The following is a 57,671-nucleotide window of genomic DNA, read 5'->3' as shown; positions in this document are numbered from 1 at the left end:
GGGCATAATGATACATTTGGCGATGGACGTGAATTGACAGTCGAACTGTATATTCTAGATTTTGATCAAGATATCTATGGTGAACATGTCTACATTCGTTGGCACGAGTTTATCCGAGATCAAGTGAAGTTTGATGGAGCAGAAGCTCTAATTGAGCAATTAAAAGCAGACGAACAAGTAACTGCTGATTTTTTTGAACATGTTGAATAAGCAAATGTAGTATTCGAGAATAAGGAAGAAGCCCAATCAGGATAACTGAAGGGCTTTCTTTTTTTGGAAAGAATTTTTTAGTGCGTATGATTTGCTTTCACCTACACTGCGTAGTGTACACTGTCTTTATAGCTAATAACGAATGTTTTAAAATATCTGTTATTAATGTGATAAAAGAAAGGGTGTCTTCTATGTATAAAGAATTAGAACAGAAAGTAGCTGTAGTGACTGGTGGGTCCAAAGGGATCGGTACAGCCATTTCTCAGCGTTTTGGAGAAGAGAAGATGAAAGTAGTCGTAAATTACCATTCGGATGCTGAGGGAGCCGAAGAAGCAGTTAAAGCGATTGAAGAAGCTGGGGGCCAAGCAATAGCTGTCAAAGCGGATGTGGGGACAGAAGAAGGCGTGCAGACTTTGATTGATCAAGCGATAAAAGCCTATGGTCAGTTGGATGTTTGGGTCAACAATGCTGGCACTGAGAACCAAAAACCTACACACGAATTAAGCTTGGAAGAATGGGAAACTGTGATGCAAGTCAACCTTACTGGCGTGTTCTTAGGAACAAAAGCCGCGATCAATTATTTCAAAAAACACAAAGTAAAAGGAAGTATTATCAATCTTTCCTCTGTCCATGAACAAATCCCATGGCCGACTTTCTCACATTATGCCGCTTCAAAAGGTGGGGTAAAACTATTCACTCAAAGTGTTGCGATGGAGTATGCGCCTGAAGGAATACGTATCAATAGTATCGGACCAGGAGCGATCAAAACACCGATCAATGCCGAAAAGTTTGATGATCCAGAACAAAAAGCGACAACAGAAAGCATGATTCCGATGGAACGGATCGGAAAACCAAGTGAAGTTGCCGCTGCAGCTGCTTGGTTGGCTTCAGATGAATCAAGCTACGTTACAGGTATCACGTTGTTTGTAGACGGTGGTATGACGCTTTATCCTTCATTTCAAGGTGGGAAAGGATAGGTATTGATTGATGGGAATCTTAATTGCATTAATACCAGCGATTGGCTGGGGGATTCAACCACTGGTTTTGAAAAAAATCGGTGGGCGTCCCACTAATGAAATATTAGGTACGGGTATTGGCGCATTACTCGTTGGTCTAGTTGTTCAATTGTTCATGTCACCCGGTGGTATTTCGATTACTACATTTTTGATCAGTCTTTTATCGGGGGCGTTTTGGGTCATTGGCCAAATCGGACAATACACCACGTTCAATTTGATCGGCGTATCAAAAACAATGCCTATTTCCACTGCGATGCAGCTTGTTGGAACGTCACTGATCGGTGTTTTTGCTTTTGGCGAATGGGCAGGAACAACAGGAAAAGTGATTGGCGGAGTAGCGATCGTCTTGCTAGTGATTGGTTCTGCACTAACAGCAGTAACTGATGGGGGAAGTAAACAAGGTGGGATAACTAAAGGAATTTCGATTCTTGCTTCTACGAGTATTGGTTATTGGGTGTACAGTGCATTACCTAAATTAGTCAATGCAGACGGTGTAGCTATCTTCTTTCCACAAATGTTAGGTGTTTTCTTAGCAGCGGCTATTTACGTCGTCTTGAAGCAACCAAAAGCGTACGGAGATGGAAAAAGTTGGAAAGCAACGATCGTCGGAGTCATTTTTAGTTTAGCAGCATTTGCTTATATATTTTCAGCTAATGCCAATGGAGTAGCTACTGCCTATATCATCACGCAACTGAACGTAGTGATCTCAACTTTAGGTGGTATGGTTATTTTGCACGAAAAGAAGAGCAAAAAAGAATTAAGATACACGTTGATCGGGTTAGCCTTGATTGTCGGGGGTAGTATGATCACTGTGCTGATTTAAAAAAATAAAGCAATGTAAGACATCAACTAACAAAAATGTCTTACACTGCTTTATTTTGGTGCGGTCAATGAGATATCCGTTCGTTTTAAAACAGCTTCATTGAACCAAGTACCAAAACTTTGAACATAGTTAAAATTCCCGCTAATAATAAATTCCGCGTAGGTGTCATCTAAGACATTATAAAAAAAGTAACGATCTTCTTTATTTGAATAAACATCTTGATGATACTTGATCATACAATCTCTAAATTGGTGCAATGACTCCAACGTTTCGTACTGAAGGTAGAATTTTAGGACTACTGCACTATTTATTGGTTGGTCAGTTCCTACGAAACTTGGTTTATTTTTAAGGGAGAACTGTAGAAACTCTGACAGATTTTCTTCTGAAAATTTCCATTTTCCTCCAACCTTTATCCCCTGTAGTTTTCCCTCGCGTAGATAATTTCGTACAGAACGAGTGGTTACTCCTAGAATCTCTGCAAGTTCATTGACTGAATAATAATTCTTCATCAGTTTTCCTTCCTCCGTTTTCTTGAATGATAGAAACAAATAACTAGTACCATTTACGAGTTAGATAAATGATTCTTGCTATTATGATTTGCCTATCAATTATATAAATATAGCGTGAAATAATAAATAAATAGAGAAAAAATAAGGATATCTTTCAAATTATTATACTCAATATAAAGCATTAAAACCATAATTTTTGAAGATTATTGTTATGTTTTTAAACTTTTGCAAAAAAATCGATAAGGTAAATATCAAGTCTGTAAACAATCCGCCTAAACCTTTTCTAAAACATTTCCTAAAATTTGTGAGTGTTTCAATAATAGGGTAGCTAGTTACTCCTTAATTCAGTGTCTAAAATCCTGCAATCCATGAAAATAGTATGAATAAGCTGTTTAATAAAAAAACTTATTCCTAACTTTTCCTAATAAAAATATTGACTTTTACATTAATCGCGTTATACTAATGTTAGGAAAAAAAGTGAAATTTTTTCCTAAATGCTAGAGAGGAGGACAGTGATAGTTAGCTCAAAGGATCTGAGAAGAGTTTCTAAGCATATTAGATGACCGTATACTAAAGTGAAGTCATGTAATTGTTCTAGTAGCTTAACAAATGGACCAAAGCTTACACCGTTCTTTTTTATGGTAGAAACGAAGTTAGTACACTAAAAAACTCCCCTTTTTTGTATAGACTAACTTTAGTTTCCTAAAAATCCCCTTATTGTGAGGCAAATGATTTCGTTAATGATTTGCCTCACAATAATCAATTGTAAGTTAACGATGAATAAGATCAGATAAGACGGATAGCGCTTATTTATATAGGAAATATTATGTGTATACATAACGTTTTGAGATGATAACTACTACTTATTCGCATTTGATTACTTTACGATGTAAAGTAAAAGCAAGAATCAATCACCCGCCAAGAATAAAGGGGCTCTTATCTTTGGAATAAGGAATGAGAACAAGTAATAGGGTTAATGCTTTTGAAAAGTTAGTCCATGTGAAGTAATATTCAGAACACCATCAATTTCGAAGAATGACTGTTAAAAGAAGACGATCAATAGTAGAACTATTGGTTATGGAGTTAAAGGAAGGGAAGAAAAGAAATGAAGTTAAACAAAACAATCGCTTATGAAAAATTAGGAAACACAATCTATTTGTCATCAGATGAGGGCATCTTTCTATTGGAGAATGAAGTAGCGACATATATCTTCGATCTTCTGACAAAGGAACAAACCCTCAAAGAAATCAAAATAAATGTAAAAGAAAAGTTTAGTCAAGCGAATGAACTGACAAAAGAAGGAACAGATTTATTTATTGAAAATTTTTTAACTGATCTGTCGAAGCGATCGATCGTTTGTTAAATGAAAAGCACATTATCTCACTCTATGTTGGATCATTCAACATCAAACAGCTCTAATTGTTTGCTACCAATAAAATATACCTGTTACAGCTGGAGGTACAATAAGTTTAAAGCTGTTTTATTTTGAGTTATCGAACGATATAAATAGACTACAAGTCAAACTTGTGGTCTATTTTTTGATTGAAAATAGATTTAAAGCCAGATTCAATGATCACCAAGAGAAGATATGTCTTTGTCTTCCTCGATTTCTAGCTGTTGCCGTGATACAAAAATATCAGAATTTGTTCTGTCGCAATTGATTCTATTTTAGTATTCCTATACTTTTCTCTACCAATAAAAAAACCTCTATGCTATATTGGAATAAATATGGTATATTTTACTTAAATAGAAAATAGTGGAAGGAAACTATGTCTATCCTATGAAAATCGCAAAATTAAGTGACTTTTCTAAAAAAATTTACGATTAAATGATACCGATTACATCGGGCTGCTTTTTATTTGATCGGCATGAGAAATTACTACTGTCTGAGGAAGATAGCTGTTGGAACTGACTTAGTATGGAAATTCAATGAAAGAATACAGTGAGGGGAAAACGAATATGACGAAAAAAGTTGGCATTTTATCAATAGAAGGCTATGTAAAAGGGGGAGAGCGGTTGGTGGAACAGCTTGTGCTTTCCATACCTGAACAAGAAATCGAATTATTCGCAATCAATTTTTCTGAAGAACAATATATCCAAACAAAGCTGGATCAAAATGTAAATAATTGGCATTTATTTGATTGCTCCTATTTATGTTCAGAAACTAACCATGTAAACTATCCATTTATTCAATTGATAAAAGAGGAAAATTACGACTCCTTCGTATTATTAGGTGGGACTTCGAGTGTTGTATTTGCAAATGAGCTACGTAGCCATGGGCTTTCAGTAATCACTGTACCAGTATCCAACTATCTTGATTACCCAAGTGGTGACTATACAGTAGGTTCAGATACATTTATCAACGGCGTAACAAAAGTGATTGATCGGATCGTCGATACTGGACATTCTCATCAAAAAGTAACGTTCATCCAAATTGACGATACCATCACAGGTAAAGTCACAAGAGAACTATCTTTGACAAATGAAATCGATGTTTGTATTGCTAATCAACTTGATTTAACGAATAATAAAAAATATCTTTTGAAACATATGAATAGCCATCCTATGCATTTTTTATTGAACCGTTCAGTGAGTTCAATCGAATCTTTTGTTGAAACGTTTTGTCCGACTTTATCCGACTATAGAAGTATTGTTTTAGATAATTTAGCAATTGGACAGTCGATGATCACCGCATTTGATCGAATTGCGGTAATCAAATTAGCGAATGTCATAACTGATTTACTTAACGACAGGCAATGTTTAGACGCTGAATTATATTTTTCACATGGGAAGGTGTTGTTTGAACAGAGTCCCTATCATCAAAATGTGGAAAAGCAAGCGGTGGAGTAACGATTTGTAAGCATATTGTTACAGGATAGATAGTTACGTTCCAAAAAATAATTTTTGGCAATCAGGACTTGGTAAAAGGTAGTCCTTCAAATTATTTCTCGCAAGCAAATCAATAAAAAATTCTAACTCAAAGCAACCCATGAGTTAGAATTTTTTTGTTATTGTCATTTAGTAAAAAAGATAAGATGAAAATTTTTATAAATTAATCTTTTATATTACTTTACATCGTGTTATTATATTTGTGTCGAATAGTTATTTTATTTACTTGAATATAAACGGAAATAGCAAACGGTTTTACTGTAAAATCATTTTATTTAATGGATTATGGGCGGATATGTGCTATTTTGATCAAGTTTTACAAATAATAAAACAACTGTTTTATATAAAAAAATCATTGTTATCGTAGGGGGAGAAATGAAAAAAATTAGTTTCGAAAAAAATATGAATGGATCGGATTAGGTTTGCAATTAGTATTAGTAGCAATCGGTTTGATTTATTACTTTTTTATCTATCGTTAGGGGAATGAAAATGAAATTAATAGTAAAAAAAAGGTTGAATGGCGTCTATCTTGATAAAAACAAACATACAGCACAACAAGCCATCGAGAAACTAACGCCACCAAAGAAAATTATTTTACCAATGTCTATGCATCTTGGAAAACCTGCTAAAGTTGTTGTTGAAGTAGGAGATAAAGTGGCAATTGGGACACTCATCGGAGAAAAAGATGGACGAATATCTGCCAATGTACATAGTTCAGTGGCAGGAGTCGTAAAAAAAATCGAGGAGCGCATGGTCAATCATCAGTTGACTAAAGTGGTCATTATAGAAAATGACTTTTCTGATCGTATAGAATTATTACATACAAAAAATAAAGATTTACATAGCATCGTTGCGAATGCAGGAATCATAGGGATGGGAGGTGCTGGTTTTCCAACTGACATAAAGCTACTACCTCAAGAAGAACAAAAGATCCATACCTTGATCATTAACGCAGCAGAATGTGAACCATCCATTACTAGTGATAGAAGATTATTGATTGAAGATACCGAACAAATGATCAAGAGTATACAAATGATTCTGGATACTTATCAAATCCCAAAAGCAAGGATTGCGATCGAAAAATCATCTGTACAAGTGATTGAACATTTACATAAACATCTGATTGATCCAAGAATCCAGTTACATATTCTAGGGGACCTATATCCTCAAGGTGCGGAAAAATTAGTGATCAAGCATGTATTATCTCAAGAAATACCTAAAGGCAAGCTCCCTTTTGATGTCGGAGTGATCACCTTGAATGTAGCGACGATACATAGTATTTTTAGTGCTACGTTGAAGCAGGTCGCATCCTTCGAACGGGTAGTAACAGTTTCAGGTACACCGATCAAAGAAGGAAAAAATCTACGAGTACGAATTGGCACACCAGTAGAGGAATTGATTGATGCGTGTGGTGGATTTGTGTCGTCACCTCTTAAGGTATTGAATGGTGGTCCGATGATGGGGAAACTGATCCAATCATTAGATGAACCAGTCACAAAAACGACTAATTTGATTTTGGCATTGTCTGCAGCAGAGGCAATGATCCCAAAGGAACAAAAATGTATCAAATGTAGCGAGTGTGTGAATGCGTGCCCAATCGGTCTACATCCGATCTTGATCAGTCAAGCGTACCGTCATCAGGATCTTCAGACAGCCGAACAGTTAGGCGCGTTGAATTGTTTAGAATGTGGTGCTTGTTCATTTATCTGTCCTTCAAAAATCGATTTATTAAAAGATATCAGAGCAGTAAAAAATCAGATCATGGAGGCAAAAGGATGAGTACGAAATATCTAGGAAACGGAACGATCAATGGTCCGCATATCCGTAATGATTGGACAAGCCAATGGAAAATGAAACAAGTGTTGATTGCCCTTATATTTCCAACGATTGGTGCTAGTTACTTTTTTGGTTGGCGTTCGTTAGTGATGATCATTACCAGTATCCTCACATGTGTCTTACTTGAAGGGGTTATCCAAAAAGCAAGTAAACAACCGATCACGGTCAATGATTTGACTGCTGTGATCACAGGTTGGCTGTTAGCTTTGACATTACCTACTAGTGCACCATTATGGACAGTGCTTGTCGGGGACTTTATTGCTATCGTCCTTGTAAAGCATCTAGGAGGCGGGTTAGGAAGGAACTGGATCAATCCCGCAGTAGCAGCACGAGTCCTTCTAAAGCTGTTTTTATCTCCTTGGATCACTAATTGGATCGCACCAGGACCAGATGTGATCACAACTGTGACGCCACTTGTGGCACTTGGTCATTTTTCTCGAGAAATCAGCGCGACCACACCTGAATGGTGGAAACTTTTCTTAGGGATTGATCTAGGCGGTCCAATGGGGGAAACAAGTAAACTGCTTTTATTGATTGCTGGAGGCTATTTGATCGTGCGAAAAATCATCCATCCATTCGTTCCTTTATTAACCCTAAGCTCTTTCTATCTAGCGATTTTGATTTATAGTGGGTTTAATTTCAGCTTTGCTACAGCTCATTTGCTTAGTGGAGCATTGATCATGGCAGCTGTTTTCATGGTAACAGACTATACGACTTCACCTGCAACCGATAAAGGGAAGTATTATTTCGCTATCGGCTGTGGTTTACTATGTGCCGTTTTAAGAATTGTCTTAGATTTACCAGGGGGGATCGGCGTAGCGATTGTTGTCATGAATCTAACAGTACCATTTATCGATCAGTGGACGATGCATCGAGTGTATGGTGAAAAAGAGTTTAAGATAACCCCGATAATTGATAAAGAAAATAGAAAAGGTTTATCAAGTTTCAAGTGATAATTTATAACGAATAGGACTGTTACCCGACTAGAGAAATTTAGTCGGGTCTTTTTAGGTAAAACTGTTGCTCAACTATTTTTTTTGCGAAAGAACTCAATAATTTCACCTGTGAATGAAATTATTGAGTGCCAAACTATTTATTTATCTGCTAATCTACAAATGGATATCGTTCGTTATTTTATAGTGTCTTAAAACAAAAGGTACCTAACACCAAAAATAAAAGAATACTTCCTGTTTAGAACGATAGCCAATCACAGCTAAAAAGAATGGAGAGACAAATGAACAAACGACAACTAAAAATGATGTTATGTTTTCTGGTTCTATTTTTAATAAGCATACCAGCAAATATAAACGCAGAAGCAACGAATGAGTTAGAGGACCAAAAAACTTTTCCGGCGCAGCACACCGAATGGTTAGATGCAACAGATGAGACGATTTTTGGGGAGCACGCGTTGCGACGTGAGAGTTTAGAAGATCAGTCAGATCAATTACAAACGATTATTGATCACACCAATTCTTTAACAAAACAGTTATATATTCCAGCTGATACGTATATCATCAATAAAAATGTGGTGTTAAGAAGCGGTCTCAAGATCAAAGGAGAAGAAGAGAATCCAACGATATTGAAAAATGAAACAGGACAAAACGTTTATTTGTCAGATGAAAATTACCAGACAAGCCACAATATTGAGATTCATTCATTGTTTTTCGATGGAGTAGGAATTTTTACACGTTTAGCAAATAACATTACCATCAATGATAATGTGTTTTATCATCCTGTCTCTTTGTATCCGATCAACCTACAGACATCCAATGGGGCAACTATGCAAAATAATATATTTATGAGAGACCATGAACATGCCACGCCAGATACAGAAAATCGGGCAATCTATATTGGTGGTTTTTCGACGGTTGGAAGATATGAGTATATGGAAAACGTACAGATTACAGATAATCTATTTGGATTACGGATCAATGAGTTAGAGGCAATCAAGAGCTTTAGCAATCCTGAGATTATCAAAACCATCAATCGTCTACAATCTGCGTTGGAGTCTGAGCAAATGTCTCTTGAACATAACGAACAAAACTATCTTTCTTGTGGTGTCAATTCATATAGTAATTCGAAGAATGTTTTGATAAAAGATAATTTCTTCCAGCAGATGTACGAGAACGAGGATCGATATGGTGTGGTAGGTGATCATGCCATCTATCTAAGAGGATCACAGAATGTACAGGTTATAGGCAATCACGTTCGTGGATTGCACAATGGACCTTATGGTGGATTTAAATTCAAATCAGGACGTAACATCACAATCATGAATAATTATCTACGTAATACCGGTATTATTATGTATGAAACACCAGAATTTGGATTAGGAGATAGTTTTGATCAAGGTCAAGTAGCGGAGTTATCGAATTGGCTAGTAGCAAATAACGTGTTTGATTTTAAAGAGTGGCAGGATAAATACGCGATTGGGATAGAGTATAATCGGCATACTGGAAAGGACAACGTATATAATGGAGTATTTATTGATAATCAATTTATCAATTATCACAATATTCCAGCCAACCGCCGGAGAGAGCTATTGATCATGAATCAAGCTTCTGAAGGTTTTAAAGGAGAGTCAACGTATGTTTCTGGCAATACACGTGATGACACATCTGATCGACAATTAAATGTTGAGTATTGGACCTCTGCAGAGTATGACAAAATGCCAAAGAATTGGAGAAGTTTGATCGATTCTACATTGTATGATCAATATAAAGAAACGCAAATACCAATACAAGATGCATTTCCTGTTGGCCGGAGGGTTGAGATTGTTTTAGGAGAACCTTATGATCCATTTGATTTTGTTGAGCAGACCCATATAGAAGAAAATGATCGTCCTGAAATCACTATTTTGAATCCTGAAGTTCTATCAAAAGTTGGTCAACATAAGCTAGAGCTAATGCTTTCATATCCAAATGGACGAACAGTGCGTGTGGTTGCAAATGTGACAGTCCTGTTTCAATAATTAAAAAGTTCAAGCGGTCCCTCAAACCAGTTGAAACTTCTTGACATATCATTTTCTAGCCAAAGTCGAAAGAGTTAGAAATATTTCCGCCCGATAAAGATTTACAAGTAGTCATTTTATCAGAAATACCAAGTTTTTATCGCTTAATTTTCGATTGAAAAGGCGGTGTTAATGAGCTTTGCTAAATAGGTGATTTCGACAAAAGAACAGATGCATGAAATTACTTATATCTCTTCTATTTTTTCGCACCAAAAAACAAGGTTGGTTGAACATTCCTTCTTTTTATAGACATAGTATAAAGACGGAGGATGTTCAACTGAGTTTTATTTTGCCTAAGTAGTTTATCAATCAGTTAAATAAAAATACAATTATGAAGGGAAAAGGAAAAGATACAAGAAATGTAAATTAAAAGTATTGTTGATTTAGTAGAGATTGTCATAGCAAAAGAATTTTATGCTGGGATGAAATATGTAGCAGATGAAGCGAATAAATGACAGAGAGGATTAGTTGGTTAGGATAAAAATGGATTGGATACGGAAGTCGTACAGGCAATATGTGTATGGCTTTTTTGTTTTGCTGATTTTATCATACTTGATTGAGATAAATTTAACGTTTATGCGTTCAAAATAAGTTTTTATGATTAGTTTAAATAATAACGATGTTATTAGGTTATATTAAACGTGTGGTTTAAAGGTAATTCATGATTTTTTGCATATTATGAAAAAAAGTTCTAAAGATTAATAATTTTTTTGTAATTAAAATTTTATTGGTACAAGTATGAACCAGGGTCAAGAGAATTATTACAGAAGGTATAGCTAGAATGGTCAGAAAAACAATAGTTATCTTTTTTTAACATTACATACATAGAAGGTCTTAGGTGTAAAATAGTGATATATTTAATGGTTCGGATAAGCTTATATTTTTTTAGTATGATGTGTTTTAGTATGGGTATTAGCTTTTTATGGGGAATAAAAAAATTAGTACGACAAAACCTTGGGAAAAGTTTATCAAGGTCAGACGCTCTTAAAAGCAAAATCTATTTAATGAAATGTAAGTTTTGTGTCTATATAGGATTTTTTGTGATTTCAATAAACATGATGCTGTTACGCTTTCATTAGTACAATCATTAATTTATGCAAATCGAAACTAATGAAGGTAGCATTAAAGAGCATATACATAGACAGTTCCTCATTTTAGCGAATGGTTATAATAAATAAGGCATAAAAAATATTAAGACAGAGAAAGTTTTATTGACGATTGCGCAAAATACACAAATAAAGGTTTTGACAGCTGTCAAAAGAGAGGAGAGAATCAGTGGGACTATCAATGATACGCTAATTAATAATTAATCAAAATGGATTCGATCCAAAGTAAACTGAATATATAAGTTATCCAGAAGTTTACAGTATCAATCAGTATAGTTTTGGCAAAGTTAAACATGGCTAAGAATCTGTGAGGTGATTATTATTAAGCTAGGAGGGTGTAGAGATATGAGAAGTAAAACCATAAAAAATCGAAGAGAAGTAATTTTACTGACAGGTGCTGATAATTTACATAGAGAGCAAACGAGTGCAACAGAAAATTTATAAACCCTGAATAAAAGGAGGTAGAATAAAGTAAATGAACAGCAAATTAATTATTCTGCGTGGAAATTCTGCAAGTGGAAAATCGACGATTGCATCGAAGATACGCCAATCATTTCCTCGAGGAGAAGTAATGTTGATATCGCAAGATGAAGTTAGATTACACATACTCAACGTAAAAGACCGCTTAGAAAATCCCACAGCTGACTTGATCCAATCCATCGCATTATTTGGTCAAGGGAAATTTAAAGTTATTGTTATAGAAGGAATACTAGGCACTCATATTTATAAAGAGATGTTTGTTGATCTAGTTTCGAATTTTCAACAGAACGCGCATATTTATTACTTTGATATTTCTTTTGGTGAAACAGTCAATCGACATAAAACAAGAGAGAAAAGTGCCCAATGGGGTGAAAAAGTCATGAAGAAATGGTGGTTGGAAAAAGATTATTTGAGATTAGAGAATGAAAAAACAATAACTGATGACATGTCAGAAGAACAGATTCTCAAAATGATCCTAAAAGACCTCGAACAATTGTAGTAGGTAGTTATGTAGAATAACTGGTATTAATCCTTGCTTTATAATTCTGGAAGGCAAATAACTTGAGCGAGACGGAATAAAAAGAAAAATATTTGAATTTAGTTGATAGGATAGAATCCAGAGTTTTTACGTATATATCTATAAGAAAGCCATTAAATCAAAAATATAATTTTTATAGAAAACTGATGGAAGTAGTTGAAAACAAAATACAGGTTTGAACTTGTAGACTAAAGAAAAGAGTGGACAAATGAAAAAAATATATTCTATAAGTCAACTTCTATTAGGTGTTAATACGTTTATGTTGATTGTGATGCCCTTTATTTTAAGTGTATTGAGTCATTTGTTTCCTAATTTTATTGATGGCAATATTGTATTATTATGTATAGGGTTATCGTTATGGGGGATGTATATTACTGCTCCGTTTGGTATAACAATGTTATTAGTATATACTCTACATCTTAGATACCAAGAAAAAAAGGACGATCGGTCTAAAACTTCTTAATAAGTTGAGGAGTTAAATAAGTATAGATGACAAAACTAGAAAAATAAAGGAGTGTTTTTTTATATTATTTAACTTATCAGTAAAAAGACATTTTGATACCCTTAAAAAAATTGATTAACAATGCTTGCAAAGGTATATATGATGATTAGAAACTTAGAGGAATTAGAGGAGAAATTACCTAACTAAAAAAAGAACAAGTATAGCAGGTAGTAAGCAGCGGAAATAATAGGAACAATAAGTGAAACATAGCTCGGGTCATAGAAAATATAATTATTGTTCAAGATGTCATAACGTCAGTACTTGGTAAAGCTTTAGCATACAATATACACTAGAACTAATAGGAGCATTAGCTGCTGGAAAAACTGTAGAAAATTTAGATATACTGTTAGAAAAATATAATTTTTTTGCATAAACTTTTGACTATAGATATTGAAAAGAATTTAGGTGAATCAGAGTGATATATTTAGTGGCCCGTATAAGCTTATGTTTCTTAAGTATTATATTTTTTAGTATAGGTATTGGTTTTTTATTGAGAATAAAAAAATTAGTACGACAAAACCTTGGGAAAAGTTTATCAAGGTCAGATTATACGAAGACAGAAGCTTATTTAACAAAGTGCAAGTTTCATATATACATAGGATTTTTTATTCTATCACTTAACTTAATATTATTACGTTTTAACTAATAATAAATTTTCTTATTACTCTGGTTAAAATTTGTACGAAGCTAAATTTTACTACATAATAATAACAAAAAATTGGAAATGTGGTGTACTATGTTTAAGAAAATTAGGAACATAAGTTTAGTGTTGTTTTTAATAAGTATGTTTATATTAGTATTTATACCGTTTGTATTTTTAGTTATTTTCAAAATTTTTCCTCATTTAGATGCAAGTGAAAATGGTATAGGCGCTATGCCATTACTAGCTATATTCTTAGGTGCATTTTTGTTGAGTGTAACTGGTCCTTTTATGTTTATTATGCTGATGATCGACATTGCTCGTAATCTAAAAGATAAAAATAGTCTATAAAATTAGTTATTAAAATAGATGGTTTGTATTAGATAAAGAGGTGCAATCTATACATATTAAGAAATAACTGCGAAATTGATTCATGAGTATCTATACAAGTGAATAAAAACATCAAATATTAGGAACTGAAAGTCTGTGATTCAAGTTAACAAAATCTTTAAATGAAGTAATTCAAGGTAAAAGTAAAACTACTGATCAAAAGGAAGCTATATTTATGGCTGGCACACCTGGTGCTGGAAAAACCGAGGTAGCGATTAGCCTATTAGAATTATCAGAAGATATTTGTAGAATTGATGCAGACATTTTTCGAGCAAAGTTTCCAGGCTATACCGGCAGTAATTCTTCTGATTTTCAAAGTGGATCATCTTGGTTAGTTGATTATTCTTTAGACATGATTTTGAAAAATGGCTATTCTTTTCTTTTAGATGGAACATTTGCAATTGGCCGAGCAAAACAGAATATTGAAAGATGTCTTTCTCGAGATTATGATGTGACAATTTATTTTATCTTCCAAGATCCTCTCATTGTTTGGGACTATACAAAAATTCGAGAAAAAGTAGAGGGACGATTTGTTCCTAAAGACCGCTTTATTAATGCGTATTTTAGGTCTCGGGATAATGTGCGTGAAGTAATAAAACAGTATGACGAATCTATTTCTGTACATGTGATTTTAAAAGACTATAATAATGGAATTGCTACAATAGTTCCAGATATTTCAGATATAGATCTTATTTTGCCAGAATTATTTACAGCAGAAGAATTGGAGGAAAAGTTATATGACTGATAAAGAAAAAGCAGAAGCAATTATGAAAAAATATAACCGTAGCTATGGTAATCTCAATAAAAAAGCAACTAGAAAAGAATTTATGACAGTTCTTCAGTATGTAGCAAATGAATCCAATCGGAAACAACGTAAATTAATTGGGTTAGATAAATAATTTTTGTAAACTATACTCTTTATGAAGAGAGATCCAATAGTGAGACCTAGTACCGACTGGAGAAATCTTGTCGGTATGTTTATGTTGCCATTCGTTTACGATATTGAACAGGACTGCAGCCGAGTTTCGTTTTGATGCGCAGATGATTCTAATACTCGATCCACTAACCAATGGATTGTGCTAAGATATAATTTTTTGATGATTGGCTTTCCATGAAAATTTTCCTTTCGGTTTCGGTGAAAAACTTTAAATGCCTTATTTGAGGGATGATTGATGCCAATGAAAAACCTGGAGCGTTGGAGGACAAGCCGTATTTCAGGGTAATGTCAAGATAAGATTTATCACTATTCAACTAATAGTATGTGACATCTTGTTTGAATTGAGAAGAGTAACTTTGTTTCGTTTTTTTCTTGTGAAAAGCATTAAATTCGAGCGTCTAAACTGTCTTTATCCGTTTTAACTGGATAGGAGTCTGGAATACTATACCAATCCGTCAATGTTTTATAAACACCTTCACTTCCTTGGTAAGCTTCAACTATCTGTTTTTTAAATGCGTAATCGTATCTAGTCACTAAAATACCCCCTAAGTTAGATTTTTGGGTCTAACTTTGGGGGCGCGCTTCATTGTTATGATAGTTTTATATTCAGTAACAACAGAAAAGATAAATCATATCCTTTGTTAAATTAGCTATGTCATCATGGTTAACCTGATGTGTGTCGAACGTTTCTATATGAAAATTACAATGGGAATTTGTAACTAAGTTTCGACAACAACTAAAGAAAAATTAAAGGAGAGGCAAACAAATCTACAGGATGTAAGTTTTCTGCTTCTATCCATATTTCTTTATTGAGTATATCTGTCATCACTATGAATAGACCATTTTTTTCATCAATCATTCAAATAAAGTCACATTGGATAGTCATATTTTTTGTACAATTAACGTATATAAAAATAAAATTTTTTTAGTTTTTTTTTATTGCTATTGACGATATGCTTTTCCTTTATTTCGGTATCCAGGCTTAACACTCTCTATGATTAAAAATATGATTATTACATAATTTTTTTTATTAAAACAGATGAAGGAGTGAAAAAAATGATAATAGAAGTTTATAGGAAAAAAAATGGTGAATTTTATTATCAATGTCAAAAGAAATATAATCACAAAGCAGAACAAAGATGGTTGAACGCTTTAGCCAATAGTATGGGACAGACGCTCAGCCCCAAGGGATTTCACAGTCCGCTAGGATTCCTTTATCTATTAAGTGTATTAGGGAATTTTCGATTATCCGATAAAGTATCACCCAATCTTCAACAAACAGGTAAAGGAGCTTCTTCCGCTTTTGAAGTAGACACCTTCATAGAAGTGCGTAATCAAGAAGAATTTCTCACAGTTCAATCTTTTGTTTCAACTTCTACTTCTAACCGGTTGCATTTTCAGGCAGAAACAGGTAACAATACGATAGTCGGACCAATCATTGAAGGGAATTCTAATAATCCTCCGATGATGTACTTAGCTGAAAAAGCTCATCAATGGAGTGTCAATATTCATCAGGTAGTTCACGGGATTTCGAAACTTGAAAATTGTACAACCAATAGTGAGTTTAACTATCGACTACATTGGGGAATGTGGCAAGTTCCCAATCATACACAATCTCACTTTAAAACAATCTGTCAGAGAGCCATCATCGATTCACAAGAAAGGCTAGGTCAACAAACATACCGCCCAATAGACATTAAAAAGTTTCACTTTAAAAAAACTAGCACAGAAAACGACTTGCCATTTTCTATTGGAAAGGATATGACTGAAACATTAAAAACTGTTTTTCAATTCCACATGGAAGATTTATATTCTTTGACAAATAAATATTTTTCAGTAAATGCAACTGAAGGAGCAGTATCAAATGTAGAAGAATTTCCGATAGAGAAGATTGATTTATTTCCCATTTATTTTAGTGGATTTTTAAATAGTATATTTACAGAAAAACAAGAAAATGCAAATGGATACCTTTTAATTGACTATTTTTTCCCCTTTTTCAAGCAAACTTTTCCTCCCTACTATGAAACAAAAAATTCGGAAACTACCCAAGTTAGAAAGAATATTAGACATCCAATACAACATTTCTTCCCCAACTTATTTCAACTCACTAAACATCTAGATAACAGCTCAATAGTAAAAGAACAATTTAATATGGTATGGACATTAATGGAGAAAGCAACGGAAAGCGTTGACCGATTCCTTGAAATATTGGATCCATTAAAAGTAAGAGTTGCAGAAGCGGCAACGATTCCTGTCAAATTATCCGATGGTAGAAAAAAAATATTCCCATTGGATAGAAGTGTGAACATTCCACTGAAATCATATGAAGACTTTTCGGATCATACACTAAAAAAAATCGAGTCTACGATTTCGTCTTATATGAAAAATGAACTTACTTCAGAAAAAATAGTTGAATCACTGAGGCCAGTATGGTTTGATTTAGCGGTTTTTAGCAAGCGTGATAAGACGGAGACGGTTAATAAAGTGATTATTGAGCGTGTGTGCCAGCATGATAAGGAGTTGTGTTTGTCGAATGAATCATCGCTCAGAGAGTTGTTTCTTGCAATCCAATACTGGGGAAATAGAGGGAACACGAATCAAGATATTTTGGATAAAAGAAAACAAATTGCTCGAATCATTTTGAAAGCTTATGATCTTTCCGAAGAACATCTGACGGATAGTAGAGCCATTGAAGTATTTCTCCAATGGCGAAATAATAATATTTTTTTAAACGTTACATTTTCAATAAATAAAAATTTTGCTTTGATGAAGAACCAAACAATCATAATGGATACCCAGATGAATCAAGATAAAGCTACAATGAATGCGACTGAATTAACATTATTATCTAAAGTGACTGAAGCGATTTCGGCAAATCGTTTTCCCGCAATCGATCAGGATCAACCATTGCCGATTTTTTATTATAACGAACTTCTTTTTTTAAGAAGAAACGCTACAAAAACGGTAAATAAACATCTAAAAGATTGGTACATCAAACAAGGATTATTGAGTGATTCTGTCACTGACACGGAACTGATAAAGAGACTTCAAGATAGGGTAGGAATAAGTGAAAAAAATGAAGTATCAGTTATATCAGAAAAGTTAGCAACCTTAGCTTTTTTTTTACTCAAAGCGTATGGCGTAGAAAATGTAAGGTTGGGAGATATTCTTTCTGCGACTCAATTACAGGCAATTTTTATGCAATGGAAAACAAATACGATTTTAGAGGGTAATACATACAAAAATCAAACGAATCAAACGCACATTTATCAACTAGCTCAACCGGAAACATCCGTGATGAGTCATTTCCTAGAGAAAAGAAAACATAGTGATCAAATTTATGCCGACTTTATTAATGATCGACCGCTTTCTATACCTAATACACAACCAATCATTCTTGTCTGTTACCACTTTGCTCTTTTTGAAAATCGCACCAAAACTTCTAAAGTGAACGAAGCGGTCAGGACGTTTCTCCATGAGCAAAATGCCCATTTTATTAATTCATCTACGAGTGAATTAGTCAGAAAATTGCGCGAGTGGACTTTATCAGCTGATACATATGATTTGATTATCAAAAGAGAAAAAGAGGCAGCCAATCTCCTCCTTAAAAATTATGGTATTAAAGAAACTTTTATTACCATTGATGAGGCAAGAAAGATTTTTCTCCAATGGGAAAACAATAACGCACAGAAAGGATATTTCTATAAGGAATTCAGAGAAAGTGAACGTCGTTTTGTTGGAGGGATCACTGAAGAGATAGAGGGAGAGAAAGAGACAAAGGTAAAAATTGAAGCATTTCTGAATGAAAATCATATTGATCCAGCCAAACAGGTAATCAACGAATTACAGAACCATTTTGAAAATGGAATCGATTCTACTCAAAAAGAACAAATCAATCAAAGAATTGCCACTTTTTTAACTACAAAAGGGATTCCTTGCGATATCTCTAATCTTCGTTTGTTAGTTGAAAAAGTGTCAGAATGGACATTACTTGAAGATACTACTCAAGAAACAATTGATATGGTGAAAGTGAAAGAAATCGCTCGATTGATTATTGGTGAAGAACAAGATGGAGTAATCTCAGACATGGAGGCAAAAATCACTTTCATTGTTTGGCTTTCTCAAACGATTGAAGATGTCACTTCTTTAAATGAAAATAGAACATCTAGTATATTTGAACAATCAACTAGTTCGAATTCATCTGTACCCCCTGCAGATATACCTAAAGATAAACAAGATATCTTAGGAAATATCATTAGTTTAAAAACAACTAGTGACGGGGATCAGTGGCGTGAGGGACGAGTAATGGAACAGGTGAAACGTTTTTTTTACAATAAAGGCCTATTAGCAAATGAATCAACGAAAGAAGATCTATTCGTTGTAATGGGAAAATGGTTGATACGAAGTGGTGACAAACGAGTGATCATACATGAAAACTTACAAGCAATCGCGATGATCATTCTTAAAGAGTTAAATCTATATGGTGGAGAATTAGAGGAAAAAATCTCCGATAATCTTGCAGAAGCTACGGTTTCCAAATGGGCTGTTGAAAATTTATTAGAAAGTTCAATCGAAGCATACATAGCTAAAAGTATACTTGCATCTTCAGATCCATCATCCTATACGATTGGACAGCTCAGAAAGCTGTTTGAGCTAGAGGAGTTGAAAAAATCGGGTTTGATCGATCCTCTACCTCGAGCACATACACTTGCTGATTCACGAAAGCAAGAGGAGGATCAAGCGAATTTAAAGAGTTTATGGATCCATCTAGTCGATCGCGTATTACCAAATTATCTTTTAGAGGCAAGTAATCTATCTGATGATTTACCGATTTCTGATTATGATACATTAATGCAGTTAACAGGTTCGATGTTATTAAAAGATGCAGGATATCTGAAACAGTTCAACCAAACGGAAATTCGAGCGTTTGGCGAGTTTTTTTGTGAGACAGTCAGTAAACAAGGCGTCGATTCACTTAATCAGTTGCAATATCTAATCACGCCAGCACTATTAGCCATTGCTCAACTCGATCCGAAGGGATTAAGTGAAGCATTAGAAAAAGGAAACCATAAAGAGTTTGCCTTAAGCACTTTCATAGGTTATCGACAGAAAGGTTATTTCAAAATTTTAGAGCTACATAAAATGATACATGTTTCTTATCAAATGTATGAAAAAGCATTCAGGGAGTGGCGTCGTAAGCAAGCGTTGGCAAAAGAAGTAGCCGAAGAATGTAGACAAAAGGGAGTAATAGATGTCAGAGGGTTTGATCAGATATATCTTAAGGGGAAAAATCCATGTCCTAAACTTTTGGACTTGCCAAATATTAATGAGAAATACACACACCTAACTAAAGCTGTTTCGAATGCCTATCACTCGTTCAATAAGAAGTTGATTGAACTGGCACTAAAAATAGTAATTCCTGAGGAGCTTAGCTTTATATTTTCGGCTGATACCAAAATTTACGAAGCTTCGGCGCAGTTGAAAAATGAAGCTCCTTATGTCGGAGGAGGTGCAGGTGCGCCGGGTATGCCACCAGTTTCCTTTACAAAACGCGTGGATTGGCTCGATACAATCCTTAAGTTAGAAAATACCAATCTGTTCGTTGCCATTTGCAACAATGAAGAACGTTTATACGCATTAAAAGCATTGGATGAAGACAGTGGGTATATGTTATATCGTGTCGATACTGATCCATTATTATATCTTAAATATGGTTTGTTTGATCAGAAGTACATTTGGAATCAAGGTTTTCAAAAAGACCGTGATGGGGTCTTGATAAATAAAAAACACTATACATTTACTGTTAAAGTCCATCGCGATAAAGAATTATCTCGTGGAACTGACGTAGAGACATTCGTCGAGAATATCAGCAGTAAGCACCGTGATGCATTCTACCGACAACTGTATGAGTCAGGAAATGACAAGTCAACAACTGAAAAAATATGGGATATGGTGAAGCATATTATTCCGTTTTACGATTGTGTGGTAAGTAGTATAAATGGACAAGTGGGTGAGGCCGTGTCTTCTTGTCTAATTGATGTTGTTCTGCTGATTCCTTTGTTTGGAACGGTTACTGCTTTGAATACGAAGTTTGTTGTGGGCGTAGCCAGAGCAATTGCACGAGGTGGATTAAGAAATGCAATAATGAGCAGTGCGAACGTAATCCCTAATCCAGCAGAACTGAGAGCTCTCATAGCAGGCGTGGCACGCTATATTGATCCCGGTTTTGAGTTAGTTGTAGGTGGGAGTCAATTAGTCATAAAAGGATTAGTGACATTAAAAAATCAAAATTTTTTAAACCATAGTATCAAAGAAATCTTGTTAAAACTAGAAAAGTTACAAAAAGAAACAACAGATTGGTCTGACATATACATCCGTACACATTTACCAAGAAATGGTCCAGAAGTTCAAGTGAAATGGGTAAAAAATAAATTATATATGAAGGTGACAGATTTAAAAAATGGCGATGTCTCTGGTAAATACTTTACTTTGAGAGGCAATCAACTAAGAGAATTTGAAGGGGCAGCATCTTTTACGCCAGAACAAAAAGCATTGATTGATCGCTTAACAAAGAAAGTAGATAAAGACGTTCCGTTTGTTGAAGAAGCGAATATTTACCCAAAGGGATATGGGGAGGGGATAGTTTATACCATACAAAATAAAGATAAATCCATCTCGTATGGTATAAAAATGAATGACCAAATTATACCTATCAGAATTGAGCCAGTGAAAGGCCATGGGGTACGTTACGATGTTATTGATGGAAATGAGATATTTCCAGTCAATTTCAATGGGGTGGAATGGTATTTTGAGCCAGGGACGTCACCCCTTCTCTCTAAAGAAGTAACAACCGTTGTTGAGAGTCAAATCAACCGATTTGAAGTGTTACTAGATCCAACTGGTCTTTCCGCTCCAGATGCGTATGGGTTGATGAGCGATGCAGCAGGAAGAACGTATATAAAAATCACACATCGGTACATTCCATTGATTTTGTTGGACATGGAAGAGAATCGATACCATTTAGTAAAAAAGAATATTCTAGAACCGCTAACTGTATTACGATTTGATTCTAGCATTCAACATTTTCGTTTTGAGACTCATTTAGAAAGAGTCTCTGTTGATCATATGAGTGCCGTGTCAAAAACTGGTGGGAAACATGAGAAGGCTAGTACCTCAAAGGCAGGTATCGCGAGCACATCACAGGAAGAGACCTCTAAAAATAGAATATTCCCACCATATAATACAATCCCTACAGGGGCAGGGAAAATAAGTGATTGGAACAAATTCAGACAAGCAGTAGTCACTCCAAATGATTACCAATTTCCAAGATATGAAGATAACGATGTGGCACTTACACCGTTAACTAGCTTTATTTCGGAGCCACAAAATTATTATATAAACGATCAAGCTTTGGTAGAAAGCGCATTGTCTCGTACAATTAACGATTTGTTGACTAAGAAAGTTTCTCAACATCAGGTAATTCCTGAAGAAGAGGGTCTAGGTGAAGCAATATCAAAAGCAATTGATGATCTATTAGATGCGGGACCTTCGAATGTCCCTATTGTGGCAACTAGTGACTTAACAGAATTAGAGGAATGGGTAGAAACATCATTTCCTAATGAAGACGTGACGCTCAATCAACCGCCAGAGCCTCTATTTACAGACGAAGATTTAGAGATTATGAAAGGATGGGTAGAGGATTCTATTGCTCAAAATATTGAAGAAGTAGCGCCTGACCTGGTACCTGAACAACCCGGTAATCCAAATGAAGGGGAAATTGAATTCGTAAAAGAAAACGAGTTGACTAGTCAAGTAGAGGAGGGAGGTACCACAAACTTTCGAGCTGACTATCGAGTATTTGTGGGCTTTGATGCCACAAAGGTTCCTGACTTTCTCAAACCATTTATCGAAGAATTATCCCAAGAGTTTTATAAAGCAGTAGAAAATTTCAGCAAAGCCAAAGAAATTTGTTCGAAATTATTAAAACAATCTACAATTGCTGAAACAAAAGTAGGGAAATATTTGATTCAAATGTTTGACTTAGTAGAAGCAACGAACCAAGAACAGGTTTTAAGAGAAATCATCAAAAGAGTCCTGTCGATCGCAGAAAAGGGGGAGTTATTTCTTCGACAGTCAGCGGATTGGGGATTTGAAAACATGTGGATTGTCTCATCTGACCTTGTTCAAGATGAAATCACACAAAACTATTATTCACAATATAATGAATATTTAAATGCGTATGCATTTGTATTTAAACAAGATGGCGAATGTCGAATCATTATTATGGCAGATGCTTTTCACTTAAAGCCAGCTATTTCTCCAGAAGAGCAGTTAAAAACAGCTCCAGAGGAAACGATTATGCATGAAGCCACACATCTTGCATCTTCGACAGATGACATTATAGCCTATACTTTACCTACAATAGGGACAAGAAGAAGCGGAAAAGACTTGAGAGATGAGTTTCTACGTTATTATCCTAGCTTTGTACTGTCGGAGACATTTGAGAGGTTTGTTAAAAGACTAGCTCTGGAACAAAACAAACCGAATCTATCTAAAAATACTGTTGTTGAAGCACTAAAAGTAGATTCTATGTTACGAAGTAATTTTCAATTAATGGATGCAGAAATGGCAATGATCATTATTCGAGATATTGCACAAGGAAATGAGTTTGACATACGACCACGTTTTAAAAGAAGTGCCGATCATTCAAAATTAGGAAACGGATTTATGTTTATGTTCCAAGTAATGATGCATCTATGGAATTATGAAAATCTTGAAAAAAAGGTTACATTAAAAGAAATACCAAAAGATAGGCCAAAAGAAACAACAACAGAAAATGTTTTAACACCCACCTCACAAAATAGTGACAAAAAAAGTTTTGCGACCCTTGTAAATAGGGGGAAGATAATCAGTAAGATTATAAATAGCACGTATACTGGTAAGCAGTTCAAACAACAACTTAGAAGTGAGTTGAACATATAAGCGATATAGAAGCTTTGCTTGTGTCAAAGGGGCTGAGTATAAATAAAGTGGGATATGCAAAGTTTTTTGCTTTTTTAGAGATAAAAAGTTACCACCTATAGATTACTAGAAAATGACATTGAAAAATTAAGTACAGGTATTTGAAGCAATAATGCTTCTTATATTAAAAATTGGATAACTGTTAGTAATAGATAGATGGGAAGGAAGATGGATGAAAAAGGACAAGTATGGAAAATTGTAAATAAATACAACAAAAGTATATCTTACTTATCAGAAAATGCTACTGCTAAAGAACTTAATACAGTAATGATGTATAGCGCGAATGAGGAATATAGAAGGCAACGTAAATTAGTAGGATTAGCTAAATAATACGAATAACGATTTATGCATATTATTAAACTAGACTGAAAATTTATGGGAAATATAATCATCGTTGCTGTTTAAATAGATAGTCCATTCGTTAAGGAGATATTAGCCAGAGAGGAAATGAATATAGTATGAGAAGTAAAATTAGGGGGGGAATCCAAAGGTTGATTCTTTGAAGTGCCCCTTGTCAAGTGGACAGTAAAAAAACAAAAATAGTATGAAAATAGGAATCGAATCACTTGATTCCTGTTTTCAAGCGGCACAAAGCAATCATGGAACGTGTAGGGCATGCCAACATGAAAACCACACTGGAAATTTACAACCAAGTCTCCAAAACAACCAAAGAAAAACTCATCCAAGAAATCGATTCTTGGATTTTTTAGTGGATTTGTTTGTTAAATACGTTTAGTATGCGTATATAAGAGGTCGTGAAAGTGCCGGTTAGCTCCGATGACAATAAGAAAGCAGCTTTTCATGTTTTGAAAATTGCTGGCTTATTTCAAGGAGTTGGCACTTGAGCACCGTTTAAAGAGTGGTCGAAAAGCGGTACGACTTTTTGGCGTAAGGAGAAAGAGAATCAAATGAAAGAAACAAACAAATCCGCAGAACATAAGGTTTCTGCTTATATCCATATCCCGTTTTGTGAACATATCTGTTATTACTGTGACTCAAATATATGATAGTATTTTAAGTCTATATTCAGTTTTAATTATTAACTTAATTGAATAGGGAAAATATGGTTTACGAACATGTTTTCGTATGGTAAAATATCAAAGTATTCCATAAAAGTGGAATTTATTTCTAAATATATGTAGGAGTTTTGTGATGACTTTTTCTTATAATAAATTGTGGAAGTTAACGATTGATAAAAATATTAATAAAACTCAATTACGAGATAAGGCAGGTTTAACAAACTCGACTTTATCAAAATTAAGTAAAAATAAAACAGTTAGCATGGATTCGCTAGCTCGTATTTGTCGCACTTTGGAGTGTGATATTAGTGATATAGTTGAATATACACAAGAGGAGGTCAATATAAATGATAAATAACTATAATGTTATTGACCTTTTTTCTGGAGCTGGAGGATTAAGCCAAGGATTTGTACAAGCTGGGTATAACGTGTTAGCTGGTATAGATTACGACGATGCAGCTCTTAAGACATACGGTCATAATATTAAAGGAGCTTTAGCTTTAAAAGAAGATTTATTTGATGAAAAAAAATCAATTAAAGATATTGAATATAACTTAAAAGGTAATAAAGTTGATGTAATAATTGCTGGGCCACCATGCCAAGGATTTAGTTTAACGGGATCCCGGGACATTAATGATTCTCGAAATAAGCTGTATGTTGCTGTTGTCCATGCAGTTGAGCATTTTAGACCTAAAGCTTTTCTTATTGAGAATGTACCAGGAATGGCTACTTTGTATAAAGGTGCTGTGAAACAACAAATTATTAACACTTTTGAAGACATGGGGTATGCTGTTTCTGTCACTAGTAAACCTTTGCTCGCTGCTGACTATGGCGTCCCACAAATGAGAAAAAGAATGTTTTTTGTTGGATTTCTTAAAAACTTAAACTATGATTATTTTGAATTTCCCGAGGCATATCTTTCAAAGGAAGAGTATATTGGAACAGCTGAAGCAATATCAGACTTGCCTTCTTTAGAAGATTCGTTAGGTGAAAATATTATGGAGTATGAAGTTAAGCCACAAAGTGAGTATCAAAAATTAATGCGCATCAATAGTAAATATATTTATAACCATGTTGGAACAAAACATACAGATGAAGTTAAATGGGTAATAAGTCAAGTGCCAGAAGGTGGCAACTACAAAGATCTGCCAGTGGGAGTCGGTGAATCCAGAAAATTTAATGAAGCTTGGACAAGATATCATAGTAAAAAACCTTCACGAACTATAGACACTGGGCATAGAAATCATTTCCATTACAAATGGAATAGGGTGCCTACTGTAAGAGAAAATGCAAGGTTACAATCATTTCCTGATAAATATCAATTTTTAGGAACTAAGACACAACAAAATAAACAAGTTGGTAATGCTGTCCCACCTTTATTAGCACAAGCAATTGCAGATAAAATGTTTAAACATTTAGAAGAAGGTTACAAATCAACTGAGAATAAAACTATTGTTCATTATGCAGAACAAATTGAATTAAATATATAGGAGGCTGCGTTTTGAATAAACTCAATAATATTGAATTATTTGCTGGAGCAGGTGGTTTATTAGATGGTTTTGAGCAAACTGGAAATTTTAATCTGATCGGTGCAGTGGAATGGTTAAAACCACAAGTTAGAACACTGGTCCACCGATTAGAAACTAAATATAATGATGAGTATGCTAAGGAAAAAGTATTGAACTTTGATATACAGAGAACTAATGAGTTAATTGGGGGTTGGGAAGACGAAGAATTTGGTATGAATACTGGTTTAGATTCATTAGTAGGCAATAAAACTATTGATGTAATATCAGGTGGTCCACCTTGTCAAGCATATTCATTAGCCGGTCGCATAAGAGATAAAAATGGGATGAAGGAAGATTATAGAAATTATTTGTTTGAGGCTTATTTAAAGATTGTTAATTATTATAAACCAAGACTATTTGTTTTTGAAAATGTTGAAGGTATTTTATCTGCTATTCCCTCTGGTGAATTAATTACTGATTTAGTACGTAAAGGATTCGATGAAATTGGTTATGAAATAGTAGATGATCTACGAACGTATGCTTTACAAGACTTAACAGAATTTGGAGTTCCACAAAAGAGAAAAAGAGTTATTATAATAGGTATAAGAAGAGATAGCACCCTAGTAGATTATCAAAAAATATTACATCATTTTTATACAGAGACTTTAGCTACTGTAAAGATTAAAAAAATAAAAAATGTTAGAGATGCCATTGGTGATTTACCTGGCATTTATCCTATTAAGGATCCACTTGATAAAAAGAATGTATATACTAATAACACAGGGATAAACGGACATTATAGCAGATTTCATAATTCTAGAGACCAAGATATATTTTATGAATTGGCTTTAGATATTAAAAATAAAACAAATAAGTATAGTAATTCAGAAAAATTGATTGAACTATACTATAAAAAAACAGGTAAAAAAACTAATATTCATAAGTATCATGTCCTAAGATGGGATTCACCAAGTAATACAATACCTGCACATCTGAAAAAAGATGGTCTGAGACATATCCACCCGGATCCTGAACAGAAGCGTAGTATAACAGTAAGAGAAGCAGCCCGTTTACAAACTTTTTCAGATGATTTTGATTTTAATGAATCAATGGTATCAAATTTTGAAATGATTGGGAATGCAGTTCCACCTTTATTCGCAAAAAAATTAGGTACTGTTTTACCTATGCTGATAAAAAATATAGATGAAGCAGAACGGAAAAATAGGATAAGCTAGCTGAAAGCTTATCCTATTTTTTTTCATACTGAAAAATCAGCGTAATATACCCCTTCTTCAATCAAAGACAATGAAATAGTTGTACGACCGTATTTTTCAAGTGTTTCATAAGTTATTAATTCATCAATACTGACATTTAAACGATTTCTCATGTAACGCCCTAAAATACTTTTTTTGGAAATCCTCTTTCCTTCGAATTGAATCTGCTGTGAACTGTAAGAAGTTAATTGTTTTGGATATAATATATCTCCTACAGTTTGAGTACCTTCGAATGAAGCAGGCATTGTTGTACCGTCATCCCATATTAGTTCAATTGGATCTGAGTTTCGTTTTTTTTTGCTATTAGAGTTAATATAATTTGAATCGTATGGATTGATTAGTCCTGGACACTTTTTGAAAACGAACTTAGGTATTCCGATATAGCCGTCTCCCTCAGCAACATGTGAACCACCAAACCTAGCTAATCCCCAGTTCAGTCCGCTCTTTGGCATAACTACCGGTTTTTCATTTTTGATCTTATATAATGGAATTTCAATTGTAAGTTTGAGCATATCTTCTTCAATTGATTTAGTTTTTGTTGTAGTTATTAATTTGAGATCAACTTGTTTTGAGCTTATAATAGGAGTTTCTATTGAATTATCAACGATAAATTTTAAATAATCATCAAGTGGAATAAATGTATCCCTTGTCGCATCAGCTAGGGATTCTCGGAATTTTGTTCTCAATCCATTGGAAGAAAAATTTGCTGACCCAATTAAAGCAGAAAGAGTTTTTCCCTTTTTTTTCCATATGTATATTTTTGAATGGATTTCTTGAGTTGAAAATTTTACGGTAAGACGAGGATTATCCTCTTTTATTTTTTCTATAGAAGAATAAAGTCGTTTATCTATACCATTTGTATACATACCACCAATAACAGTTATTTTCATAGATACAGGTAATTCTTCTAAACGTTTTAATGGTGAAGGACCAATGTATCCGCTGATAATAATTAATTCATCAGGCTCTTCAATAAATTCATGTTTATTAAAAATAATTTCTTCTAATCCGCTATAATATAACATATTTAAACTCCTTATATTTATTAGTGAAACTATAGTAATTTGTAACTACTTGCTAAAACTATAAAATAATTTATATTCTACTATATATGTATCTGTCCAAGTACCAAGGTAAGCCGTAATAATCTAATATCTCATATTTGGTAGGTAACTGAAGCTCTTTGTGTCTACCATCAATAATTAAATTAGTTGCAAAATAATTAGCTTCTTTTTCTACTTTCATTTCAGAAGTAATGGACATAGAGGAGAGTTGGGGGGTATTTTCATTTGAATGACAAATACAGTGTCCCAACTCATGGCTACATACAAATAACTTCAAATCTTCAGAAAGTGAAGTATTTATATGAATGAATTGGATTCTTTTAATCCGATTGTAATAACCAAAAATTTCTCCAAGTTCCTCTTCAAGAATAAATATTCTTTTATCTTTAGCAATTTTAAAAGGATCTCTTGATTCATGAGTGTGGATTATTGAATTTAGTTTTTTATGAATGTGTGGAAGATACATAAAGTTACCATTAATTCCTATATTTTTTTGGTGTGAATCTTTTTTTAGCTTCAATTTTTGCTATTTTAAGTGTATTTTCTAAAGAGGCAATTAATAATTCATGGGTTTCTCTGTCAATGTCCGTTGCCTCTTTTGAGTAAGCGAAGGCATCTGCTTTCTTTAAATCAGAAATCATTTCTTCTAATTCCTTAGCAATATTTTTTTTATCGTTTTCAGTTAGGTCGTAGTAATGTCGTTTGTCAGTACGTCCTAACAGGTAATCTGTTGAAACGTCATATAAAGAGGCTATTTTAATAAGCATTTCATTATCTGGTTCTCTAGTTCCATATTCCCAATTTGCATAAGTTCCTAAATTCTTTAAACCTAATTGTTTAGCAACATATGTCTTTGTCCATTCATGCTCTTCTCGCAATGTAGTTAATCTATCAGCTAATGTTTGCAACATAAATGCCTCCTTTCCAATATTATAAACTTTTTGTGTAGTAATATTAAAAAGTTAAACGAAAAGTATTGACTTTATTACTAATCAGCTATAATATGTAATTAAGTTAAACAAAACGTTTAACTATGTAGAGATAATCAAATAAACAAAAAAGCGTTCACGAGAAGAAAATGAATTTCTGTTCCGCAAACACTTAAGATAAATCCTAGACAAATTTATTTTAAGCGATTTGAAGGAATAATACAAGAAAGATATTTTCATTTACGGTTATAAGTCTTGTTGAGGTGGTGTGTACCAGCCGTTGAATGGCGCACAAGGTGGCAATGGAATCTTTAAGTAGAGCCATGTTAATGATCAATTGAAATAGAAGGTTTCTAGCTTTTATCAAGGTCTAGGTTTTCCGTTTTGACTACATGTTGTGGTAGGGCATTGAAAACATTGGAGTGATTTCCGCTTGATAAATGAAGGGTGTCTATTTTTGAACGGTCAGATGACTTCTTATAACAATGTCGTGAGACAGGTTGGGAGTGATTGCTGAAGCATATTGAATGAAAAGATATGTAGAGGCTTAGCAAAAGGAGGAGTGTTGTACACCGTATGTCGTAGGTCTATCTAACGTGCCGTGACACAAAAAATCGTGAGCCGTTGAAGGATGATTCTATGAAACGAATGGATGATAGTTTATTTCATAGCGTAAGCGAACTTTTAAACTATTGTCAGCAGTACTCTGCACATTCTACTACGATGAATAAAGAATCTATTATCTTGAAAAAGGTTGTTGTATATAAGTGACACATAGCAGCAATCTTTGATAATTACTTTAAGCATAGCTAGATTATTCTAGCTGTGCTATTTAAATTTATTCTATAAAGGAGTAGTGAATGAGAATCTTATTATCAGAAATCAAGCAGAATCAAATCAAGAAAGATGAGTTTAGATTAAATGTGTTGAATTCTGTTATTAAAATAATGCTGGATGAAGGTATCGATTTAAAGGGTTGGAAATTAGATGAACAGCCCACAGATAATATATTTTGCTTCTACAATCCTGATAGCAATAAATCCTTCGATATCTTAGTTGCTGGAAAAGATAGATTTATACCATATTATGTTGGAGAAAGTGATGAACAAGATATCAACTCATTTCCAGTATCTACTATAAAAGAAGCTATCGAAAAATATATTAATGAATAATATTATAAATAACGTTGTAGTTTAACTATGTTTGTTATATTATGTAGTTATCAGGATGAACGTTATAATCAATATCATTCTTTCGCTAATTAGGTTCAAGTAATGTTCTTCTGAAATTAAAAACTCGAAGGTGATTACTATGAAATTCAGTTATGCCGTGTACAAAGATGAAGAAACAGAAATTCAGATGCATGTAGATGAGCTTCTTCGTCACCCCGATTATTTGAAAATTAAAATGAACCTTTACTGTCCTGGAGAAGAGTGTGATGCAAAGCTAAGTATTATAAGACTGAGTAACGGAACTGACTACTTTAGAAGGCATAGAGGATATTATCATAGTGAAACTTGTGGATATTTGGAGTTGGATCAAGTACCAGTTAAAAGCATAACTGAATATGTAACTGAAAATGGAAGAATGACTGATGACGGAATAAATAGGCAAAAGCAAGATGCTATGAGAACACTTGATAATTATTTAAATCCTCAAATACCAATTAGAGAAGAAATTAAACCTAAAAATAAGCCAAGAAAGGTAAGAGAACCTGGAGAAGAAACTGAAATAAATGTAGGTACCAAAGTGGTGTATGATCCTAATGCTGAAATAATAGAAAAAGATACTAAAAATGGAGATAGAAAAATTCTTGAGACTCGGTTTTATTCTCGGATGCCCCATCAAATATCTATGAAGGATTCAAATAAAAATTTGAAAACTTCGGCAGTTTTAGATCAAATCATATTTAGTGAGAGTAATCTATATGTGGAAATAAAAGCAAATTTTGAAAATATAAGTTTAAAATTTATACTACCTGAGGCTTTTTTTAATAACTCAAGAACGAGACTAATGCCTGATGAACTATTGAATTATTTGAAAATTATTAATGAATATATTCAAAAAGAAAATAAAGAGATCTTCATCACTACTATGTGCCAGTCACAAGAAATCGATTTAGAAGATTTAGCCCTTTGGATATTTGAACCAGAGTTTATGTCTTTTCAAACTAGAAATGGACATAAATTTGCAACACTAACAAGTCTGGTAATTGCGATACAAACAAAAAGTATATAGGACTACATTAAGATACAACTAGACATTCTGGTTGTATCTTTTATTTTGTAATAGGAAGGAGCAAAATAATGTTTAAAACTGTATCTGACAAAAATGAATTAGAAGAATTCTGGATTCAATTAGAACAAGATTTTTTTGGACGAATCGATAATGCTATCTATAAAAGTAAGATCGATAAAGAAGAGAAAACTGATGAGATCCACATTGCAAAGCTGGAAGTAGAAAGAATCATTGAACATCGTTTTAATAAATTGAAGGATAAGTTTTTATATGAAACTTTAACATACCAAGATGTTCGTCAATATTTCAATAAAGCCGAAAAATCCTATCGAAAGCCAATTAATGATTTTATAACTAAATGTTTAAACGATGGAGATATTTGGAATTAATTCTTACGGAAAAAATATTACACAAGAAAGAAGGTCAATTATTTGGCAAATCGTATTCAAGAAATTGCCTTAACTGAAAAACAGTTAGGTAAGAAAATCAAAGCAGTATTCAATATGGAACGTGATATGTACGTGAACGGAAATCAGTTGAGAGGACGTATTTTTACAGCTTCAAGCGCTGAGCAACGTGATTTTGAGATCTATGTACCCAATTTAAGAAACTCGCAATCATTTGTGGGAAGAAAAGAAATTCGTCTGATTGAACCTGTTGTACGTGTAAACGCAAAACGAAATAATATTGGTAACAGTCGTTCGCTGGATCTAGTTGTTTATGCGAAACGTTTAGAAGTAGTGCAGGAGGGATAAGAAAAATGGGTTTAACATTTGAAAATAATACGATTCAGAATTTTGACATTCAAGCAACTTTTGGAACAATGAATTTTCTTGAAGTAGATCAAATTTTTGAAAGAGATGAAGAAAATCGGGTAACTGATACAGTACGTGAGCAACGTGTGACTGTTTATTCCGAAAAGTTAAATGATCAAATCGAAATTGCGATTACACCAGATTATAAAGTAGAAGGCATTGAATATGATGACAGAATCGAACTGACTGGTGAAGTGACTGCGTTAGCTTGGTTAAGTACGTATGAGGGCTATAACAATACGATCCAGTCGGAACAAGCTTTTAAAATTCGAGCTGCCGGTATTAAGAAGTTTGGTATTACTCGAACAGTGGCTCCAATCAAAGAAAAGAAGGAAAGCTAATATTGGGGCCTAGCTTTCCTTCTTGCATCAAAAGTCATAGAGTAACAGATTTTAGCCATTCTATAACTTTTTGATAGTTTTCTATCGTTGTATCGTATTCATCTAGAAAAGAAGGCATATTTTCTTCAGTCGTTTGTCGTTCCCAAACGAGTTTATCAAAAATTTCAATATCAGTGAAAGTTAATGAATGATCTTGATAATTTTCATTCTTTGTACCTAGTTTAAAAAGTAATGTAATGATTGAGTATGTTTGATTTTGTCCTTTTGTAACTAAAAACGAGGAAGATGCTTTATCATGATCCATGTCTAAGAAACTATCAGAAAAAAATATAGCTAATGAATTATCCTTTGTATACCAAACAACAGAAGCACCAGAGTTCATATCGATGTGCATGTCAGGATGTGGTTTCATTGAATTCTTTGAGTTTTCTATAATTGGAGCATGAACTTTTATCTGCTGGTCACTGCTGAAGGTGATAAGAAATAAATCTTTTAAAAGACCTCCATCATTTCTTTGAAGTTTGAAATTAGCATAAGGACTAAGAGTGAAAAATACATCACTATCCTCATCGGGATGTGGAAGATATTTCGGCACATCACTAATTAGGTCTAACGAATAATTTAAAGGGGCATTGTCTCGAGCATTATTACTATTAATTAAAAAGAAGGCAAGTGAAATAATGGTTCCAGGTGCTAAAAGTTTTACAAGATAGGAAGAAATTCTTTTAAGCTTTGTTTGTTGTTCCGATTGAGAATTTTTTGCCACTAGACTTAGTTTTGAAGAAATTGAATCTAATGACTCTTGTATTCGGCTGTTTTCTATGTATTCTAGAATCTTTTTTAGAGTAGGTCTTGGATCATGATTAGCCACTTATATTCACCTCAATATTTTTATAATTAATATTATTATAACAAAAATAATTGAAAGGTTTAGCTAAGGTGTGGAAAATAAATTGGAAGTTGAAAATAAAAAAAATGACAAGAAGAAAATTTTTATATTAGATGCATTATACGTTATTGCACATCTTCTTTTTTTACTTGCTCTACCAATCTATGTTTATATAGTGATGGTCTATTGTCAGTGGATTTACAATTTATTAATATAAAAACGAAAATCATAGATTCTATTCAGAAAAATATAAAATAATTCCATGTGGTTAGCTAAGTAATGATATCATGATCGGATTATAGTTTTTCATAAGAGAAATGGTAAATTTAGAGAAAATAGGTCTTTTGTTAAGTTCCCTATATAAAATTGCCTGAATAGATACAATACCATATAATGAAACCAAAGATAGAATGTGAAAGGAGTGCTATATGATGGTATTAACGGTAAAAGAGATTGAGCAGCGTGTAAAGCCTGTTGCTGAAAAATATGAAGTGCCAGTCGTTTATATTTTTGGATCGTACGCAAGAAATGAAGCGACCAATGAAAGTGATATTGATTTCTTAGTGGGTACGGAAGGTATGCCAGAAGAATACCGTTGGTTAGTCTATAGTGACTTCTTTGAAGAGTTAAAAAAAGCGGTGGATCATGAGATCGATCTAGTAGAGATTGAAGCACTAGCAAATACAAATCCAACAACAATTCAAAAAAATTTTACAAAACAAGTAATGGAGGAGCGATTAAAAATATTTGAAAAATAAAATGAAAGCTGATTTGCGTATTTTATATGGGTCATTGACTTATTGTGATGACATTGATCAAACACTCAATCGTTTTGATAAAAACTACGAAGTTTTTATCAATGATCGAGTGTTTTTTCATGCAGTCAGTATGTCTTTGATGCAAGTGGGGGAAATGTCTAATAAATTATCCGATACATTTAAAGAAGAAACAAGTAAGGAAGTAGACTGGCGGAGGCTTAAATACATTCGCAATTTATTTGCACATGCTTATAGTAATGTAAATGAGCGGACAGTATGGGAATTTGCGACGGTGTTTATACCTGTCTATGCGACATTTTGTCGTTCAAAAATAAAACAATTGGAAAGAATGATATAAAAAAAGCAGCCACAAAGGGCTGCAAGAGAAAGGAGAAATGAAAAAAAGTGTTTAAGTTTGTTTGGTATGTTGTAAGAATAATCAATCAAACTTAATTGAACCTTAAATGACAATAGAAAAATAGAAATAAGGTGAGTGATTGCTAAAACAAATAATTCATTATCGTGGGAAAAGAATTCGTTATTACAAAAGAAATCTGTTGGCGCTGTATCAAGTGCTATTTTTTATGCCTTATTTAGGTGTGTTAAGCTACTTCATCGGTTATCGATGGATTTACCCTTTGATTGAACAAAAGGCGGATAACTGGCAAGTATACGTGTTACCTGTAGTGATCATCTTAGGTATATCTTTAGCAGGTATAGCCATTAATTTCTTTTTCATTCGCTTATCAATTGTTCGTTCAGGATACTTCTCTCGTGTGGAGCAGCAACAGCTTCTTGCTCGAATGATTCTTGATAATGGGTATTACACGAAAAAACAAGTGAAGATGTCTAATGGGAAAACCAAAGAGAAGATCAAGTTTCCAAAGGTTTATTATAAAGTGAAGAAAGGGAGCATTTTTGTCTCGTTTGAGACTGCAGGAAATAAATTCCAGGAGAAATTTGAAATAATTGGTGGCTTTTTAGAAACAACTTTTCATGCGGATAATATTGCTAAAGTAGATGAGAAAGGATTTGTTAATTACGAGTTAGTGACAGATGTCTATTCACAACGGATTTCAATCACAGAAATGCAAGCGGATAAAGGAAAAGTCCAATTGATGAAAAACTTATATTGGCATTTTGATAAAGATCCGCATTTATTACTTGGCGGAGGTACCGGCGGCGGAAAAACATTTACACTTTTAGCTTTGATTTATGCGCTTTGTCGAGTAGCGGATATAGAGATCTGTGATCCTAAGAATAGTGATCTGATGGCTCTAAACCGTATTCCAATGTTTGCAGGAAAAGTCCATACAGGTAAAATCGATATCATCAATTGCTTGAGAAATACAGTTGCATTAATGGAAGCTCGCTTTGAAATGATGAATCATAGTGAAGAGTTTAAGATGGGAAAGAATTATGCGTACTATGGTTTAAAACCAAAGTTTGTCATTATCGATGAATTTGCTGCTTTTCGAGCGGAGATCGGAACGGACTATAAGTCGGATGGTGAAGTGGACGAATATCTGACTCAACTGATTTTAAAAGCTCGACAGTGTGGCATATTTTTTATTGTTGCGATGCAGCGACCAGATGGCGAGTTTATCAAAACAGCTTTACGTGATCAATTTATGTTTCGCATGTCTGTTGGAAGATTATCTGAAGCAGGTATATTGATGATTTTTGGGGATGAGAATAAAAATAAAAAGTTTAAGTTCGTAGAGAAAATCCTTGGGCAAAAAGTGTATGGTCGAGGATATGCAGCACAAGGCGGAAGTACTGCCCAAGAACTCTATTCTCCGCAAGTACCAATGACGTTTGACTTTATCTATGAGTTTATCAAGATAAATGATGAGTTAGGATTTCAACCAATTGAAGCTGAAACCAAAGAAGAACTTTCTACAACGATCGCTAAATATGTAGACAAAGAAGCATTAGCGGAAATGGACGACGAAGCGAAGTTAAAGAATGCTTTATTAAATAAATTAACCGACAAGTATGTTGCGTAGAAAGGAGGAACCAATGTTTTCCTTTGAAGAAATATATAAGGAGCTTGGTGAAGTGATCGCACTGAAAACATTAAAGACTTGGTCAATCAAAATAGAGAAGTTGACAGATAGAAAGTTTCAAAGAAGATACGCAAAAAATACAGCAAATCATACGTATAGCTATAAAGTTTCTCTAGAGCAGATCTACTTGATTTTAAGCAACTCATTTTATTAAGAAAAGAACATGTTCCCTTGGATGAAGCGATTAAACTAGCTTTTGTTTCGGAGGAATTCAAAAAGTTTCAGGCGAATAAAAAGGAATTACTCGAGATGAAGCAAGACTTGAAGTCATTGCTTGAACTAAGCAAAGAGATTATTGCGGATAATTCCTATTTAAAACAAAAAATAGAGGCAATGGAACAAAGGTAGCTATACGCCTATTTATTTCAGGGATAGTTGCTGTAGTAAGTGTGGGCGGGTGAGCGCAGCGAACCCACACCCGCTCACACTTCTAGCGACTGTTATATCCCTGATCAAATAAAAAGGCGTGAGGTGGGCGAATGCCCACCTCAACGAATGAACCCCCCTTTTATAACATGGGGGTAGAATTTAACATACCGATATAAAAAGTGTCGTTTATCCCTTGGGGCACAAGAGGTACAGCGATTTGATTTTTGTCACATAAATGGGCGAAAGTTGTCACATTTATTGAAAGTAGTTGGTAATCGTTGCGAGGTATTGAGTTAAAGCGATTCCGTAAAGAATTAGGACTGAAACAGCATGAATTAGCTGATAAGTTGCAGATCGAACGTAGTTTGATTTCTAAAATTGAGAACGGCAAACGTGCAATTTCCAAAGAATTGGCTGAAAAAGTGAGTGAAGTTCTTCATCTTGATGGTGGTAAAGCCTCTGTGGAGGCAAAAATCGATTTTTTAAGAGTACGTTTTAAAACGATGGATGTCCAAACGATTATTCGTAAGTTACTCCACATGGATATGGATTGGTTCACCCATGAGGCTCGAGGGTTTTATCACTATACCGAAACATTTTCGTATGGATCGATTCGGCTGTTTCGGAATCCAGAAAATATAAATATGGGAATTATGCTTGATTTATCTGGTGAAGGTTGTCGGCAACTGGAAGAAATTTTTGAAGAGGATCATGATCGGACATGGACAGAGTTTTTTCGGTCTTTATACGATGATGATATTTTTGGCAAAGGCTTAGTTGTCGACACAAAAATCACCCGAATTGACATTGCACTAGATGAATTGATTGTTAAAGGGCAGCCGAATTTTGATTTATACAAGTTAAAAGAAAAGATGGAAGCTGGTTTGATTGGCACAACCTTCAAAAATTTCGATTTTAGTGGCGGCTATTCATTTGAGAAAGGACAAAAAGTGAATAAAGGCTTGTCTCTTTATTTTGGAAGTCGTCAATCACCACTTTACTTTAACTTTTATCAAAAAGATTATGAATTAGCACGTAAAGAAGGTCTATCAATTGAGAAAGCGAGAGAGATCCATGAAATTAAGAACCGTTATGAAATCCGGCTTTCTGATGAGAAGGCTTTTTTGTTTGTCGAATACTTCTTATCGACTGGCGAAAGTTTAGATTGGTTAGTCAAAGAGATTATCAATGCTTCACTGGTTGTATATGAAATCGAAGATGGAATGCGCGTTTATTGTAAAGAATGGTACAACGTGATTGATAAACTAGAAGGTTTACGTTTATCTGTTCAAGGCGAAAAGCCTTCGATAGAAAAGACATTACGGTGGTTATCTAACTATTTAGCGCCTTCCCTAAAAATGATCAAGCTGATTGATTCACGCTTAGGCACAAATGAGTTGATGGAACGGATAGAGTTTGCAGAATTAAAAGAAAAGCATGAAGAATTGATTGAACAAGTCTGTGTCGGTGCGAAGGATTTGCTGCTTACAAGTGAAAGTAATCTTGGACTAAGAGATTATATAAAAAAAGAATTTCATTTAGAAAACGAATATGTGCAGTAGGAGGGAAAACAATGACCAGTAGAGAATTTATAGAAAATCATTTGATTAAAATGATCGTAAAAGAAACGGAAAAGTTAATTAAGACGATCAATGACATTATTAAAATCAAAAAAATAATTGAGGATCTAGATGAAAATAAGAAACTAACAATTCCAGTGTTGACTTCTAAAGTGAATGAGTGTGAAGGAGAAATTCAATTTAGAGAAACTGCCTATCGCCGAATTGATAGTCTATATGAGATTCACAGAAGAAACTTAACGAATAAAGAATGGGCATTGTGGAATGAATACTTCGAAAAGAAAAAAGAATTTGCAGTTCAAGTCACCAAATTCCAAGAGTTTGCTTCAAAGTATCGTTTTTTTCTACCCAATAATGCCCAAGATATGCAAGAAAAAGTACGGAAAACACTTGCTAAAAAAGGCTTTTTAATAGATGGATATTTTGAAGGAGACTACGAGACATGGATTGGTGTTTACGCTCGTCCAAAAGAGAAGCCAACTTATTTAGATCCTAAAGATGGGGAGGCGGTAGATTTACAAAATCAATATCGAGTCGATGGGTTTAAGCAAGATTTTTCGGAATGGTTCGAATGGGAAATAAAAAATAATGAATTGGTGAGTGAAGTATAGGAGGAGACAATGGTAGAAAATAAAATCAAAGTTTCAAGGTTTGAATCAATTCTATCAAATTATTTGAAACAGAAAATGACTGAACTGAAATCAAGTTTTTTTCTAACGATTGAAGCAAGTGGTATTTTCCGTAAAGATATCGATTATAAAGCAATTGAAATGGACTATTTTATCGATTTTAGAGAACGTATGACATTACTTTGGCAAAAGAAAAGATCGTTTATTTTTGACGGCTTACCAATAAATGCAACGGAAGAAAGAGTGAGGCATGAATGCTATAGACTATTTTATGATCTGATTTATCCTGAATATAAAGAGTTCTTAGAAGAATTTTTCAAAAAATTTAAAAACAAAAAGAATATTCCTTACAGAGTCTTTTGATGGTGAGTGAGAGAAAAAATGAACTTAATAAAATTAGGAGAACCCATAAAAATAGGGAAATTTTTATTTCAGTATGAAGAAATGATTCGACATGTTTTGATTGAATTATCATTCGTTGATGTAAACGATCCACAAGTAAAAATTTTGCTTAAAGCAGAATTAAGAAGAGCAGAAAATTCATTTTATACCTTTTATGATCGGAACCGAAGAGAGCCAGATTATGCTTATTTACAAGAAATGGTAACGAATTTTGGTGTCAATCGAATCCAGTACTTTCAACCTGAAATGAATATACTTTCCTTGGATAACTTTGTAAATGGACACATCGAAAGATTAAAACTAGATAAATTATTGACAGGTCTTGTGTTTGATTCGCAAGACCTTATTTTTGTTAAAAAATACGAACGTCAACGTGCTACAGCATACTTTGAAGCGAATGACGTGTATTTGCGTGGCTATGAACAGGAACGTATTTCAATCAATACGATGTCACAGCAGATTGGCTATAGAAAAATGAAGGAAGAATTTTTGAATGATCCATTGATTGCTTCTTTTAGGAAAAAGTAAGGAGGGAATTGATGCCTTTTTCGGAATCACTGTCTGTCATATTGAAACGAGATTATGGATTTAATATCTTTACTGCTACACCAATCAAAAGAGAATACGAAGTGTATGAAGCTGTACAAAAACGACTAAAGCGAAAGGATCTTCCATTTCATCCAATCGTAGATATTTGCTACGAAAGACAATTGACAAGGCACACCTATTTATTTGTAGAAGTAATCTGTGTCCGAAATACACATGATGTTGTGATCCGAAAACAGTACAGTTTTTATAAAGCTTCCTACTATTTTGGAGATACCCCTAAAAATGTAAAAGTATATTGTGCAAATGGCACCTATAAAGATGTGTTAAAAGCCATAAAAAAATTCGATTTTTTAAGATAACAAGATCGATTTAAAACAATTGTAAAGAAAATAACAATATAAATATGGTAAGTTTTAGAAAACGTTAACAAAGGGAGGAAGTAATGAATAAAAAAGTGCAAATTGGTATTGTTAGTATGGCATTGATTACCTTATGTGGTATTGGGTTCTATTTTTTGAGTGAAACAAGCTATCAAAAACAAGTAGAAGTGGCAGCAAGTGAGCTATCGTCAAACGAGAAGAAGTTGAAACAGATCCAAGTAGAATTATCCGCTATTTATACAGATGACTCCAAACAGTTTTTAAAAGAAGAAGTGAATCAGGAGAAAATCAATTCATTAGTTGAGCAGCTTGAAGCTTATGAAAAGACAACTAAGGAAACGGACCAATTACTATTAGATTTAAGAAAAAGTGATCAGAATAAATATCAGTTAAATGTTAACAGTGTCTCATCAATTAAGAATCAACTGCAAGCAGTACAAAGAAAACTAAATGGGAAATATTCTGTCAATGGACTATTTCAAAAACCTTACCTAATTGATGCTGAAAGTGATCAAGATGTAATAATTATTGATGACTTGTCTGAGGAACAATTGAAGGATGTCAGAGATATTTATTACCAAAAGGAGGTAAAAGAAAAACAAGGTTTTGATGACGTACTGAATGAAGGACTTGATCTAGCGACTGAACAAGTCAATCAAATCAATAAAACAAATAAAATGATGGAAGAGTTATACAAAGATGGCAAAGCAACTGATCTAGCGGATCGTGAAAAATACGAGGCTTTTAAAAAAGAAGTCGAGTTGATTAAAAACGAGAAAGCGAAAGAGTCTTTTAATAATTCTTTAAAAGTGATTGAAGAGAACGTGAAGGAACGTGAAGCTTTAGCAGAACAGGAGAAGGCAGCTGCAGAGGAAGCTCAACGTCAACAAGAAACCGTAAAAGAACAAGAAGTTGCTCTAACTGAAACAGCTGAAAACCAAACTCAATCAACTGAACCTGTACCAGCTCCAATCGAAGAAGTTCCAGCAGTAGAAACACCAACTATTCAACCATTTGTCCCAGTGGCGCCCCCTGCTAATTCAGGGAGTGGTGGTTCAAGTAACTCAAACTCTACAGGAGGCAACAACGCTGCGGGTAGTGGTACACCAGGAAACGGGTCTGGAAATACTAGTGGTGGGAATACAGGAAACAGCACGGTACCTGAACCGCCACAAGCACCGTATGCATTGAATCCTTACACTGGAAGTGGAACGTTCTATGCGACTTATGAAGCTGCAAATAGCGCAGGTAGAGCAGCAATAGATATAAACGGATATCGTATTATTACAGAGTTTTGGTCGGATGGTACTGAAAAATACTTTTTAGAGTTATATTAAATTTATTTTATAAGAGGTATTAATGAATGACTAAAAAATTAGATATTGTACAACGAATAGACTCTAGAGTTTTTTACAAAGATATATATAGGCATGCGAGTAGTTTTAATAGTATGTGGATCTATAAGCCGTCATTCATATTTTTTAGTTTAATAGTTATTTTAGGCTGTATGATTTCTTATACTATATTAGTTAGTTACATTTTAAAGTATTTTTTTACAAAAGATTACAAAATGTCCGAAAATTTTTATGTAGTACTTGCTGTAGGTGTAATATGCACCTTAGTTTTAATATTGATATTTAAACTAAAAAGAAAATTAGCTACTTCTGGAAGAAATGAGAAATATTGTAAATATTTATATGATTTGAAAAAGGAAAGATTATTGAATAGGAGTGATATCAATTCATTAATTTCGGACATTGATCTGCTCATAGATAAAGAGAAAATTTATTTAAAAAAAATCTTTCCTTCATTTAGAAATCTAACTTTTGCAGTTTGTGTACCAATTATCCTTTATTCTATTCAAAAAATGCAATATCTGAATATAATTGCTTCATTTATTATAATATTCTATCTAATAATTATTGCTTTTATGGTTTTGAAAAAAAGTGAGATTTATGAAGTGCTAGAATATATATTAATCAGTGATTATTACATTTATGATATGGTAAAAAAAGAACTTGAATACATGAAAAGTATAAAGATTGATTAATAATTATAAAACCAAGGGAATGATTTCTCTTGGTTTTTTCTAATAGGAGATGAATTAAAATAAGCAGATACTGCCGAAGCCCTTCAATTATTGAAGGCTTTTTCTTTTGTAAAAAATATAAGGAGAACATACATGAAAAAATTTCAAATCAAATTAAGAATCTGGTTCATTATTGGTATGTTATTAAGCTCATTTTTAAGTCAAGGTTTATTAGTTGTTGCTACAACCATTGGACCTGTCGATCAAACTAGTCAAATAAAAAATAAACCAAGTAGTGATCAAGAAAAAGTAAATGACTATTTAAAGAAAAACAAGTTAGTTCAAGGTCAAGATGGAAAACTTTATACAACTACCGCAGAAAATTATAGTGAAACTTTAATTAGCGAGATGCTTAATTTTGATAGCAAAATTCGAGCAGGAAATAGTATTGTCTATGTAGATCCTAGTACCAACGTAGCGAATATTGATATTCAATTATCTAATGGAAATAGAGAATACGGTTGGTACGGCAAGCGCGTCAATGGAGAAATTGCAATGTGTATCGAACAAGGAGTTGCTGTAAATGTTGGCTCAAATGGAGGATATACAGCTGTGTTCCCAAATACCGCATTGATGGAAAGGGTTTCATTGATTAAGTATTATGGTATCATTGTTTCCGGTCATACGTTATAAAAGAGATTATGACGCAGCTATTAAGTTGGGAACAACAAGGAATAATGCCACTTAATATGTCTGGAGTACTTTCGATGGCGGATTATCAGGCGTTTAAGTCAGAAGTTATGGCTAATGTAGACAAATTTTATACTAATCCTTCCTTTCAAGGACAAACTGTAACTTTAAAAGTTGGAGAGAGTAAAACGCTAACTGATACAACAGGAGCATTTAACAACTATGAAAGTACTCCTATTTCAACGCCACAAGGTTTATCGATTACTAGACAAGGTAATCAAGTAACTATTACTGCAACTAAAGAGGCACCTACTAGTAGTAAAATTGAATTTCAATACAATATTGATGGTAGCTATAAAGGTGCGATTGTAGTATATGAAAATCCCTATACACAGAATGTTATGGTAGGAAGAGTGAATGATCCAGTTCGTACAAATTTTCAGATCAACGTCCAAAAAAACGGCAATGCAAGAGTACACAAAGTGGATCAAGCCACGAAGCAACCACTTGCAGGTGCCGTTTTTCGTTTTACTACATCGGATGGGCAGACAAAAGAACTGACAAGTGGTTCGGATGGCTATGCGACTTGGAATGATTTATTGGTAGATACTAAGGTGACGATCCAAGAAATCAAAGCGCCGGATGGCTATATTTTAAATTCTAATCCTCAAACACTGACAATCAAGGCAAACGAAACCACAACGATTTCGTTAGACAATCAGGAACAATTAGCAAATTTAACTGTGATCAAAGAAGATGAGGAAACAGGGAATCAGCCACAAGGAGCTGCACAATTAACTGGGGCTGTTTATGAATTAACAAGTTCGGATGGAATTCTAGCCGGTCGCTTGACGATGAAAGATGTAGATGGGATTGCACAAGCAGAAATTAAAGGACTAAAACTTGGTACCTACTATTTACAAGAAGTAGAGCCACCTGTAGGCTACAATTTAGATCCAACGAAGTATACAGTTAATTTGACTTATGCAGGTCAAAATGAAACAGTAGCGGTCCACCAGAAAACAGTGACTGATCGTGTCATTAAAGGTCATGTGGAAGGGTATAAATTTGGATCGAGACCGTTGATCCCCAAAACATTTACGGAAATGCTCGAACGATTGACCAACCAATCAAGTGATGTGAAACCACCGCTAGAGGGTGTGGAGTTAACTGCTACTTCTCATACAACCGGACAGGAATATGTTCAAGTGACTAGTGAGAATGGATACTTTAAGTTTGAGAATTTGCCTTATGATACCTATACAATAGCGGAAACACAGGGTGTTGATGGCTATTTATTAATTGAACCTTTTGACGTCACAATCACGGAAGAGGGCTACACTCATTTCTTCTTGTTGGAGGATCGAATCATTGAGTCACGTTTGCATATTGTCAAAGTAGATGAAGAAACTGGACAAAATATTCCGTATGCTGGCGCTCAGTTCAAAATTTTTGATACATGGGCAAACGAAGGGGAAGGGGCGTTCATTTCAATGGTTCGCCCAAATGATACAGAACAGACAGAAATTTTTGAAACGAATGAAAAAGGAGAAATCGTTACAACGGAAAGTCTTCCTTGGGGTGTTGACCGATATGAACTTCATGAAATGAAAGCACCTGAAGGGTATGTCCCCTTAGAAGAGCCCTTAGTGTTTAGCGTGACAGAAGAGGATGTAAATGCTCTGATTCGCTTAGAAGTACCCAATCGACTAGCTAGACAAACAGTAGAATTGATCAAGCGTGATCGTCTAAATGAGCAACCGTTAGAAAATGTGGCATTTGAATTATACAAAATCGAAAAGGACGAGGAAAATGAAGAAACAGCAATCTTGATCGATGAGTTTTTGACGGACCAAGAAGGGAAAATCCAAGTAGAAAATTTGCCTTACGGTTCGTATAAATTTATCGAAACAGTACCATTGGATGGCTATTTACCATTAGAAGAATCACTCGAATTTTCAGTCACGGTTGAAAAAGATGGTGAATTGATTGTACTGGAAGCCTATAACGAAAGGGAAAAATTAGAACTGACAAGTTTATTTACTGATACCAACGGACAGAAAGAGCTAGATCCAACTTTAGATAATCAGCTAAAAGATACCGTATGGATGAAAGGGGCAGCGATTGAACTTGGTCATACGTATACAGTGGTTACGCAATACAAGCAGACGAAAACAGGAAAAGTAGTAAGTGAAGCAATCTCTTCTTATACTGCTAAAAGTAAAGAGGATCAATTTGAAACCCATTTGAATTTAAAGGCAAATACGTTGAAAGACGGTGATCAGTTGACTGCTACTCATGTGATCTATTATGAAGAAACGCTGGAAAATGAAGTAGCTCGTGAAGATGACTTAACGAATAAAGAGCAAACAATCAGTTTTAAAACTCCAGAAAAACCAGGAGAGAAGACAGAGGCGAAAACAAAAGAGATAAAAGAAGAATTACCTAAAACAGGAAGCAAACAAACGATGGTTGGTTTGTTATTAGGAATAATTTTACTTTCTTTTGTTGGAGTCAATTGGCTGTTACGGTTAAGTAGACGTCAGTCTAAATAAATGATGGATAAATATGAATAAGGTTTCGACCTAGTTAGAGTCCTTGAACTTTGGATAATAACTAGGTCTTTTTTATGCAAAAAAATAAAAATAAGGAGGAAACATGGACTTAAAGAAGATCAGGAAAAAGGAGAAAAAAGAACCACGACCTAAAGTGAAACACTTGTCTCAAAAGAAAGCGAATCGAGTGGTGTTTGCTATCGTTTTTCTTTTGTGTCTTGCTGCAATCGTAGGTGTCATACGTTCCAATGTCGTTGCGATGAATTTTGATCAATTAGCGAGTAAAGTTGAACAAATCAATCAGGATAATCAAAAGACAACTGAAACAAAAGAAAGCTACGATCCAGCAGCTTTGGCATTTTACGCCACAAGTTTTGCAAAAGAATATCTTAATATGGATGGAAAGGCAGAGGAAGGGAAACAAAAAGAACGACTTGATCGTTTGGCAAATTATTTATCGTTTGATGTGGCATTGATCGATGAGAAAGGAAATGAACAGTTAGAGTTTTCACGTCATTTCAAACAAGCAACAGTGACAAGAACAGTTGAAGAAACAGAGTGCTTACTTGTTTATTTAAACGTTGTATACGAAGTGAAAAGCACGGAAGAAACAGAGACACGAACGCAAGAAATGGTGTTACCCATTCAAGCCAAGGATCAACTCTTTGCTATTGTTAGTCGTCCTTATTTTCTGACTAGTCGTCTACCACAAGGCAAGACCGATCAATTAGAGAAAACGAAAGAAACGATCGAATTAAGTGGAAATGAAAAAGAAGAGGTAGAAATATTCTTAAAAATGTTTTTTGAAAAGTATGCTTCCGCAGATAAGCAGGAATTAATGTTACTGATGAAAGAAGCAATTGAATCACCTGAAGGCTTAGAACTTGTGGCTGTCGATACAAGTGAAGTCACTTATTTTGATACACAACAACAAGACGTTTTAGGTGTGCAGGTGTCAGTGACTTTTGCCGATTTATTAACAAATGCAGCCTATACGGAAAACTTTTCACTGTGGCTAACACGGACAGAGAATTCTTATTTTGTGAATACACTGAAACATTATTTTACGGAAAAGGAAGGGAATTAATTTATGAACGTCAGTAATTTGGATAATTTTTTAAAGAATGGTTTTCTAACCATTTTAGCATTTGGTGTCATTATATTGATCTTGAAGCATTGGAAAGGGGCAGAATGGTTAAAAATTGGCTCTGTGATCTTGATTGCCTTGATTTTAAGTGACTTTGCGAACAATCAAGGAAGAAACACGTTTAATCTGTTGAAGTGGATTCTAGGCTTATTTGGAATCAGTATGTGAGGTCGATAGATGAAGCATTATGATTATTCAAGAGGATTAAAAGCACCTTAATCATTACAAGTCATCAAATCGCCGAAGGGAAAAGTGGTATGGGTGTTTGCCCAACCGTTAAATATGTCTTATGTGTTGATGTTGATCGTATTGCTTATGATTGGAATGGTTTTATGGTCAAGATTTACGCTACCGACTATTTTTGGTATCGATCTAAACTTACTACTTGTTTTGTATTTCCCTCATAAAATCGCTCGCTGGTACTCCGAAACAGAACCAGACGGTAAATCTGCGAACCATTTTTTGAAAGATTTTTTTAGCTATACCAAAGACTATATCTTGGATAAGCGTCCGATTATTGCTTTTGAGCGAATCAAGGAATTAGAAGAATTCTCATTTAAACGATAGGAAGGAGTTTGACATGCAATTAGAATACCCATTGTTGGAACAACGTAGTAAAAATATGGTGCTCACGCAAGAGAAAGCAGTGATCGCTTATTATCGCATTCGTTCGGAAACGGTGATGTTGACAGATTTTGAAAAGAAACAAAAAACGAAGAAGAAAGTGGCTCGTGCGTTGAAACGATTAAAAGGAAGTGAAGGTTTCGAAATCAACTTATTGCCAGTGAATGCGGATATTCGCGGAAAGATGGGAGCAATGCGCACCTTGATTGATCCAGAAAATTATGCTATTGGCGTAGAGAAATTGAAAAAAACAGCGATGGTACTGGAAGAGGAAATGGGAATGGTCTATGAATACGTATGGATACTCGGCGTTCCCCTAATAAAAAAAGATATCGCCATTGATATAAAAGAAAACGTGTCGAGAGCAATCAACCATGTGACAGAAACAGTCATAACAAGTTTAGGATTTTCCATTGATGTGGAAGAAAACTGGGAAAAGGATTACTACGAACAAGAGCAGGAAGTGTATCAAAATATTTCAGAATTACTGGTAGAACGTTTAACAGAAGATGAGCTGTATTATTATCAAGCCTATCAGTTTTTAAAGAATATTCCTCATGATAAAGAAGAGATATTAGCTAGTCAAAAGCTGGACAATTTAATGTCCACAAAAATTCAACCGCAATTTTTAGGAGGATTGCGGTTTGCTTGTGAGCAGGGAGAAAGTCATGTTTCTTATCTTCCAGTTGGAGATCTCGGTGTCTTTTTAGATGGTAATCATTTGCTCGAAATCGTTCAAAAAATGCCTTTCCCAGTAGAAGTGAAGGTTCAAGTATCATTTGCAGAAAGTAAAGGACAATTAGCACTTTCCGGTCGTTCAGCTCGTGCAAGGACACGTACAAAAAATATTATGCAAGAGGCACACTTAGCAGGATCTAAGCAAAAGCGAAAAATTGTAGAAGGTCAGCTATCTTTAGATGACTTGGATCAGAAAATTGATGATGGCATAGATATTATCGATTGGCGAGCTATTTTGATCGTTTGCGGTCGTTCAAAAAAACAAATGCAGGCAAGAAAGAAGTATTTGATCAATCGTTTTGATGGGTTGGGCATTCCTCTACTAAAAGCGACGTTCGACAATCCTTATTTATTTCAATCTACTTTATTTGGCAATTTTATGCGGATGAAAGAGAAGAAGTGGCAACATACCAGTACAATCGAATCATTTGCAGAATTGAACTTCTTTACTTCCTTAAAAGCTGGAACGAAACTCGGTTATTATTTTGGTCGGGTTGATACAACCCTAGAGGAGAAAGAAGACCGCAAAGCTATTTTGTTAAATTCCAAGAATTTGATTTACATGAATATGTTTTTAGCAAATAAACAGGATGTAATCGGTAAGAAAACCAATAATCTACATTGGGCATTAACCGGTGATACAGGAAGTGGAAAATCAGTCACAGCGAAAAAATTATTTATGGAATGCGCTACACTCAAAGATCGAGTGTTGTATATTGATCCGAAAAAAGAAATGCGACGACAGTTTATGCGCACGATTAATGATCCGACCTATCAAAAAAATTACTCACTCGATACTAAATTTATCCGTACCTTCAATTTTGTGACATTAGATGTTCGTGAAGAAAAGAATCGTGGGGTTCTCGATCCGATTGTTTTATTTGATGAAACAGAAGCTATTGCAACTGCTAAAGCGATGCTGACAAACATTTATGAAGGCACATGGAACTTAAAACAAAAGACGGAAATCAATGAAACGATCGTAGCAGTCGTCAAAGAACGGAAATCTGGACAGAAAGTAGGTTTTTGGCAAGTGATTGAGCGTTTAGCAGAAAGTCCCATACCGGATGTACAGGATATGGGTCGTTTTTTGATTTCTACAGTTCGAAATTCCATTTTAGAATTGGCTTTTTCACATGGTGAAGTGCCAGGACTGTCTTTTGACAAAAAGGTAACGATTCTAGAAATTGAAGATTTAGATTTACCGACTGATAAGAATGAACAGATGGATGAAAATAAACGATTATCGGTCACGTTAATGTTTGCTCTAGGTACTTTTTGTTCAAAATTTGGTTCACGCAATCCCAAAGAAGAAACGGTCACTTTTTTTGATGAAAGTTGGATTTTTCAGTCGTCTCCAGAAGGAAAAGCTATTTTGAAATCGATGAAACGAATTGGTCGATCGTTCAACAACTTTTTAGTACTGATCACACAATCCGTAAATGATCTGGATGATAAAGACGATGGGACTGGTTTTGGTTCGGTCATCTGTTTTGATGAAGAACTAAATCGTCAAGGTATACTCAACTATTTGAATCTACCAAATAATGAACAAAACATGAAGTGGGTCTCGAATATGGTCCAAGGGCAATGTTTATTGAAAGATATGTTTGGGCAAATCAATCGAGTCGTGGTCCATGTGATTTTTGAAGAATGGTTGGAATTATTCAAAACAGTGGATGATACCGATGCTTCTGTCATGGAAAATCGTTTTGCGGTGTAAAGGAGAGTGGCATGAAGTATTTAATTGATAGTTACAATGCTTATATGGTAGATGGTGGTTTACTAGACAAAGGTTGGCAAGTAGTCAATTGGTTCTTCGTAGGCGTTCCATTTTTTATTCTAAGAATGTGTGCTTCCTTCTTTCTCTTTTGCGAAAATATTGTCAATCAATCGGATTTTTTCATTGCGAAACAGACCGAAGTTTTTAATATGTCGGTACGAATACTCAATAATTTTGGCGGTACTGGCTTTGGTGCAGGCAGTTTAATGGGCTTAGCAGTTATCTTTAGTGCCTATTACCTCTTAGCGAACTTCTTCTCCAATCGTCGAAATTTTATGAAGGTCTTGCTACATTATTTATTTGTGGCATTCATTTTCTTTGGTTGGTTTGGACAAGTACCGACTGCACAGGGGAACTTCAATACCTCTACATTTCTTATCAAATCCGTTACCGAGGTAACAAAAGTAATCCAATCACAATTTATCGCAGGGGCGAATACTTCTTCTGATTCAAATCAAGGAGGAAATGGTGTCTATCAAAGTCCAATGTTTGATGCGACTGTGCAACAAACATTTAATTTTGTAAATAGTGGTTCATTGGATGGCAAGATGGCAAATGGGGACAAGATAGATGAGAAGAAATTATTAGAATCACCAAATCTATCGGAAGAAGATCGAACGAATTTTATAAAAGAGAGAGACGAGTATCTTAGTTCCCTTGAAAAAGTGAATCCTTATTTTTCTCAAGATGGTGTAAAAACGATGGAAAAAAGCTTTGCCATTTGGGTAGGGATCGCCAATTTATTTATTCTAGCTTTTCCAGTGATTTATATTAATATCATGCTGATGGTCATTCAGATTCTTGTGATCCTACTGATACTAGTGTTTCCAATTTTTGCCTTAGCTTCCTTTTTCCCAAGATGTCAAACCTTGATGTTCAAATTCTTTAAAGCATTGATTGGTATTTTATTTTTACCAGTCATTTTTGGTGTGTTTATTGCTGTCCTATTTTGGGTCAATCGACTAATCGATCAAGCCTTCTTAGGGATAATCGGACAGATCAATGAAAGTCTTTTAAACGTCTTATCAAATGGCATGGTTCTTTTAGGAACAATGGTCTTAATGATTCTGGTGAAATATATCTTTTTAAAGAATCTTTGGAAGAATCGTTACCGGATCATTAGTTTCTTTTCTGAAGGACAAATTCAGCAACCGGCTTTTGAAAAGCAAGTAAATGAGAAAGTCAAAGAAGGAACAGAAAATATAGTCGAAAAAACAACTGCCGCAGCCCAAGTTGGTATTGGTGGCTATACAGGCAATATGGGAATGGCATTACAAGGTGCTTCAACACTCATGTCTGGTCAGGATAAAGCAATGAATTTAGGAAATGAACATTTTACCGAACCAAATCCACGTTTTTCTGGATTGAAGCAAGGAATGGAATCATTCTTTCAACCGGAGAATCCAGAAGAAACAGAGGCACCAACGTACGATGATGTTCAATTAGAGGAAGAAATGAGTAAATCATTGGAAGGTGAGTTAGAAAATGGTCCTGCTTCTTTCCAAGAGTTGGAAGAAGAAGCGTTCGATGATTTTGAATTGGAAGATGTCCTAACTGGAATACAGGATGAAGATCCAACAGTTGATCATTCATTGACTGAATCGGATGAATTGATTCTCGATGAATCACAACTTGGAGATGATCTAATGGAACAAACCATCGAAACAGAATCAGATATAGTTGAACAAGACTTTGAAGCACCTGAACTAGTAACGGAAGTAGCAGAAATAGGAGAAGCTGCAACAGAAGTGTCCGTTGATAATTTTGATGAATTACAATTTGCTAAAGAAGAGCAAGCCTTTTTCGATCAAAAACATGATCCAGAACTACTTGTAAATGATCCAGTCAATCAAGTGAATCAAGTATCTCTTAATCAACAATGGGAACATACCGGATGGACAGAATCAGAAGAACAATTTTTCTCGATCGATGAAGAAAAACAATCAGCACAACAAGAGGTAGAAGACTGGTGAAAAAATCAGTCTTCTTTTTTTAGAATTGAGGCGAAAAATGAGAAAAAAGGCGTATCTAGTTATAGGTAGCTGTTTTGTATTCTTAGTACCTTTTCTTTTATTTTTAGGTGTCTTTTCTTCCAGTCAAAACGGTGATACCTCGACATTCGATCCAATGACACCACAAGAAGAAGTCGCGTTGGAAGTCGCCAATTTTGTTCAGCAACAAGGAGGAACAAAAGAATTTGCGGCTGCATGGATTGGCAATATGGAACACGAAAGTGGCTTGATTCCATCAAGAATCCAAAGTGATCTCGCTTTTAATCCGATTTGGGCATACAATCCAGCAATTGGTGGATATGCAATAGGATTAGCACAATGGGATTCAGGTAGACGTGTGAATTTATTGAATCGAGCAGAAGAACAAAAACGAAAATGGGAAGAAGTCGCCATACAAATGGACTTTGCTTGGTACCATGATGGATCAGATAGTACGCTCTTAAAAAATATGTCTACCGGTACAGATACGGAAGGCTTAGCCGTTGATATTTTAAAGTACTGGGAACGTGCAGGTACAAAAGATGATCCTTTGGAACAAAATAAACGAAAGACGAGTGCGATCAATTGGTATCAACGCTTATTTGAGGGATCGTTAGGAAATGGTTCTGCCAATATTGGTGGTGGCAAAATTGACATTTTGGAAGACGTGATGGGTCAAATGATCAAAGGTGGTCAGTGTTACGGCTTAACAGCTTACTATGTACAAAAGCTTGGCGGTCCACAATTGATGGGGTCAGGTTTTATGTATGCAGAATCGATTGGCAGTGATTACGACTGGAAAGCGTACGGTTGGGAGGTGATTTTCAATCCAAAAGCTTCGGAGTTAAAAGCAGGAGATGTCATCAATTGGTATGCAGGACAAGCACTTTCTCCTGGCGTATATGGACATACGGGTATTATTGCAAGTATTGAAGGCGATGGAAAATTTACAACGTATGAACAAAATGCCGGACAAGGACAAATTTGTGCGAGATATTCGCGACAATGGGGCAGAGAGTTTACTCGGGTATCAAGTATTATCAGAAAAAAATAAGGGGGGAACTACATGTTTTTGCAAACAGGCTTGAATCGACGACAAATGAAACAAATTTGTGAGAAATTTGGTTGTAAGAAAAAGGAATTTGCCGTTCGTCGGTTTGAAGATGGTTATCTCGTATCACTAAATAATAAAGAGTACAAGATCAAGTTTTCAGCCGGTCGCTTCTCATAAATCGTTTATGCAAAAGAAATGATTCGTGTACCATCAAATAAAAGAAAGCAGGTCAATCAATGAAACGCTATTATCTATTTGGGCTATTTCTAGGGATCGTATTATTAACTGGCTGTAGTCCAGAAGAAAGTCAATCAACAACACCTACGACAACAAGCAGCGTAAGATCGATGGAAGCTGTAGGATTCAGCACGATCCAATCAACAGAAGAAGCAGAAACCAGTGGAACGACAGAATCAAAAGAAGCGACTAAGACGATAGAATCAGAAGAGAAACACACAGAGAATGACAATATAGAACTCTTACAAAAATATGGAGAAGCCTACGCCAATTTCGAAAGTCTTAACCACCGCAATGAAAATCTCAAAGACTTGATGACAGAGGAATGTATCAAGATGAACGGTATCGATATTGAAACTGGTAATGGTCTTGGTAGTGAAGGAAAAGTAACTGCTATTTATCAAAATGATAAAGAAGAGTACGCTGTCTTATTAGACTGTATTCAGAATGGTTCACCGATCCGAATCTTGTTGTTGGCGAAAGTAGAGGGTGGAAAAGTGGCGGAGATGACTTATAATACGTTGAAGCAGGAGTATTAAAAAAATAAATAAAAATAACAAAAAATCATTACTTTAATCTTTTATATATATTATAATAATATGTGTTAGATAAATAAAATAAGTTAATGGAAGGTTGTTGTAAATGGCTGTTATAAATGACTTTAAGAATGTAAAAATGAGATCAAAAAAGTATTACGAATATTTAAATTTAGAAAAAGAGCAACCAGAAAAAATTAAACCAAGACTAGGGTTTTATTTATTGGTATTAGAATGTATTACAAAAGTTAAAGAAATCGATGATTTAATTGACATGATTATTGATACAGAATTTAGAAGTATTGTATTTAAAGATAGAAATAATGATTTAGGTGTAGATGCAGTTAATATTGATGAAGAGGAGCGTGTTATTCAGCTATTTAATTTTAAATATAGAGAAAAATTTAATAATGACAAAGGACAGTCTATGTCTAATATGATAGACGTCACAAAATTTTTAGTTCATGTTAAGGAAGAAAATACTGATGGATTGGATAATATTACAAAAAAGAAGATTATGAAAATAATTGAGGTTTTAGACTCTGATGATACATGGGATATAGAACTATACATGGTATCTAATGATAATGTGCCTTTATCTGTTGAAGATCCAACAATTAACCAGTTTAAAGAGAGTTATGGAATGCAAATTAAAACAATAGTATTAGATCAAATAGTATCTTATATTTCAAATTTTCCTGAAGATATGAGTGCAAAATTTTTAGTAGATAGTACTTCTGTCATGACATATGAGGTAGATGAATTATCTACTCGAAAATCTTATCTAGTTAAATTGCCTTTAGCTGATCTGATTAGAATAACTTGTACTGATAAAGAGTTAAGAAATGACCCCGGTGTTAGTTACTCCAAACTAAGTAATCAAAATTTAGAAATGAGTCTTCTATTTGATAATGTTCGTGGTTACTTGGGAGAAAATACTAAGTTTAATAAAAATATAATAGATACTATTAAAAACGAACCTAAAAGTTTTTTTATGTTTAACAATGGATTAACAATGACTGCTAAAAATATAGAAGCCGGATATAAAAATGGGAATAAAAAATTTGAATGTACTATAAATGGGTTTCAAATAGTTAATGGAGGTCAAACATTAAGAACTATTTATGAATATAGTCGTCGGAATTTTGATGAAGACAGTATTGCTAATGCAGAGGTACTTGTAAGAATATTCCAAACGGAATCAGATAAACAATTGACTAATAATATAGCAGAATACACGAATAGTCAAAATGCGATATCTTCTATTGACTTAAAATCCATTAGTAATTTGCAGATTCAAATAGGAGCTTTTTTGGAGTCAAATGACATACTGTATGTGAGGAAGTCAGGTGATTTTGGAGAAAGTAAAAAAAATTACAAACAGCGTATATCTATGGAGAAAGTAGCACAATTAATTTATTCTAATATGGGATATCCTGATAGAGCAACAAATCAGAAAAAAGCACTATTTGAAAAATATTATAATGAAATCTTTAATGCTGAGAAATTAGATTTTGAAACTATTATTACGTTGATTGATAAATATTATGAAATTGAAGAAGCCTATAGTAATTTGAAATATGAAGGATACCATCAAAAATATTTATATATAATCTATCTATTAAATATAGTAGAGGATTCTACGATAGATCAATCTATTATGCTATTAGAGAAATTAATAACTGATTATAAAAAAGATGAACAGATTAGTGCCCCTAGAAAATTAATACAAAAGGGATTTAAAGATTATATAATAGAAAAACTAAGCTAATTTATCACCAATAATTTAGGAATAAATTACTTAATAAAAATGTTCGAGAAAAGCTAGAGCATTTTTTATTAAGTAGTTTTTTTATTCAGTGTTTATTTTAAAAATAGTTAGAAAGGTGGAATTTCATGGGAGGCTTCTCTAGAAAGGAAATCTGGCTAAACAAACAAGGCATACTCAACCGCTTCGAAGGCTTAACCAAAAGCACGCTAAACGTATGGTTGATAGAAATGCGGCAGAGTCCAGAGTTTTATCAGTATGTCATTAATCCCACGCAGCGCTTAGTTTGGATCAATTTAGAAGGATTTATAAAATTTTTAAAATGGAAGGCACATGAGCGAGGGTTTTGATTCCTTTGCTTATGTGCTTTTTTATTTGGAAAGGAGGATGTTCTGAAGGCTTCAGATTATAAACAGTATTTGCGAAGTACCTATACAACGATTGACAAGAAAAACTATTTGCGGACATTTCAGGTATACTACGATCCAGTTAAAGAGAAAACGAGAAAGAAAAGTGTGAATTGGAAAGCAAAGGGATTCAAGAGTGAGCGACAAGCGTTGCGCTATTTGCATGAAGCGATTGAAAAAGAATTTCAGAAGTATACGGTGTTTTCTAATGGTGAGTACTGTGAAACGTTTGGCGAACTGGTTGTACTTTGGTTGAAGGCATGGGAGCCGACGGTTCGTCAAACGACTGCCGATTATCAGTAGCAAATATTGCAGCGGTATCTGATACCTTTTATCGATGGACAGACTCCTTTAAAACAAATCACTCCGATGTTGATTGAAGGGCTATGGGCGGATATTTTATTGATACGGACGAAAAGGGAGAAAGATTATCTGGAACAAGCGACGTTGGAAAAAATTCGTTCTTTGTTAAAGCAGATTTTAGTCTATGGCTACCGACATGATCTGATCCAATTTGAATTAAAGAAAATTGAACTAAAAATTCCTGCGGATCGAAAAAGAAAATCACTACAACACCGAAAGAAAAAATTTTTAGAGAAACAAGAGATCCAGCTATTATTAGAAGCAATCAACGAGAAGTATGAGCAGAATCACGAAATCAATAAGATGAACAAATTATACTTAGATGTAGTAGAATTTCTAATCCGTAATGGATTAAGAATAGGGGAATTAGGGGCATTGACGGTTGATAAGGTAGATTTCACGAATTGTAAGTTACGTATCGATGAAGGACTAGTAGCTGCTGGTCGAACGGTGAAAGAGTATGTGCGGAATCCGCCTAAAACTCTTTCTTCTGTCAGAGAAGTTGATTTAGACCAGCGATCGATCGCAATTATTCAGAATCGAATCCTAGTAAATCAAACACGCCAGAAAGAAATGAAGCGACGTCAAAAAGGTGAGTATCAGAAAACCTACTATAATAAAGAAGGCTACTCAACGATCCGAACGATCCCAGCATCAAAAAAATTCGTTAATACAGACACTATTTTCCAAACACAAAACGGCACACCAGTTGTCTATCACTCGTTAAATGAGTTTTTAAACGGTCAAGGCAATCTATCCATTCAAGCTATCATGAAGACCAAAGATCCTTCTTCCCAAAAACATTTGAGTTCCCACACCTTCCGCTACACCCATATCTCTCTACTCGCCGAAGCAGGTATGCCGATCAAGGCAATCATGGAACGTGTAGGGCATGCCAACATGAAAACTACACTGGAAATTTACAACCAAGTCTCCAATACAACTAAAGAAAAACTCATCCAAGAAATCGATTCTTGGATTTTTTAGTGGATTTGTTTGTTAAATACGTTTAGTATGCGTATATAAGAG

The 57,671-nt window shown here is 34.3% G+C and carries 53 protein-coding genes (1 of these 53 running past the window's edge); 47 read left to right on the top strand and 6 right to left on the bottom strand.

Annotated features, from left to right (window positions below; translation table 11 throughout):
• The 3 genes from ribF to I2F89_RS11465 all read left to right on the top strand — a co-directional run.
• Positions 1 to 210 carry the final stretch of a riboflavin biosynthesis protein RibF gene (ribF, locus tag I2F89_RS11475; protein WP_195514382.1) on the top strand. 735 nt of this gene lie to the left of the window's left edge, so the window shows 210 of its 945 coding nt (coding positions 736–945); its start codon lies beyond the left edge, outside the window; its stop codon occupies positions 208 to 210.
• A gap of 191 nt (positions 211 to 401) precedes the next feature.
• Positions 402 to 1,187: a glucose-1-dehydrogenase gene (locus I2F89_RS11470; protein ID WP_195514373.1), complete on the top strand. Its 786-nt coding sequence runs from the start codon at positions 402 to 404 to the stop codon at positions 1,185 to 1,187.
• 10 nt (positions 1,188 to 1,197) lie between these two features.
• Complete coding sequence (locus I2F89_RS11465) at positions 1,198 to 2,049, top strand: GRP family sugar transporter (RefSeq protein ID WP_071866233.1); 852 nt, start codon at positions 1,198 to 1,200, stop codon at positions 2,047 to 2,049.
• A gap of 50 nt (positions 2,050 to 2,099) precedes the next feature.
• Here I2F89_RS11465 and I2F89_RS11460 read toward each other — a convergent pair whose 3' ends face one another.
• Positions 2,100 to 2,558, bottom strand: coding sequence for a helix-turn-helix domain-containing protein (locus tag I2F89_RS11460; protein WP_071866234.1), 459 nt, complete (start codon positions 2,556 to 2,558; stop codon positions 2,100 to 2,102).
• Between the two features lie 1,105 nt (positions 2,559 to 3,663).
• On the opposite strand from I2F89_RS11460, the gene I2F89_RS11455 reads away from it, so the two are divergent.
• From I2F89_RS11455 to I2F89_RS11415, 9 genes are all read left to right on the top strand, one after another.
• A complete protein-coding gene (locus I2F89_RS11455) occupies positions 3,664 to 3,921 on the top strand; it encodes a hypothetical protein (protein WP_071866235.1) in 258 nt (85 codons plus the stop codon).
• Between the two features lie 596 nt (positions 3,922 to 4,517).
• Positions 4,518 to 5,408: a 6-phosphofructokinase gene (locus I2F89_RS11450; RefSeq protein WP_195514372.1), complete on the top strand. Its 891-nt coding sequence runs from the start codon at positions 4,518 to 4,520 to the stop codon at positions 5,406 to 5,408.
• Positions 5,409 to 5,936: 528 nt separating this feature from the next.
• Entirely contained in the window at positions 5,937 to 7,226 is a 1,290-nt protein-coding gene (gene rsxC / locus I2F89_RS11445; RefSeq protein WP_142433627.1) for an electron transport complex subunit RsxC, read from the top strand.
• On the top strand, positions 7,223 to 8,236 hold the full coding sequence (locus I2F89_RS11440; RefSeq protein WP_195514371.1) for an RnfABCDGE type electron transport complex subunit D: 1,014 nt from the start codon (positions 7,223 to 7,225) through the stop codon (positions 8,234 to 8,236). The genes rsxC and I2F89_RS11440 overlap by 4 nt, the downstream gene beginning before the upstream one ends.
• A 281-nt stretch (positions 8,237 to 8,517) precedes the next feature.
• Positions 8,518 to 10,254, top strand: a complete 1,737-nt coding sequence (locus I2F89_RS11435; protein ID WP_195514370.1) for a glycosyl hydrolase family 28-related protein — start codon at positions 8,518 to 8,520, stop codon at positions 10,252 to 10,254.
• Positions 10,255 to 11,874: 1,620 nt separating this feature from the next.
• Entirely contained in the window at positions 11,875 to 12,378 is a 504-nt protein-coding gene (locus tag I2F89_RS11430) for an AAA family ATPase (protein ID WP_142433624.1), read from the top strand.
• A gap of 1,277 nt (positions 12,379 to 13,655) precedes the next feature.
• Positions 13,656 to 13,910, top strand: coding sequence for a hypothetical protein (locus I2F89_RS11425; protein WP_229078121.1), 255 nt, complete (start codon positions 13,656 to 13,658; stop codon positions 13,908 to 13,910).
• 169 nt (positions 13,911 to 14,079) lie between these two features.
• Entirely contained in the window at positions 14,080 to 14,694 is a 615-nt protein-coding gene (locus tag I2F89_RS11420; protein ID WP_195514381.1) for a zeta toxin family protein, read from the top strand.
• Entirely contained in the window at positions 14,687 to 14,848 is a 162-nt protein-coding gene (locus tag I2F89_RS11415) for a hypothetical protein (RefSeq protein WP_185953879.1), read from the top strand. Before I2F89_RS11420 ends, I2F89_RS11415 begins: the two co-directional genes overlap by 8 nt.
• 422 nt (positions 14,849 to 15,270) lie before the next feature.
• Here the strand turns inward: I2F89_RS11415 and I2F89_RS11410 are convergent, their stop codons facing one another.
• Positions 15,271 to 15,420, bottom strand: coding sequence for a hypothetical protein (locus I2F89_RS11410; RefSeq protein WP_181880054.1), 150 nt, complete (start codon positions 15,418 to 15,420; stop codon positions 15,271 to 15,273).
• 522 nt (positions 15,421 to 15,942) lie between these two features.
• Here I2F89_RS11410 and I2F89_RS11405 point away from each other — a divergent pair.
• The 5 genes from I2F89_RS11405 to I2F89_RS11385 all read left to right on the top strand — a co-directional run bounded on the left by I2F89_RS11405 (position 15,943) and on the right by I2F89_RS11385 (position 27,669).
• On the top strand, positions 15,943 to 23,868 hold the full coding sequence (locus I2F89_RS11405) for a QWxxN domain (protein ID WP_195514368.1): 7,926 nt from the start codon (positions 15,943 to 15,945) through the stop codon (positions 23,866 to 23,868).
• Between the two features lie 207 nt (positions 23,869 to 24,075).
• Positions 24,076 to 24,237, top strand: coding sequence for a hypothetical protein (locus I2F89_RS11400; RefSeq protein ID WP_169823214.1), 162 nt, complete (start codon positions 24,076 to 24,078; stop codon positions 24,235 to 24,237).
• Between the two features lie 822 nt (positions 24,238 to 25,059).
• Positions 25,060 to 25,284, top strand: coding sequence for a helix-turn-helix domain-containing protein (locus I2F89_RS11395; protein WP_195514367.1), 225 nt, complete (start codon positions 25,060 to 25,062; stop codon positions 25,282 to 25,284).
• Positions 25,274 to 26,416 (top strand): DNA cytosine methyltransferase, encoded by a 1,143-nt coding sequence (locus I2F89_RS11390; protein ID WP_195514366.1) that lies wholly within the window; start codon positions 25,274 to 25,276, stop codon positions 26,414 to 26,416. The genes I2F89_RS11395 and I2F89_RS11390 overlap by 11 nt, the downstream gene beginning before the upstream one ends.
• Before the next feature lie 11 nt (positions 26,417 to 26,427).
• Positions 26,428 to 27,669, top strand: a complete 1,242-nt coding sequence (locus tag I2F89_RS11385) for a DNA cytosine methyltransferase (protein ID WP_195514365.1) — start codon at positions 26,428 to 26,430, stop codon at positions 27,667 to 27,669.
• 23 nt (positions 27,670 to 27,692) lie between these two features.
• Here the strand turns inward: I2F89_RS11385 and I2F89_RS11380 are convergent, their stop codons facing one another.
• The 3 genes from I2F89_RS11380 to I2F89_RS11370 form a co-directional block, all read right to left on the bottom strand.
• Entirely contained in the window at positions 27,693 to 28,733 is a 1,041-nt protein-coding gene (locus tag I2F89_RS11380; protein ID WP_195514364.1) for a restriction endonuclease PLD domain-containing protein, read from the bottom strand.
• Positions 28,734 to 28,803: 70 nt separating this feature from the next.
• A complete protein-coding gene (locus I2F89_RS11375) occupies positions 28,804 to 29,292 on the bottom strand; it encodes an ImmA/IrrE family metallo-endopeptidase (RefSeq protein ID WP_229078119.1) in 489 nt (162 codons plus the stop codon).
• A complete protein-coding gene (locus I2F89_RS11370; protein WP_416379331.1) occupies positions 29,249 to 29,680 on the bottom strand; it encodes a helix-turn-helix domain-containing protein in 432 nt (143 codons plus the stop codon). The genes I2F89_RS11375 and I2F89_RS11370 overlap by 44 nt, the downstream gene beginning before the upstream one ends.
• A gap of 881 nt (positions 29,681 to 30,561) precedes the next feature.
• Between I2F89_RS11370 and I2F89_RS11365 the strand changes: the two genes are divergently transcribed.
• The 5 genes from I2F89_RS11365 (at position 30,562) to I2F89_RS11345 (ending at position 33,095) form a co-directional block, all read left to right on the top strand.
• Entirely contained in the window at positions 30,562 to 30,873 is a 312-nt protein-coding gene (locus tag I2F89_RS11365; RefSeq protein WP_229078118.1) for a hypothetical protein, read from the top strand.
• Positions 30,874 to 31,012: 139 nt separating this feature from the next.
• Positions 31,013 to 31,939 (top strand): hypothetical protein, encoded by a 927-nt coding sequence (locus I2F89_RS11360; protein WP_195514362.1) that lies wholly within the window; start codon positions 31,013 to 31,015, stop codon positions 31,937 to 31,939.
• A 68-nt stretch (positions 31,940 to 32,007) separates the two neighbouring features.
• Positions 32,008 to 32,328 (top strand): hypothetical protein, encoded by a 321-nt coding sequence (locus tag I2F89_RS11355; protein WP_195514361.1) that lies wholly within the window; start codon positions 32,008 to 32,010, stop codon positions 32,326 to 32,328.
• A 42-nt stretch (positions 32,329 to 32,370) separates the two neighbouring features.
• On the top strand, positions 32,371 to 32,694 hold the full coding sequence (locus tag I2F89_RS11350; RefSeq protein ID WP_195514360.1) for a hypothetical protein: 324 nt from the start codon (positions 32,371 to 32,373) through the stop codon (positions 32,692 to 32,694).
• Positions 32,695 to 32,699: 5 nt separating this feature from the next.
• Positions 32,700 to 33,095 (top strand): DUF961 family protein, encoded by a 396-nt coding sequence (locus I2F89_RS11345; RefSeq protein WP_195514359.1) that lies wholly within the window; start codon positions 32,700 to 32,702, stop codon positions 33,093 to 33,095.
• Between the two features lie 34 nt (positions 33,096 to 33,129).
• On the opposite strand, the gene I2F89_RS11340 is transcribed toward I2F89_RS11345, so the two are convergent.
• Complete coding sequence (locus tag I2F89_RS11340) at positions 33,130 to 33,966, bottom strand: hypothetical protein (protein WP_195514358.1); 837 nt, start codon at positions 33,964 to 33,966, stop codon at positions 33,130 to 33,132.
• Between the two features lie 449 nt (positions 33,967 to 34,415).
• Between I2F89_RS11340 and I2F89_RS11335 the strand changes: the two genes are divergently transcribed.
• The 25 genes from I2F89_RS11335 to I2F89_RS11225 all read left to right on the top strand — a co-directional run bounded on the left by I2F89_RS11335 (position 34,416) and on the right by I2F89_RS11225 (position 57,629).
• Complete coding sequence (locus I2F89_RS11335) at positions 34,416 to 34,742, top strand: nucleotidyltransferase family protein (RefSeq protein ID WP_178946428.1); 327 nt, start codon at positions 34,416 to 34,418, stop codon at positions 34,740 to 34,742.
• Positions 34,732 to 35,100, top strand: a complete 369-nt coding sequence (locus I2F89_RS11330) for a DUF86 domain-containing protein (protein WP_195514357.1) — start codon at positions 34,732 to 34,734, stop codon at positions 35,098 to 35,100. The genes I2F89_RS11335 and I2F89_RS11330 overlap by 11 nt, the downstream gene beginning before the upstream one ends.
• Before the next feature lie 226 nt (positions 35,101 to 35,326).
• Entirely contained in the window at positions 35,327 to 36,751 is a 1,425-nt protein-coding gene (locus I2F89_RS11325; RefSeq protein WP_195514378.1) for an FtsK/SpoIIIE domain-containing protein, read from the top strand.
• 13 nt (positions 36,752 to 36,764) lie between these two features.
• Positions 36,765 to 36,965: a hypothetical protein gene (locus I2F89_RS11320; RefSeq protein ID WP_195514356.1), complete on the top strand. Its 201-nt coding sequence runs from the start codon at positions 36,765 to 36,767 to the stop codon at positions 36,963 to 36,965.
• Positions 36,966 to 37,458: 493 nt separating this feature from the next.
• Complete coding sequence (locus I2F89_RS11310; RefSeq protein WP_195514354.1) at positions 37,459 to 38,742, top strand: replication initiation factor domain-containing protein; 1,284 nt, start codon at positions 37,459 to 37,461, stop codon at positions 38,740 to 38,742.
• Between the two features lie 11 nt (positions 38,743 to 38,753).
• Positions 38,754 to 39,371, top strand: a complete 618-nt coding sequence (locus I2F89_RS11305) for a hypothetical protein (protein ID WP_195514353.1) — start codon at positions 38,754 to 38,756, stop codon at positions 39,369 to 39,371.
• Positions 39,372 to 39,380: 9 nt separating this feature from the next.
• Complete coding sequence (locus tag I2F89_RS11300; protein WP_195514352.1) at positions 39,381 to 39,752, top strand: hypothetical protein; 372 nt, start codon at positions 39,381 to 39,383, stop codon at positions 39,750 to 39,752.
• An 18-nt stretch (positions 39,753 to 39,770) separates the two neighbouring features.
• Positions 39,771 to 40,319: a hypothetical protein gene (locus I2F89_RS11295; RefSeq protein ID WP_195514351.1), complete on the top strand. Its 549-nt coding sequence runs from the start codon at positions 39,771 to 39,773 to the stop codon at positions 40,317 to 40,319.
• A gap of 11 nt (positions 40,320 to 40,330) precedes the next feature.
• Positions 40,331 to 40,699 carry a hypothetical protein gene (locus I2F89_RS11290; protein WP_195514350.1) on the top strand — a complete coding sequence of 123 codons (369 nt, stop codon included), beginning with the start codon at positions 40,331 to 40,333 and terminating at the stop codon, positions 40,697 to 40,699.
• 83 nt (positions 40,700 to 40,782) lie between these two features.
• A complete protein-coding gene (locus tag I2F89_RS11285; protein ID WP_195514349.1) occupies positions 40,783 to 42,057 on the top strand; it encodes a hypothetical protein in 1,275 nt (424 codons plus the stop codon).
• A gap of 26 nt (positions 42,058 to 42,083) precedes the next feature.
• The gene (locus I2F89_RS11280; RefSeq protein ID WP_195514348.1) at positions 42,084 to 42,770 is read left to right on the top strand and encodes a hypothetical protein; all 687 of its coding nucleotides are present in this window, start codon (positions 42,084 to 42,086) and stop codon (positions 42,768 to 42,770) included.
• A 132-nt stretch (positions 42,771 to 42,902) separates the two neighbouring features.
• The gene (locus I2F89_RS15785; RefSeq protein ID WP_416379330.1) at positions 42,903 to 43,442 is read left to right on the top strand and encodes a hypothetical protein; all 540 of its coding nucleotides are present in this window, start codon (positions 42,903 to 42,905) and stop codon (positions 43,440 to 43,442) included.
• A 74-nt stretch (positions 43,443 to 43,516) separates the two neighbouring features.
• Entirely contained in the window at positions 43,517 to 45,994 is a 2,478-nt protein-coding gene (locus tag I2F89_RS11275) for a SpaA isopeptide-forming pilin-related protein (RefSeq protein WP_416379329.1), read from the top strand.
• A 103-nt stretch (positions 45,995 to 46,097) separates the two neighbouring features.
• The gene (locus I2F89_RS11270; protein WP_195514347.1) at positions 46,098 to 47,081 is read left to right on the top strand and encodes a conjugal transfer protein; all 984 of its coding nucleotides are present in this window, start codon (positions 46,098 to 46,100) and stop codon (positions 47,079 to 47,081) included.
• 3 nt (positions 47,082 to 47,084) lie between these two features.
• Positions 47,085 to 47,309 carry a hypothetical protein gene (locus I2F89_RS11265; protein ID WP_195514346.1) on the top strand — a complete coding sequence of 75 codons (225 nt, stop codon included), beginning with the start codon at positions 47,085 to 47,087 and terminating at the stop codon, positions 47,307 to 47,309.
• A 63-nt stretch (positions 47,310 to 47,372) separates the two neighbouring features.
• Complete coding sequence (locus I2F89_RS11260; protein WP_324250210.1) at positions 47,373 to 47,708, top strand: TcpE family conjugal transfer membrane protein; 336 nt, start codon at positions 47,373 to 47,375, stop codon at positions 47,706 to 47,708.
• A gap of 13 nt (positions 47,709 to 47,721) precedes the next feature.
• Positions 47,722 to 50,226 carry an ATP-binding protein gene (locus I2F89_RS11255; protein ID WP_195514345.1) on the top strand — a complete coding sequence of 835 codons (2,505 nt, stop codon included), beginning with the start codon at positions 47,722 to 47,724 and terminating at the stop codon, positions 50,224 to 50,226.
• A gap of 11 nt (positions 50,227 to 50,237) precedes the next feature.
• Positions 50,238 to 52,259, top strand: a complete 2,022-nt coding sequence (locus I2F89_RS11250; protein WP_195514344.1) for a hypothetical protein — start codon at positions 50,238 to 50,240, stop codon at positions 52,257 to 52,259.
• Between the two features lie 37 nt (positions 52,260 to 52,296).
• Positions 52,297 to 53,331, top strand: coding sequence for a phage tail tip lysozyme (locus I2F89_RS11245; RefSeq protein ID WP_195514343.1), 1,035 nt, complete (start codon positions 52,297 to 52,299; stop codon positions 53,329 to 53,331).
• A gap of 12 nt (positions 53,332 to 53,343) precedes the next feature.
• Complete coding sequence (locus I2F89_RS11240) at positions 53,344 to 53,508, top strand: hypothetical protein (protein WP_195514342.1); 165 nt, start codon at positions 53,344 to 53,346, stop codon at positions 53,506 to 53,508.
• 59 nt (positions 53,509 to 53,567) lie between these two features.
• Positions 53,568 to 54,107 (top strand): EF0163 family protein, encoded by a 540-nt coding sequence (locus I2F89_RS11235; protein ID WP_195514341.1) that lies wholly within the window; start codon positions 53,568 to 53,570, stop codon positions 54,105 to 54,107.
• A 103-nt stretch (positions 54,108 to 54,210) separates the two neighbouring features.
• Positions 54,211 to 55,875 (top strand): AIPR family protein, encoded by a 1,665-nt coding sequence (locus I2F89_RS11230; RefSeq protein ID WP_195514340.1) that lies wholly within the window; start codon positions 54,211 to 54,213, stop codon positions 55,873 to 55,875.
• Positions 55,876 to 56,000: 125 nt separating this feature from the next.
• The gene (locus I2F89_RS15535) at positions 56,001 to 56,222 is read left to right on the top strand and encodes a hypothetical protein (RefSeq protein ID WP_229078117.1); all 222 of its coding nucleotides are present in this window, start codon (positions 56,001 to 56,003) and stop codon (positions 56,220 to 56,222) included.
• A 165-nt stretch (positions 56,223 to 56,387) separates the two neighbouring features.
• Entirely contained in the window at positions 56,388 to 56,582 is a 195-nt protein-coding gene (locus I2F89_RS15530) for a hypothetical protein (RefSeq protein ID WP_229078116.1), read from the top strand.
• Positions 56,583 to 56,588: 6 nt separating this feature from the next.
• The gene (locus tag I2F89_RS11225) at positions 56,589 to 57,629 is read left to right on the top strand and encodes a tyrosine-type recombinase/integrase (protein ID WP_229078115.1); all 1,041 of its coding nucleotides are present in this window, start codon (positions 56,589 to 56,591) and stop codon (positions 57,627 to 57,629) included.
• Positions 57,630 to 57,671: the final 42 nt, after the last annotated feature.

This window comes from Enterococcus sp. 1001283B150225_161107_E12 (assembly GCF_015556925.1).
Classification (GTDB): domain Bacteria; phylum Bacillota; class Bacilli; order Lactobacillales; family Enterococcaceae; genus Enterococcus_B; species Enterococcus_B mundtii.
The sequence above is the reverse complement of the archived record's forward strand: the minus strand, read 5'-3'. Positions and strand labels throughout refer to the sequence as shown.

What these genes read in the sequence shown, in the direction of transcription:
- I2F89_RS11470 (WP_195514373.1), top strand. Translation starts at nt 402, where the DNA reads ATGTATAAAGAATTAGAACAGAAAGTAGCTGTAGTGACTGGTGGGTCC.
- I2F89_RS11465 (WP_071866233.1), top strand. Translation starts at nt 1,198, where the DNA reads ATGGGAATCTTAATTGCATTAATACCAGCGATTGGCTGGGGGATTCAA.
- I2F89_RS11460 (WP_071866234.1), bottom strand. Translation starts at nt 2,558, where the DNA reads ATGAAGAATTATTATTCAGTCAATGAACTTGCAGAGATTCTAGGAGTA.
- I2F89_RS11455 (WP_071866235.1), top strand. Translation starts at nt 3,664, where the DNA reads ATGAAGTTAAACAAAACAATCGCTTATGAAAAATTAGGAAACACAATC.
- I2F89_RS11450 (WP_195514372.1), top strand. Translation starts at nt 4,518, where the DNA reads ATGACGAAAAAAGTTGGCATTTTATCAATAGAAGGCTATGTAAAAGGG.
- rsxC (WP_142433627.1), top strand. Translation starts at nt 5,937, where the DNA reads ATGAAATTAATAGTAAAAAAAAGGTTGAATGGCGTCTATCTTGATAAA.
- I2F89_RS11440 (WP_195514371.1), top strand. Translation starts at nt 7,223, where the DNA reads ATGAGTACGAAATATCTAGGAAACGGAACGATCAATGGTCCGCATATC.
- I2F89_RS11435 (WP_195514370.1), top strand. Translation starts at nt 8,518, where the DNA reads ATGAACAAACGACAACTAAAAATGATGTTATGTTTTCTGGTTCTATTT.
- I2F89_RS11430 (WP_142433624.1), top strand. Translation starts at nt 11,875, where the DNA reads ATGAACAGCAAATTAATTATTCTGCGTGGAAATTCTGCAAGTGGAAAA.
- I2F89_RS11425 (WP_229078121.1), top strand. Translation starts at nt 13,656, where the DNA reads ATGTTTAAGAAAATTAGGAACATAAGTTTAGTGTTGTTTTTAATAAGT.
- I2F89_RS11415 (WP_185953879.1), top strand. Translation starts at nt 14,687, where the DNA reads ATGACTGATAAAGAAAAAGCAGAAGCAATTATGAAAAAATATAACCGT.
- I2F89_RS11405 (WP_195514368.1), top strand. Translation starts at nt 15,943, where the DNA reads ATGATAATAGAAGTTTATAGGAAAAAAAATGGTGAATTTTATTATCAA.
- I2F89_RS11400 (WP_169823214.1), top strand. Translation starts at nt 24,076, where the DNA reads ATGGATGAAAAAGGACAAGTATGGAAAATTGTAAATAAATACAACAAA.
- I2F89_RS11395 (WP_195514367.1), top strand. Translation starts at nt 25,060, where the DNA reads ATGACTTTTTCTTATAATAAATTGTGGAAGTTAACGATTGATAAAAAT.
- I2F89_RS11390 (WP_195514366.1), top strand. Translation starts at nt 25,274, where the DNA reads ATGATAAATAACTATAATGTTATTGACCTTTTTTCTGGAGCTGGAGGA.
- I2F89_RS11380 (WP_195514364.1), bottom strand. Translation starts at nt 28,733, where the DNA reads ATGTTATATTATAGCGGATTAGAAGAAATTATTTTTAATAAACATGAA.
- I2F89_RS11365 (WP_229078118.1), top strand. Translation starts at nt 30,562, where the DNA reads ATGAGAATCTTATTATCAGAAATCAAGCAGAATCAAATCAAGAAAGAT.
- I2F89_RS11360 (WP_195514362.1), top strand. Translation starts at nt 31,013, where the DNA reads ATGAAATTCAGTTATGCCGTGTACAAAGATGAAGAAACAGAAATTCAG.
- I2F89_RS11355 (WP_195514361.1), top strand. Translation starts at nt 32,008, where the DNA reads ATGTTTAAAACTGTATCTGACAAAAATGAATTAGAAGAATTCTGGATT.
- I2F89_RS11345 (WP_195514359.1), top strand. Translation starts at nt 32,700, where the DNA reads ATGGGTTTAACATTTGAAAATAATACGATTCAGAATTTTGACATTCAA.
- I2F89_RS11335 (WP_178946428.1), top strand. Translation starts at nt 34,416, where the DNA reads ATGGTATTAACGGTAAAAGAGATTGAGCAGCGTGTAAAGCCTGTTGCT.
- I2F89_RS11325 (WP_195514378.1), top strand. Translation starts at nt 35,327, where the DNA reads ATGCCTTATTTAGGTGTGTTAAGCTACTTCATCGGTTATCGATGGATT.
- I2F89_RS11320 (WP_195514356.1), top strand. Translation starts at nt 36,765, where the DNA reads ATGTTTTCCTTTGAAGAAATATATAAGGAGCTTGGTGAAGTGATCGCA.
- I2F89_RS11305 (WP_195514353.1), top strand. Translation starts at nt 38,754, where the DNA reads ATGACCAGTAGAGAATTTATAGAAAATCATTTGATTAAAATGATCGTA.
- I2F89_RS11300 (WP_195514352.1), top strand. Translation starts at nt 39,381, where the DNA reads ATGGTAGAAAATAAAATCAAAGTTTCAAGGTTTGAATCAATTCTATCA.
- I2F89_RS11295 (WP_195514351.1), top strand. Translation starts at nt 39,771, where the DNA reads ATGAACTTAATAAAATTAGGAGAACCCATAAAAATAGGGAAATTTTTA.
- I2F89_RS11290 (WP_195514350.1), top strand. Translation starts at nt 40,331, where the DNA reads ATGCCTTTTTCGGAATCACTGTCTGTCATATTGAAACGAGATTATGGA.
- I2F89_RS11285 (WP_195514349.1), top strand. Translation starts at nt 40,783, where the DNA reads ATGAATAAAAAAGTGCAAATTGGTATTGTTAGTATGGCATTGATTACC.
- I2F89_RS11280 (WP_195514348.1), top strand. Translation starts at nt 42,084, where the DNA reads ATGACTAAAAAATTAGATATTGTACAACGAATAGACTCTAGAGTTTTT.
- I2F89_RS15785 (WP_416379330.1), top strand. Translation starts at nt 42,903, where the DNA reads ATGAAAAAATTTCAAATCAAATTAAGAATCTGGTTCATTATTGGTATG.
- I2F89_RS11275 (WP_416379329.1), top strand. Translation starts at nt 43,517, where the DNA reads ATGGCGGATTATCAGGCGTTTAAGTCAGAAGTTATGGCTAATGTAGAC.
- I2F89_RS11270 (WP_195514347.1), top strand. Translation starts at nt 46,098, where the DNA reads ATGGACTTAAAGAAGATCAGGAAAAAGGAGAAAAAAGAACCACGACCT.
- I2F89_RS11265 (WP_195514346.1), top strand. Translation starts at nt 47,085, where the DNA reads ATGAACGTCAGTAATTTGGATAATTTTTTAAAGAATGGTTTTCTAACC.
- I2F89_RS11255 (WP_195514345.1), top strand. Translation starts at nt 47,722, where the DNA reads ATGCAATTAGAATACCCATTGTTGGAACAACGTAGTAAAAATATGGTG.
- I2F89_RS11250 (WP_195514344.1), top strand. Translation starts at nt 50,238, where the DNA reads ATGAAGTATTTAATTGATAGTTACAATGCTTATATGGTAGATGGTGGT.
- I2F89_RS11245 (WP_195514343.1), top strand. Translation starts at nt 52,297, where the DNA reads ATGAGAAAAAAGGCGTATCTAGTTATAGGTAGCTGTTTTGTATTCTTA.
- I2F89_RS11240 (WP_195514342.1), top strand. Translation starts at nt 53,344, where the DNA reads ATGTTTTTGCAAACAGGCTTGAATCGACGACAAATGAAACAAATTTGT.
- I2F89_RS11235 (WP_195514341.1), top strand. Translation starts at nt 53,568, where the DNA reads ATGAAACGCTATTATCTATTTGGGCTATTTCTAGGGATCGTATTATTA.
- I2F89_RS11230 (WP_195514340.1), top strand. Translation starts at nt 54,211, where the DNA reads ATGGCTGTTATAAATGACTTTAAGAATGTAAAAATGAGATCAAAAAAG.
- I2F89_RS15535 (WP_229078117.1), top strand. Translation starts at nt 56,001, where the DNA reads ATGGGAGGCTTCTCTAGAAAGGAAATCTGGCTAAACAAACAAGGCATA.